Source organism: Pseudobutyrivibrio ruminis AD2017 (assembly GCF_000424305.1).
GTDB lineage: Bacteria > Bacillota > Clostridia > Lachnospirales > Lachnospiraceae > Pseudobutyrivibrio > Pseudobutyrivibrio ruminis_B.
The window spans coordinates 230,685-288,355 of the sequence record NZ_AUJQ01000004.1; the positions used below are offsets into that span (position 1 = coordinate 230,685).

Sequence of the window (57,671 nt, forward strand, 5' to 3'; positions counted from 1 at the left end):
GCCTTCCATGTTCTTATCCATTGTGAAATGCTTTTCAATGATGCAAGCATTCTTTGCAATACTCATGATTGGTGCAACAGTGCCGATTGTATGATCAGAATATCCAACTGGGTAATCAAATACCATGTTGTACATATCCATGTTGTTAAGGTTAACGATTTCATCTGTTGGTGGGTACATAGATACGCAGTGAAGGATTGCGATTTCGTGGCATCCACCTTCCTCAAGTGCCTGGATAGCTGCGCATACATCATCCATGCCTGTAAGACCTGTAGAGATAACAACAGGAACACCCTTGCTACCTACGTGCTTTAAGAATGGAATGTTCTCAACATCAAGAGATGCAATCTTAAGGAATGGTACATGAAGCTCATCAACAAGCATATCTGCTCCTGCCATAGAAAATGGTGTAGAACAGAAGTCGATGTCTAACTCATCGCAGTACTTCTTAAGCTCGATGTGCTGTTCCTTAGATACAGCATATTTTTCCATAATAGACTTAAGAGTGTAATCTGTACGGTTACGATAATCATCTCCAAGGAAATAGTTATCTTCGTACTTCTTCTTAGAGAAGAGGTCATCTACTGTCCAAGACTGAAGCTTAACAGCGTCAGCACCGCACTCCTTTGCTGTCTTTATAAGTGTTTTAGCTAAATCCATATCACCATTGTGGTTAGCACCAAGCTCTGCTATGATGTATGGTCTTTGATTTCCAGCAACTAAATCTGCATAATTAAATCTCATATGAATCCTCCATTTGAATATCACTCCACCAGTATCCCTGGTGATTATTTGAAAGCTTAAGATCAGTCTTATCAACCTCACCCAGCTTAGCCTCTAAATATTTAAAGTAATCATACCTTTTAGCAAGATTACTGTAGTGAGTAGCTTTTACAGCATACTCCTTTGATAAATCTCTGGTAGTGCCTGCGGTGTTATCTTCATATATGCGATAAATGGTGTCTGCGTTATCAACGCAAGCGCCCTTACCAATATCAAGAATTATTCTGCTAAACAAATACCAGTCAAAAACTGCTACTGCACCTTCATTAAGGCTGTCTATAAATTCCTCGCTAAGGCTTGTAAGCCTGATGCCTGTATTAGACAATCCAAGGAAGTTTCCCTGAGAAATATCCTTAATGTTTTCCACTGTCTTAGGTAAGGTTTTAAACACGTCCTCACCCTTTTCAGTAACGAACTTATTATAAAAGAATACTTTGTCTTTGTCTAATTCAAAAGCCTGCTTGTAGCTGGCCATTCTGGATGGCGCAATAGTGTCATCGGCATCAACAAGAACTATGCTTTCATAGCCTAGGTTCTTAGCAGTTTTCAGCATTTCGATGCGAGTTCCGGCAATGCTTAGCTTCTTATCGCTAATATCCTCAATGTGGATATTGATGCCATGAACGGTATTTTGTATTTGTTTTTCTACTTCTACAAGCTCATCCTTTGTGTAATTGTCGTTAATTATCAACAGGTCGAAGTCCTTATTGGATTGGTTATCCACGGATGTTAGTAGGGCCTGTAGATAGGGGTGGGCTTGTTTGTAGATTACTGTGGATAATGCTGTCTTCATAATCATACCCTCATCAGTCAGCTGCGCTGACAGCTTCTCCCTACTTAGGGAGAAGCCAAGTAGGTGTCCATGTAGTCCATTAGTTTTTTCTTGGAGAAGTGTTCCTTGTTGTAGGCTAAGGCGTTTTCTCCCATTTGTAGGCGAAATACTTCAGGGAGATTACGCATGGCTATGATGTTCATAGCTAATGCTCTGGCATCTCCAATATCTGAGCACATACCGCATTTTGCTTCTACAATAACTCTTTCTGTTTCGCCCTTGGCTGAGGCAATAATTGGCATTGCACATGCCATGTATGACTGAAGCTTGGCAGGGATTGTCTTTGCGAACAATTCATCATCTGCAAATGAAATAAATGCTGCATCACCTTTGGCTAAAAGTGCAGGAACCTCTGTTGGTTTTACTCTTCCTGCGAACTCGAAAAGATCCCAAACGCCTTCGGCTGTGATACTTTCCTTGAAGCTTTCTCTGGCTCTTCCATCTCCAACTATGGTGAATCGGATATCCTTAACACCTTCGTTTCTGATGATGGCTGCTGCCTTTGGTAATATCTCTAGTCCCTGTGCCTGACCTATGTTTCCTGTGAATATTACATTAAAGCCTTTATGCTCAACCTTTTCCTTTGGCTCGTAGAATTCTTCAGCGTACTGAGGCCAGAAGCTTACCTTATCCTGCTCGTCCTCATCTACGTATTTACGAATTGAATCTACAAAGCTTGGGCTGGTTCCCCAGATGTGGTCGCAACCCTTATATATCTTTCTCACCATTCGCTCTATTGGCTTAACCATAAGTGGCGAATGAATGCCTGTAATCATTTCTACGTTTTCTGGCCATAAGTCCTGTACGTATAAGTAACATGGTACATGGTGTTTTTTAGCGTAGGCCACGCCTACCTTACATTGATTCATTGGTGATGTTTCAAACATGTAAACTTCATCAGCCTTAATACGTGTAAACATGTTCCAGAAAAATCCAAAAAATGGGAAGCTAAGATAATTTAGTACCAATCCAAGCTTGCCATTACCTCTTGGTATCAGCGGAATACGATGAATTTCTACACCATTTATTATTTCATGTCTCTTCTTAAAAAGGCCGTAGCCTTCGTATATTTTCCCCTCAGGATAATTAGGGAGGCCAGTTAAAACAGAAACCTTGTAGCCTCTTTTTACCCACTCAAATGCCATATCATTTATTCTGAACTGCTCAGGATAAAAATACTGGCATACTATCAATATATGTTTGTCCATTTATGTTCTCGAATCTATCTATATTTTTAAACGCACAAATATCGCCCATATACTTTGGGCGATATTTATTTACATTACGAATGGTGCTGGCATTCCATCTCTCAAGTGGAAAAGGAAATGTAACAATCCACACATTGAGAAAATAAGCATAATGTTTTGAATATAAATCAGAGCCAACGCCAGCTTGTTTTCCTTGGCATCTGTTCCAAGTCCTATACACATGCACATGTATACAGGTATCAAATATCTAAATGAAATCTGAATTCTCTGACTTCCTTCTGCTGGAGTAAATCGTGTCATGCATCCAATGAAGATTGCTACTACACACAGCACAAGACCTAAGCCTAAAACAACCATCTGCCACTTTTTAATACGGTTACCCTTGATGAATACCATACCTGCGAGTAAACAGATAAGCATAACGATAATGCAAACCCATGGCACTTCAGCGTTAAGCTTAATATGACCAAGCTCGCGACCAATAATGTGGTTGATGTTGTACCAAAAATCTACCTTAATTCCGTCCCATGTAAACTTAAGCACCTCAAGCTTATGGTCTACAAAATATTCCCAGCTAAGTGCTTCTCTTGAAGTATCAGTTTCGATGGTATTTCCACTCCACTTCCAGAACACATTTACCATAATGAAATAGTAATACTTAGTAATAACCTTCTTGGCAACAACTACAACGCCAAGACCAAGTACTCCAAGAATCACATATTCGTACCACTTTTTAGAAAGCACTACGTCTGTCCACCATTTCTTAAGTGGGATAGCGAAGAACCATACTGCAAAAAGTGCATATACGATTTTGTTTGGAATAAGTATAACTACGCAGCCTGCAAGGATGATAATATCCCAAGCATGAAGCTTAACCTGTGGCTGACTATAATACAAAACAAGTGTAAATAAAGCTAATGAAAACAGGATACTCATGTTATCGTACGAGTATGAGCTACATATATGTAACACTCCTGGGAACAAAGCAAAAGTGAAAAACTGCTGTTTTCCAACAGGCAAAAGCTTAAGAGCAATATAGCCTGCAATTATAAGTGATAGGGAGTTAAAAAATCTTCCCATGAATATTACACCGGCAAAACCAAAACCTAAAAGTCTTGCCAAAGTAATACCTGCACCAGATACCAAATATCTGGATGCCTTTGATGGTGCTATTTTACATTCAACATTGCCCTGCATATCATCTGCATGCTTAAAGTAATTGCCCTGCGCCAATATTGCGTATTGATAAGGGAATGTAACATCCAGATATGGCATCATGTAATAATCTTCTGCACGCATGTAAAAGAACGATTCATCCTGCACCCAGCTACCAAGCTTACTGGTATCCATGCTAAGGTTGTGATCCTTCATTCCAAGCATTATGTTAGAACAATGATAAGCACTGTAATAATGCTGAACTTCATCTGGTCCTGAAATAGGTGGCATAACAAGCTGCATACAGAATGTCCAGCCGATAGCCATGATTACGAATAATCTTGGATAAGACCAGTCCTTGTTCTTTACAAGCATCCTTGTAAGATAAACTGTAAGTGCAATCATTACGATGAAGATGATTGCAAAATATGCATTATATCTTTTTGTTGATGTCAAATTAACACAATTTGTAAAGAAAAAAACAAGCGCTGCAACGATGCTTACTGCAGCAACTGCCACAGCTCCTATTTGAAATCCCTTTTCTTTATTCATGTCTGAAAAATATGACTTAATTTTTTCCACTATTAATCCCTTTCAAGCAATCTTATCTGCCTGCAAGTCTACGTTCCATCTTGCTAAGCTCATCCAGCTGGCCCATGTCCATCCATGTGTTTTCGTTGATTGGATAAACGCCAACTTTTTTGCCGTCGTCCTTAAGTCTGTTAATGATATCTGGGAAGCCGATGAATTCGCCGTCCTTGATATAATCAATAACCTCTGGTTCAACTATATAAATACCAGTGTTTGTGAAGAAGCTAAACTCTGGTTTTTCTTTCATGTCTAAGATATTTCCATGCTCTCCAAACTCTACCACGCCATAAGCCACCTGGAAGTTTCTAAGGGAGCATACCATAGTAATCAGATTACCCTCTTTTTTATGATGTTCATAAATCTTTGAGTAATCCTCTTCAATTAAGATATCGCAATTAGTAAGGATAAATGTCTCATCAATCTTGCCTCTTAAAAGGGCAAGGCCGCCTCCTGTACCAAGAGGCTTATCCTCATCCACAAAATCAATACTATAAGGTCTCTCAGCCTCGCCAAAATAAGACTTAATCATATTCTTCTTATGATTAACAATCATTATCATTCTATCAATTCCATAATCTGCAAAGCTATCCATGATAAGCTCTGCGATAGGCTTCTCGCCTACTGGAATAAGTGGCTTTGGAAGAATTCTTGTGTATGGATAAAGCCTTGTACCCTTGCCACCTGCCATCATAACAACAGGGGTACTAAGGGTAGAATGCTTTTTATAATGATTCTCACTCCAGAAGACTGTATCAATTACATGGCCTTCGTCATCTACAATTGGAAGTCCTTCTATGTTGTGACGATAGAGGAAGTTACGTGCATCTTCTTTTTCTTCTTCCTTCAAGCTTCTAGGCTTGTAATTTGCTATAGATTTTACAGGTTCGTTTAAATCTCCACCTGATAAAATGTATCTACGAACATCTCCCTCTGAAAGAGCTGCCAACAGCTTATTGTCATCATCAACAATAAAAACTGTGCGGCGGCTGCTAGCATCAAATGTTCGCATCGCATGTAAAATTGTGTCATCTTCCTTTATGAATACATTTTCCATAATAATTTACTCCGCAAAATTTTTAATTACGTCTATAACGCGGTTTACGCCGGCTTCGTCGAGGTTGGTTGAGCATGGTACGTTTACTACGCGGTGCCAATACCATGGTGCGCAGGTTAAGTCGTAAGTGCGAGCACCCTCGTATGGAAGCTGATCAGAGATAAGTCCCCAAATTGGACGTGACTGAATATGTGCTTCCTTAAGTGCTTCGATAAGCTTATCACGACCCTCTTCGTCGTTTTCAAATACTACTGAATAGAACCAGTAGTTGCTACGGATTCCTGGTCTGAAATCCTGAACGTGAAGTCCTGGCATCTTATCGATAGCTTCCTTGTAAAGGTGATAATTCTTAGTCTTAACCTTGATGAAATCTTCAAGCTGTTCCATCTGAGCAAGTCCAAGTGCTGCCTGAAGATTTGTAAGTCTATAGTTATAGCCGATTTCATCATGGATGAAATTAGCCTGATCTGCCTTTGCCTGTGTTGTTAAATGCTTAGCATGAGCAAGAAGTGCTTCGTCATTAGAAACAATCATACCGCCACCACCAGTAGTGATAATCTTATTTCCGTTGAATGAATAGCAGCCTAATGTACCGATTGTACCGGCAAACTTCCCTGCATACTTACCCTCTGTATAATATGTTCCAAGAGCCTCTGTGGCATCCTCGACAACCTTGAGGTTATACTTTTCAGCTATAGGCATGATGGCTTCCATATCTGCCATGTTACCAAATACATGAACAACAACCATTGCCTTAATCTGACGGCCTGTTGCTCTATCAACAAGCTTACCGTCAGTGAAATCACACTCTTCTTCGCAGAACTTCTTAAGCTTTACAGGGTCCATGCAAAGACTGTCGTCACAATCCATGAAGATTGGCTCGGCGCCAGCGTACTTTGTAGGGTTTACTGCTGCAATAAAAGTAAGTGTAGGAACGATTACTGCATCACCTGGCTTTACACCACAAAGCATCAAACTGATGTGAAGTGCTGATGTACCGTTCTGTGTGCTAACTGCAGCTGGAGTATGAACGTACTCGGCTACCTTCTTTTCAAAATCTGATACGTAAGGGCCTGCTGTGGATACCCACTCAGTCTCTACTGCATCAGTAACGTACTTCAATTCATTTCCCTTTAAATTTGGCACTGAAAGTGCAATAAATTCATCCGCCATTTCTCTACCTCTAATCCGATGAACCATAAGCCATATACACATGCAACGACACGCTTTCGCTCTGCTTGCCCTCGTTGCGTTACGTAAGATGCTCCTTTCAGGACCATCTAAGTAACGACGGGGCAAGAAGGTCTTATGCATGTGTATATGTCTTATGCTCCATCTCACTTAAATTTTATAGTTAATTAAATGTTATAGATATCTACTTTGTACTTGTCTAGGTTGTGACGTAAAAACTCTATTGTCTCGGCGAGGCCTTGTTCGAAGGTGTACTGAGGCTTCCAGTCTGTGAGCTGAAGGATTTTTTCGTTGCTTCCGAGGAGGCGGTTTACCTCACTCTTTTCTGGGCGAAGACGGTCTTCGTCGCAGATGATGCGAGCATTTGGATTAATCTGACGGATAAGCTCTTCTGCGAGCTGCCCGATTGAGATTTCCTTCTGTGTTGCAATGTTGATTTCCTGGCCGATTGTCTTATCACTTTCATACATAGCGATGAAACCGTGGGCTGTATCTTTTACGTAGTTGAAATCACGTGTTGGTGTAAGTGAACCAAGCTTGATTTCTTCCTTACCTGCAAGAAGCTGTGTGATTATTGTAGGAATTACCGCACGAGCTGACTGACGTGGTCCAAATGTGTTAAATGGACGCACGATTGTTACAGGTAAATCGAATGAACGATAGAATGACTCTGCTAATCTGTCTGCACCAATCTTTGTAGCTGAATATGGTGACTGGCCCTGGTATGGGTGCTTTTCGTCGATTGGTACGTACTGAGCTGTACCATAAACCTCTGATGTAGATGTAACAAGTACACGGATGCCTTGGTCTCTAGCTGCCTGAAGTACATTTAAAGTACCCTTGATGTTAGTGTCTACATAAGCATCTGGGCTGTGATATGAAAATGGGATAGCGATAAGTGCTGCTAAATGGAATACAGCATCTACACCCTTCATAGACTCACGAACACCGTTAGGGTCGCGAACATCACCAGCGAATACCTCAACATGATCCATAATATCCTTAGGGAGTGTATCAAGCCATCCCCAGTTATTGAATGAATTGTAGTATACGAAAGCGCGAACCTCGTATCCCTTCTTAACTAATTCCTCTACCAAATGAGAACCGATAAATCCATCAGATCCTGTTACTAATACTTTACTCATGTTTCATCTCCTTAAAATAAGAATACATTGACTCGGCTACGAGCTGAAGATTGTCGTCAGAAAGACGTGCTTCGCTCATTACGTAGGTGTTACCGCGTCTTGCATGGCTCATGTAAACTGCCATGTACTGAACAATTTCTTCTCTTGTTGGACGCTTGTATTCAGCCATCATCTTCTCATAGTTTCCGAAGACTTCTTCCAAATACATAACACCTGGTGCGCCCTTATAAATAATGTCTCCACTCATGAATACTGGATGGCGAAGCATCATAGCTTCCTGTCCTGCAGTACCTGTAAGAGTGGCTACGCATTCACTCTTTTCAATGAGCTTGATTGAATCCTCCCATGGATCGATAAGAACCACGTTTGGATAAACCTGAAGCTGCTCATAAAAGCTATTATCTCTAATGCCAAGGAATGAATAATGCTCCTTAACGTAAAGCATTGTATCCGCTGGCAATGATTTAACTAAATTATCGATAAAATAAAGCTGCTTCTCATACTTCTGGGCACAAACGATTGTTGTTGCCTCTGGCTGCATGTGAAGTGGGAAGTATACGAACTTCTTGCTGTAATCAGCCTTCTTGAAATACTTCTTACCCTTAGAATATCTAAGGTAGAACACCAACTGATCCATTGTGTGCTCGTAGCACTTGTAATATATGTATGAACCCTTATCTCTTGTGAGTGGGTTGAAAAATCTCTGTCTTAAATAGAAGAATGGTAGCACGAAAAAGATTGACTTCCACTTTGGCTTCTTTCCTGAAAACTGCATGAATGCAGGCTTAGAATGCTGTTCCTCAAATTTAGTAAGGTAGGCATCTGCCGCTGCACGCTGCTCCTCAGTAACAGGAATGTTAGCGTAATCCTCTGGCATATCGTACATCTTCTCAAATGGGTCATTTAAGATGTAGTGATGTGTTAAGTCCATACCGCAGGCTCTCATAAACATAAGTGAATAATAGCCTGTGCCTGTCTTCTTTCCTACTAAATATCCTGCATATGTAAGAAGTGTTGCTATAACCTCATCATAGTAGAAATCTACATGATAGGTGTTGAACACATACTCCCAAAACGCAAAAAGACCTGCAGCTGTATGCACGCAATAATCATAATCTCTATAGATTAAATATCTGTCTGTATAGATGTATTTCCAGATTGGCTTAGCATCATATTTTGCTTCCATTTCAGCAAGCTTTTCTACTGTGAATTCATCCCAGTGCTTGTTCATGAATTCTGAGATTTCGCAAACTACGATATCCTTCTTTTCTTCTTCGTTAAATTTAGCAAGTACATATGCAGATTCCTGCTTATCGCAGGTGATGAATACACCCTTAACATCTGGATGTGCTGCTTTTAATTTCTTGTATACGGCTGGCGAGAAATCCTCAAAAGGACGACGCGCCATAAAACATATAGTGTACACTTCTATTCTCCTAAAAATTATCCACGCGACTTCTTACAAGATAAAAAGCCTCGCTATATTTATAATGAGCTGTTGCTCCGCGATATGAAGCCAAGCCTCTGATTGCATCCTCATTGCGAGGGAATGGGCTTGCGTCAATTTCGCTTTTATATGTCTTCATAATTTCTATCTTTTTATCAAGATAATCTGTCACATCAACAAACACGTTTGGAATAAATCCATGTGAACGTTCTGCCTGATCTGTTTCTGATAAAATTTCCATACAAAGCACTGTCTTAAGATATGGTGCTCTGAAGGATTTAGTACATGAATATACCGCATCAAAAATAACTCTGTGATCAGAATGAACATCATACTGATATGGCATGAAAAGCATATCTGGCTTTACTTCTTCGAATACGGATTTGAACTTTGGAACAAGCTCTCCTAAATCGTAGCCGTCCACGCCAGCAGGCTGAAGCTCTAAGTTATAAAAGCCATCTACCTGATAAGCGTCTGCAACAGATTTGATTTCAGCATTACGCTCTGCCACGCGCTCTTTAGTATAGCCATATTCTGTCTTCATGTTGGTCACGTTCAGCCAATAGATTTCGTGACCTTCGTTTTTAAGCTTAAGTAATGTTCCACCTGCTCCAAGAGTCTCATCATCAGGATGTGGCGAAATAACAAGTACTTTCATTAAAGATATTCTCCTTCAATTAAATCCACTGGGTCTGAATCCATAATATGAACAAGACCGTCGTAGGCTTTTATTACATAATCTGTTTTTGAATTAACCTTTATAATCTTGCCAGGTTCGATGTTCAGATAATCATCTGTAGCAACAGGCTGGCACTTCCATACCTTTACCTCAGCATCGCCCTTCATGAAATGAGCGCCTACATAAGGATGTGTAAGGCCTCTTACAAGATTATAGATAGCTGTAGCTGACATGCGCCAATCTATCTGGCCATCCATTCTGCCACGCTTTCTCCATGCGTTTCCAGCATTCTTATCCTGTGGCACAGGCTTAATTCTGTCTTCGGCAAATTCTTTAGTAAATTCCAAGACCTGTTCCTTTGCCACGTCTAAAACGTGAGCATATAAATCTGCTGCATCATCACTGGCTGATATTGCAACAGGCTTCTGGCTGATTATATCTCCAGTGTCGGCTCCCTCATCCATAATAAAGAATGTAGAAGCTGTTTCCTTAAGACCAAGTACAAGAGCCCAGATAAGTGGATGACGGCCCTTATTACATGGCAAAGCAGCTGGATGAAATCCAACTACTCCGAATTTTGGTATAGACAAGATTTCTTTACCGATTAATCTTGACCAGCCAAAGCAATATATAACCTCAGGGGCGATGTTTCTGATAAAGCCCACTGTCTCTTCATCATTAACGTTCTTAGTGCAGATGCATGGCACACCGTATTTTTCAGCTAGTGGAACTAAGGATTTGAAATCAGCATTGATGGCTGACTGCTCCATAGTAACTATTCCTGCCACTTTATAGCCTGCTTCAAGCATAGCCTCAAGTAGCACGTATGAACTTTCCACACATCCTATAAATAAAGTTTTCTTCAAAATAAAACCTCTTATCCCATATTAAAACATTCTATTAATTTTAAATAGAAGTGTCTATATTGTCAAATTTAACCACGCCAGGTTTCTCTAAAAAATCAATCTGTAAATAAGTAATCCAGGAACGATTATCCCAACCGCTGGACCCCAGCTGTTTACAAGCAGCTTCCAGATTGAGAATTTGAATCTCTTAGAAAGCTTGATTACAAGTAACAATGAATACAAGCCGTAAGAAAGACCTGTTCCAATTGCTACCATGTTAATGCTTCGCTCTACAAAAAGTACAAGTGCGCTTGAAAAGATTGCATTGAAAATGCAAAGAGCAACTGAATTTGCTATAAGCGATTTATTAAGCTTTAGTACGGAAAATATATTTCCATAAAGCATGGTTGTTGAATATATAGCAACGCCGATTACAAGTATCTGTGTTGCGTCAGTTCCTTCTGTATACATAGGCATAAAGAAGTGAACAAATATTGGCATTACAAAATATACGAACAGGCAGGCTGCACCAGATATAAATGATGTAACCCTACTGAAATATGCTGCCTTTTCAAGGAGCTGTTGCTCATCATGATTAGCTCCGTACAAATGGCTAATCTTTATATAGAACACCTGAGAAATTGTTTGTGGTACAAGCACCATTGTGGTGAACCCCATAAGTGGTACTGAATACACGCCCAATGCTTCAGTTGATAAAAATCCAAGTATTACAAATTTGTCCACCGACTGGACAACTGTCCATATCAAGCTGTTGATAAGTAGAGGCAATCCTCCGATTATCATTAGCTTCATATATGAAAAATCAAATGAGAGCTTAGCGCCCTTAAAAGCTTCGCTTCTGAACAAAATGATTCCAAGTACTGCTGATGAAAGAGTCATGGCATATAAGCCGTAGTATCCTGCAACGTTTATTGCAATCACACCGATTGCAAGTGCAATGATTGTACGAACAAAACCTATAACTGCTGACTTATTGTAATGTCCATTCATTCTTACTGTTGAATTGGACATATCATCAAAGCTCTTTAAAAGAATCATGATAGGGCACATAGCATATCCAAATGCATAGTAGGTTCCGTAGGTATCATTTCCTATAGCTTTCCTATAATGAACTGCCACCCATATTTCAAACACAACAAAAATCAGCGCATATATCATTAGCATGAAAGTCATAGCTGTGTTCTTAAGACGATTTGCTTCATCATAATCCTTACGACCTAAGGCCTGTGGATAATCCCTGTTATATGCATTAAGTACGCCAAACTGTGCGTAGTTCATATAAGTCTGGGCCAACAAGCATGTGCTGTAGATTCCCAAAGGATATGTTGCTACTATTCTTTTGTTGTAAACACTAAACACAAAGGACATTGCTGAGCAAGCCACTGTGGAAAGTGTCACCAATATAAAATCTGCACTTTTAAGCTTTTCTAGCAGTTTTGTAAGCATCTTCATAAATCTTTAAAACTTCTTCCATGTATGTGTCAAAGTTGTTTAAATCCTTTGCACGCTTTCTGGCTCCTTCGGATTTCATGCGATAGATTTCGCTGTTATCTAAGAGCTCGTTAATGTTGCTGACGAATGCTTCTCTATCCACAGGCTTCTTGTCTGTGCCGCATATTTTTCCACAATCGTCATCAACTGTAATGACAAATCCTCCTACCTTGCTGGCAAGAACAGGTTTGCCAAAGGCCATTGCCTCTGCTGCCGCCATGCCGAAGCCTTCAAACTTAGATGGGGCTACTAATATTTTGGTCTGGTTCATGTACACATAAGGATTGTGCTGCAGACCAACCATTTTGATATTATCTGTAAGACCCATCCTGCCGATTAGCTCCAGGCATTCACTGCCTAAATCGCCACCGCCAACAATGACAGCCTTTATATCAGGATGAGTTTTTTTAACCTCATTTACTATCCTTACGAATTCGTAAGGGTTCTTATTATCTGTAAGATATCCAACGAAAAGCAAATCAGACTTGAAGCCTTCGAGCTTTTCCTTTGACATTTCTGTGCCTGCCACATAGCCTTTTTCAAAGGTAGCAACTGCGTTAAATGGAGTGCCAAGAACTACTGTCTTACCTTCCATTTTGTCCTTGAACCAGGCCTTATCCTCCACCCTTTGGTTTGGGATGATTATCTTGGTAAAGTTCTTGCAGGCGCTTCCGTATATTACGGACTTTGGACCAATCTTCTGAACCCACTTAGGTACAGAATACAGATGGCTGATGATTGGAATTGTGTCTGTTACCTTTGTGCACATTAGGCTGCATTCATATTCGTATGCATGGATGATGTCTGGATGGACCTCATCTATAGCTTTCTTAATGGCCTCCTCATCAACCTTTTCCACACCGATGTATGAAATATCTGCCTCTAGCAATTTGGTTTCTACAGAACCTGTTGCTGTAAGATATACAGACTCCACACTATCTGGCATAGAATTAATGATGTTTATAGCGACATTTTCCATGCCACTATAAGTATTTGACTTCGAAATATGCAATACCTTCATAATAACTCCCTGGTCCACAAATTGTTACATTAACAAGCATTATGTTTTCTTCCAGTCACTAAATGTTCCTTTCAGAAAAATAATAGCTTGTTAATTACAATTTGTTCACTTAAATTTTATAGGTTACTATATAAATCTTTCATAACATTATTTACGCGGGTTTTGTCGAAGGACTTCATGGTTTCTACGTTGATTTGTCCCATTTCGGCTCGTCTTGTTTCGTTATCAACCAATGCCTTGTTCAAGGCAGCTACTAAGGATTTGGCATCCTTTGAATCGAAAAGATATCCACCTTCGCCATCCTTAATAAGATCTGTGTTACCTCGAATCTTGCTACATACTACCGGCATTCCCACACTCATAGCTTCCATTAAAGCTACTGGAAGACCTTCCTGATGTGAAGGGAACACGTAGATATCACTAGCTGCAAAAACATCAGCCACATCCGTTCTGAAGCCAAGCATTTTTACATTATCTTCAAGCCCAAGATTCTTAATCTGCTCTTCTAATTCTGTTTTGATTTTTCCACGGCCAGCGATTAAGTATTTAATGTTGTACTTAGGCTGAACACGCTCATCACTATCCTCATGCATAAGCACCCCTTTATCCTTCATGATTTTAAGGGCTCGTAAAACTTCTGCATGATTCTTTCTTGGGATTAGCTCGCCAACAGATAGAAGTACTATTTCGTCATCCTTTATACCAAGCTCAGTACGGATTTTATTTCTGGCGCCTTCGCTTGCTACAAATTTGTGAGTATCTACGCCAGCACCTGGTACATAAACAACTTCCTTAGCCTTGAACTTCTTAGCGTTTTCATAATCCTCCTGATTGATAGTTATCAACAGGTCGGTAAAGCGGGCGCACCATTTTTCCACATTGTAATATACTAACCAGTTTACAAGTGACGCTCCCTTGAAGAAATGAAAACCGTGGGCGGCATATATTACCTTTGTACCGTAAAGCCTTCTTGCTTTTCTACAAGCTAATCGACAAATAACACCGCCGATTGGGGACTGGGTGTGGACAATTTCGTATTTGTTAGCTTCCACCTCTGTCTTTATCTGCTTGTAAGCCTTTCTCAATTCTGAGATGTTGAAAATCTTCCTTAGACTGGCTGTTTCGATAACTCTACAACCTAAATCGTCAAGTCGTTTTCTACGCTCTACCATAGCCTCTGGACTGAGTGCACTGTCATCATCCTTCCAGCAGCAAGCCACGTCCACGGTATACCCCAAGTCCTGCAAAATCTTTATGTTGTCTATATTAAATTGTGTCACCATATACGCCGTATGGGCGTGCATAAGCGCTTTTTTCATAGTCGTAGTCATTCTCCCGGATGTTACGAGTACCCCAAGTCTGTAGGTAACAGACGACAGGCCACCGTCATTATTTATGTACGTTTGCGTTTGTTTCACCTTCGGCTACGCCCTCTGTTGCATCCTTTGTGAAGATAACACGAAGAGTCATAAGGATAAGCTGGATATCGAGAAGCACTGAACATTTCTCGCAATAAATCATATCAAGCTTAAGCTTATCATAGCTTGTAGTGTTGTATTTGCCGTAAACCTGAGCATAGCCTGTAAGACCAGCTTTTACGTGAGTACGGAATGCAAACTCAGGCACTTCCTTAACATATTCGGCAATAATTTCTGGACGCTCTGGGCGAGGTCCTACAAATGACATTTCACCCTTAAGAATATTGAAGAACTGTGGAAGCTCATCAATACGTGTTGCACGGATGAAGTGTCCGATTGGTGTGATTCTATCATCATTAACACTTGCAAGGCGGGCTTTGCCGTCCTTTTCAGCGTCAGTAATCATAGAACGAAACTTCATGATTTTGTATTCTTTTCCACCGATGGTGCATCTGGTCTGTTTATAAAATACAGGGCCACCGTCGTAAGCGTGGATAAGTATAGCTGTAACTATCATGATTGGTGATGTAAGGATTATTCCGATTCCAGAAATAAAGATATCACCAAGTCTCTTGATAGTTGCTGAAATGGCATCCATTCCAACATTCTTGCAAAGATAAAGTGGTGTATCAAAAAGATTTACCTCATCTGAACCCTTAATAAGTATGTCAGAAATCTTAGGAGTAAAGTACACACGCTTATCTGTTGCAAAACAAGCCTTAATTATGTCATTACGAATCTCCGATGGTACATCGTTGATAAGAACTGCATCGTAATACTGAAGCTCATTTGTTATCTTCTCAAGTGGCTCCTGGCAGCTCATTTCACCCGTAATACGATACTTATCTGCTCGGCGATTCATTTTGAATACCAAATCATTTTCATACTCACCATAGATATTCAAAAGTGAGAATGGTGGGAAAATTGCTCTATATACCTTTGTGCTGAAGTAAGTGACAAGAAATACTGCAACTGCGTCAATTACTGTAAGCAAAATCATATATGCAAGCATTATCCATAAAAGTGATTTGATACGTGTCATCAAAAGCAAAATTACGAATTCAAGCATGTTTACAAGTCCCATAGCTATAGCCTGAGACATGCATAAAATCGATATTCTTCCGCTTCCGATACTGAATCCTTTGAATGTATTGATTACTAAAATACTAAGGACTGTATATAGGCCTATCATCAAATAGTTACCTATAGTTAAGAAAAACAGTGGCATCATCATTCTAAATTGCATGTACCACATAACGCCAAAGAGCGTGGCTAGTACTGTGACCAACACCACGCTACTTATAAAGCGAAATACTCTTTTTTGTGTTTCAATATTTGTATTTGTATTATTCATAAGCTTTTAAATATTTCAACCTTTGGTTAGAAACTCTTATTCATATCTACATGGCCCTTAATTCCAGGAACAGAACCCTTGCTAGAGTACTGCCACATATTCTTTCTTCCAGAATATGTACAAGAAGTATTGTATTGTGCAATCCATACGCTGCATGAACCTGGTATACCATTTGGATTCATTCTAGCTGTCATCCAGTTCTTGCTGCAGTATAAACCTGCCTTGTAGCCTGATGACTGAACTGTATTAACGAATGCGTTAACGATAGCCATTCTCTGTTCTACTGAAAGACTGCTCTGACCTCTGACTGTATCTTCCATATCCAAATAGATTGGATAAGAACATCCGCCTGCACGACCTGCCATAGCTACTGCCATTGAAGCCTCCTGAACAGCTTCAGCTTCGTTAAGAGCTGTAGAGTAGATGTAAACACCTACATTGATTCCAGCTGCCTTTGCACCTGACATGTTCTTGTAGAAGAATGGGTCCTCATGCAACTGACCATCATGCATACCACGGTAACCACATCTGATGATTGCGAAGTTGATTGCAGATTTTGCTGCCTTCCAATCGATGTTGCCCTGGTGCTTACTAACATCGATTCCGTTGCCCTTTACGATGAGAACTCCATCTGCACCGAAATCGTATTTAACTCCCTGGATTACCTGAGAGCCTGTTACCTTGTTACCATTCTTGTCAAAGTAGAATGTATTACCATCAATTGACTGCCATCCATAGTATGTGTATGTTGCAGCCTTGTAATAGTATGTTTTACCTGCTACGTAATCTGCTGCAGTTGCTGGCTTTGATAAGCCTTCATCAAGGAATAAGGCGTTTCCTGCTTTATCCTTTAACTGCTCTGTTGTTGCTGTACCAAAACCTGATACTGTATATGTAGCCTTTAGTAATTCAGCATCTGTTGCTGGTACATTATCGGTCCACTTTGGAGTTGCAACAAATGCGTAATCTCCATCCTTTGTTGCTGCAAATGTGGCTGTCTTTGAATCCTTAACTGCTACATCTGCACCGTTTACAGTAACCTTTGCAAGAGCACCTGCTGTTGCGTTTACTGTAAATACACCCTCTTTGTAAGAGATTTCTATAGTAGCTGTTTCTTCCTTTACGCCTGTTGAAGCGTTTACTGCGATAATTCTTCTAATCTTAGCGGCAATAAGCTTATCCTTTATTCTGAATGAAGCTGCTACCGCACCATGTGCACGATAACCTGTAGGATTCTCTGGCTGAGGTTCGTCAACTACTGGCTCTTGAGCTTTTTCAATCTTTTTATAATTAAATACTACTTCAGAATCAGCAGTTCCTATTGTTACTTTCTGAGAACTATCTGAATCAAGTTTGTATTCATCATCACCTGATTTATAAGTAGAATCAGCAGTAATTGTTACCTCTTCGCCTTCTTCCTTAGTAACTTCTTTAGAACTGATTTCAGTCTTAGATTCACCTAATTTATAATATACCTTTACAGTATGCTTAGGCTTTGCAACGGGCGTAGTCTCTTCTGCCTTGTACACAAATGTGTAAGTAGCATCCTTTGTAACCTTTTCGAATGCTGGAGATGGTCCTGAAACCTTCTTGTATGTTACATCGCCATCCTTGTATGTGTCTGGTGCTGTGTATGAAATAGCTGAATCCTTTGCGTATTCCTTAGCCTTTTCAATTGTTACTGTCTTTACATCCTTATCATCTGCTGTCTTTAGCTCGAAGTTGATAGTGATTTTGAACTTAGCAGCTTCGGCAGCCTTTAATGTGTGCTTTCTTGTAAGTAAGCCCTTGTCAGTCTTAAGAGTTGCCTTGCTGGCCTTTGCTGTCATCTTTGGTGCTACTACATCTGTAGTACCCTTAGCTGAATGGCCGTTCTCAACTTTTCTTGATTCAACAAATTCAACTGTATCTTTAAGTGTTTCTTCTACAGGAACCTTTTCCTTCTTCTGTCCATCTTCAGCAGCATTATCTTTCTTAATCTGCTTTGTGATTTCCTTCTGAACCTTAAATTCTACCTTATCCTTTACCTCAGCCTCAGTAGCATATTCTGTTGGCTCGTAGCTTACTTCTGAATCTGTATCATTCAAAAGGGCAAGCACGTAATCGCCTGGTTCCATGTCCTTTTCTGAGATAACACCATCTTCGTCATCATCTGTATAAACAGTTCCTTCAGCTTCCTTAAGGGCTACAGCGTAAGATTGAAGAGCTGTCTCCTTATCAAGATATAGCATGTATAAAGGATCTGAACTGATATCACCATGCTGTGTTTCAATTACATTTCCATCCTTATCAGTAACAGTAACATCAACGTTTCTATCCTGAAGGATTCTTGTAATCTTTGCAGAATCACTAGGTAGTTCAGATGCATCTATTGAAGGATGTTCAGCTGATTCATCACCCTCTGAGCTTTCTGATTCCTCAGTTTTTGCTTCTTCCTTCTCACCTGACTTTGCCTTATCTTCAGCTTCTGCGGCAGCACGCTTCTTTGCCTGCTGTTCCTTAAGCTTTTCAAAATCGATTCCATTTCCATCTACTGGAAGTGCATCGCTATCATTGCTTTCAACACTTTCGGCCGAAGAATCATCAGCTGCCTGTGTATCTGCAGAAACATCTAAATCAGCATAGTCTTTTGTGTATTCTGCAATCTGAGCATCTAAGTCCTTGATTGCATCTACATAAGACTGAAGTCCCTCAGCTGCTTCCTTTGTAAGAAGCTTTACCTGGAATGGAACTCCTGAAATAGGATTGTCATTCTCATCCGAAATATAAACGGTCAAATCCTTTTCCAATGATTCGCTGGTGATAACTACATTTTTAAATTCTGGGATATAGACGTCCTCGGCTTGATAATCGTCTTCGACATCTACCACTTCTGCCACGTCATCGGCTGTAATAAGATTATAGACTCCATATCCACCAGCTCCGACAGCTGTTGCACCTAACACACTGGCCACTGCAATGCTAGCGACCTTATGGCTGGCAATGAAGAATCTTATTGTCTCCCAAATTTCGTTCATTTTAATTACATCTCCCTTAACAAGCTAAAAATTATACTGTCATGTTATGTTCTTTACAGTAATCCTTGAAAGAAGCATTAACCTTATCCTTGTCTGAAAGGATTAAATCTGCCTCAGTCATTCCCTCTGGAATAGGCCACTGTACATTGATATCAGGGTCGTTGAACATAAGACCGCCCTCATCATTTGGATGATAGAAATCTGTTACCTTGTAGCAGAATTCTGCATAATCAGAAACAACTAAGAAACCATGTGCAAATCCCTTTGGAATCATGAACTGCTTCTTGTTTTCTGCTGAAAGAAGGATTCCGTAATGCTGACCAAATGTCTTTGAGCCCTCACGTAAATCTACAGCTACGTCATAAACCTCACCTGAGATTACACGAACGAGCTTATCCTGTGGGAAGTTCTTCTGGAAGTGTAATCCACGAAGTACACCCTTCTTTGAAGCTGACTGATTATCCTGTACAAATTCATAGTCAAGGCCTTCTGCCTTCATATCGTTTTCGTTATAAGTTTCCATGAAGTAGCCTCTGTCATCGCCAAAAACCTTTGGAGTGATGACGCAAAGTCCTTCAATACCGTTTACATTTTTTTCAACTGTAATTGCCATTTTAATTACTTCCTTACTTTAATTTTCCACCTCATCAGTCACCTGCGGTGACAGCTTGTCTCGCCTCACAGCTCGGTCGTTGCTAAACAGGCTCCACTGGAGCCTAGCAACCCTCAAGGGGAAGCCTTTATAGTCCATTTGCTACGTCTACGAGATATTTGCCGTAGTCAGTTTTCATGAGTGGCTCGGCGAGCTTTAAAAGCTGGTCCTTGTCGATGAAGCCACGCTTGTAGGCGATTTCCTCGATGCATGATACGTACATGCCCTGGCGCTTCTGGAATGTGCTGACGAATTCGGCAGCTGCAAGAAGCATGTCGTGGTTTCCTGTATCAAGCCATGCGAATCCACGGCCAAGTGTTTCAACGTGAAGGTTGCCCTTCTCTAAATATGCGTTGTTAACAGCTGTGATTTCAAGCTCACCACGTGCTGATGGCTTGATTGTCTTTGCGATTTCTACAACTGAGTTGTCATAGAAGTAAAGACCTGGAACAGCGTAATTGCTCTTTGGCTGAGCTGGCTTTTCTTCGATAGAAATAGCTACGCCGTTTTCATCGAATTCTACTACTCCATACTCTCTTGGGTCACGTACATAGTAACCGAAGATTGTAGCGCCTGGCTCGTTTTCAGTGCGGTTTGCAGCTGAAAGAAGAACCTTTGAGAATGACTGGCCATAGAAAATGTTATCGCCAAGTACGAGTGCTACAGCATCGTTTCCGATGAAATCTGCACCGATGATAAATGCCTCAGCAAGTCCGTTTGGAGCTTCCTGAACTGCATACTGAATGTCCATGCCAAGCTGGCTTCCGTCTCCAAGAAGCTCCTTAAATACTGGAAGATCTCTTGGTGTAGAAATGATAAGTACTTCGCGGATACCTGCAAGCATAAGTGTAGACAATGGATAATAAATCATTGGCTTATCATATACTGGCATGATCTGCTTGCTTATTGCCTTTGTAAGTGGGTAAAGTCTTGTACCTGAACCACCTGCTAAAATAATACCTTTCATATTTTCCTCCTGATTTGGTTGTGTAGCTGCTTAATTATAATTCTTCATTAACGCAGTCGAGTGCTGCCATTACGACTTTGTCCATGTCGTAGTATTTGTATTGGCCTAGGCGGCCTCCGAAGATTACGTTCTTTTCTTCTGATGCACGTTTTGCGTACTGCTCATAAACAGCGTTATTCTTGTCGTTGTTTACTGGGTAGTAAGGTTCAACGCCTGGCTGCCATTCAGATGAATATTCCTTTGAAATAATTGTTGTAGGCTGTGTGCCAAATTCAAAGTGCTTGTGCTCGATGATACGAGTGTAAGGCACATCTGCTGCAGTGTAGTTAACAACTGCGTTACCCTGATAGTTATCGCAGTCAAGCTTTTCTGTTTCAAAGCGAACTGAACGATATTCTAGTGGGCCGTAGCAGCTATCGTAATACTCATCAATCTGACCTGTAAATACAAGCTTATTCCAAGCAACCTCTGTTCCATCAGAAAGCTTTCCTGATTTTGCAAGCTCGAAATAATCCTGATTAAGTACAACATCTGCTCCCTTAAGCATCTTTTCAACAATCTGAGTATAACCACCCATTGGGATGCCCTGAAATCTATCGTTAAAGTAGTTGTTGTCGTATGTAAATCTAAGTGGCAATCTCTTGATGATGAATGCTGGAAGCTCATCACATGGGCGGCCCCACTGCTTCTGTGTGTAGCCCTTGATAAGCTTTTCGTAAACATCAGTACCAACTAATGAAAGAGCCTGCTCTTCCAAATTCTTTGGCTCTGTGATGTTAAGCTCTTTAATCTGGTCTGCAATCTTAGCCTTAGCCTCTGCAGGTGTTTTGATACCCCACATTTTTGAGAAGGTATTCATGTTGAATGGAAGATTGTAGAGCTCATCGCCATATACTGCAACTGGTGAGTTGATGTAGTTGTTGAATTCAGCGAACTGATTCATGTACTCCCAGATTTTCTTGTCACTTGTGTGGAAGATGTGGGCACCGTATACGTGTACGTTTATTCCATCTTCTTCTTTTGTATAAATATTTCCTGCAATGTGGTCGCGACGGTCGATTACAAGAACGGATTTACCACGCTTCATTGCTTCGTAGGTAAATACTGCGCCGAAAAGGCCGGAGCCTACCACTAAGTAGTCATAGTTTTTCATTTTACCCTCATCAGTCAGCTACGCTGACAGCTTCTCCCAGAGGGAGAAGCCTTTTTTATTTATCTTTGTACATGTCGTTGTAGTATTTCTGGTAGTCGCCAGATGTTACGTTATTCATCCAGTCTTCGTGCTCGAAGAACCACTCGATTGTCTTCTTGATACCTTCCTCGAAGCATGTCTCTGGCTCCCAGCCTACCTCGGCCTTAATCTTATCTGGAGCGATAGCATAGCGACGGTCATGTCCCTTTCTATCTGCTACATACTTAATAAGGTCCTCTGATACAAGCTTCTGACGCTCGTCATCCTCAGGAAGCATATCCTGAAGTGTATCAAGGATGATGTGGATGATTTCGATGTTCTGCTTTTCGTTGTGTCCACCGATGTTGTATGTCTCGAAAAGACGTCCCTTTTCCTGAACCATATCGATTCCCTTAGCGTGATCTTCTACGAATAACCAGTCACGAACATTCTTACCATCTCCGTATACAGGAAGATCCTTGCCGTGAAGTGCGTTGTTGATGATAAGTGGAATAAGCTTCTCAGGGAACTGGTAAGGTCCATAGTTGTTAGAGCAGTTTGTAATGTTTGCAGGGAACTTATAAGTATCCATGTAAGCCTTTACAAGCATGTCTGAACTAGCCTTTGAAGCTGAGTATGGTGAATGTGGATCGTATGGAGTTGTCTCATAGAAGAAGGCATTCTCATCATCTGGAAGAGAACCGTAAACTTCGTCTGTAGATACGTGAAGGAACTTCTTGCCTTCCTTGAATGTACCGTCTGGAAGCTCCCATGCTTCCTTAGCACAGTTAAGCATTACAGCTGTACCAAGTACGTTTGTCTGAACGAAAACCTCAGGATCCTTAATAGAACGGTCAACGTGAGACTCCGCTGCGAAATGAACAACTCTATCAATATCGTTCTCAGCAAAAATCTTGCGGATGGCTTCCTTATCGCAGATGTCTGCCTTTACAAATGTATAGTTATCGCGGTTCTCGATATCCTTAAGGTTCTCAAGATTTCCGGCATATGTAAGCTTATCTACGTTGATAATTCTGATTTCGTTGTCATACTTCTTAAACATGTAGTGGATGTAGTTACTTCCGATGAAGCCTGCTCCACCAGTTACTAAATATGTTCTCATATTTTTCTCCTTTATGTGAGGACTTTTCTAATTTACTTTTTCTCTCGGTTGTTACGCTCTCAAGCATAAATAATGCTTTCGTCGACTGGATGTCTCCTTCAGCAATATTTATGCTTGATAGCTACAACCTATTTTAAGTTCTTCTAAGAAAAGTCCAATTAATAATATAAACTATTTATTCAATAATAATTCTTAAGAATTATTAAAGTTAACGATGAAAATGATTAAGCCACGGAACTATTACGCGGCTATACGCATCTTACGCGAGGTATTCGCGAAGGGCGTCGTGCCAGTCGGCCATGCGGTAGTCTGTTGTGAGACGAAGCATGTAGTTATCAAGGATGCTGTAGTGTGGTCTGTCAGCGCTGGCAGGATTCATACGCTTGTATTCCTCGCTGGTTACGTGATTAACCTTTACATTGATTCCCTTAATGCGGAAGATTTCTTCTGTGAAATCTGCCCAGTTTGTATCACCTTCACATGTGCCATGGAAGATTCCATAGTTTTCTGTAGGCTCAAGATGGTGAATCATTCTTGCAAGCTCAGCTGCTGATGTAGGTGAACCAAGCTGGTCACATACTACAGAAAGCTCATCATGAGTTTCTGCAAGGCTAAGCATTGTCTTAACAAAGTTCTTGCCATCTCCGTAAAGCCATGCTGTACGAACGATAAACCACTTGTCAGCAAACTGCTGAACGAATTTCTCGCCTTCGTATTTTGTTTTGCCATAAGCACTGATTGGTGCTGGCTGATCAAATTCTGTGATAGGCTTTGATGCGTTGCCAGGGAAAACGTAATCTGTGCTGACGTGAACTAGCTTTGCACCAACCTTTGTCGCTGCAATAGCCAAGTTTCTAGGACCAAGTGCGTTAAGCTTATAAGCAAAATCCCAGTCCTTTTCACAGCCGTCTACGTTTGTAGCTGCTGCGCAGTTGATGATTACATCTGGCTTTTTGTCCTCAACGAACTTCAAAACCTCATCCAAATCCATAATGTTAAGAGGTGAAATCTTTTCGCCCTCTACAACATCAGTCAGAATAAATTCTACTTCATTGCCATATTCCTTCTGGATGGCTCTGCCAAGCTGACCGTTGCAGCCTGTAACTAAAATTTTTCTCATTTTGATACTTCCTTCTATATATAATCCTTAGCTTTTGCAATCAGACGATTGTATGCGCTAAACATACCGCGGATAGAAGCTCTTGTAATACTTGAGCTTACGCCAACGCCGAAGGTTGTGTTACCATGGCGCTCATCACGCATTTCGATATATGCGGCAGCCTTTGCACCTGAACCCTGACTTTGTGCAAGTGTGTGCTCACTGTAATCGATAAGTGTAAAGTCAAGACATGGAACACACTGCTTGATAGCAAGCTTAACAGCGTCGATAGGTCCATTACCTTCAGCCTCTGAATGGAAGTGTTCTCCATTGTAGCTGAAATCAAGAACTGCAACTGTATCATCAGTTTCCTTATCATCCTTGATAACCACGTACTCAAGAGTAAGTGGCTGCTTATTCTCAAGATATGCGTTCTTGAAGGCTTCCATAATGCGCTGTGGAGTAACCTCGCCGCCGTCCTTTTCTGATATACGCTGAATAATATCAGCAAATTCACGCTGCATCTTCTTTGGAAGCTTGTATCCATATACAGAATCCATAACGAATGCAACGCCGCCCTTTCCAGACTGGCTGTTGATACGAACCACTGGCTCGTACTTTCTACCAATATCTGCTGGGTCGATTGGGAGATATGGAACCTCCCAATAGATGTTCTGGCGATCCTTCATAGCCGCCACACCCTTATTTATAGCATCCTGGTGTGAACCAGAGAATGCAGTAAACACAAGCTCTCCTGCATAAGGATGTCTTGCGTCTGTTGGCATTTTTGTAACTCTTTCGCAGACTTCAACGATTTCCTTGATGTCCTCTAAGTTAAGCTCAGGATTAACACCCTGTGAGAACATGTTGTATGCGATTGTAAGGATATCAACATTACCTGTACGCTCACCGTTACCAAGAAGTGTTCCCTCAACACGGTCTGCGCCAGCAAGAAGTCCAAGCTCTGTGATAGCTACGCCTGTTCCTCTATCGTTATGTGGATGAATTGAAAGGATGATGTTATCTCTATCCTTGAAATGTGTGCTCATCCATTCTATCTGGTCTGCGTAAACATTAGGTGTATTCATTTCAACAGTTGCAGGAAGATTAAATATAATTGGGGCATCTGTTGCATGGTCCCATGTATCCTGCACTGCTGTACAAATATCTAAAGCAAATTCTACTTCTGTTCCTGTAAAGGATTCTGGCGAATATTCAAGCTGAAGATTGCCATCATATTTATCTAATCTATCCTTTACCATCTGTGTGCCGGCCTTGGCGATCTCAATGATTTCGTCCTTGTCGGCGTTAAATACTACATCACGCTGTAATGTAGACGTTGAATTGTAAATATGAAAAATGACATTTGGAATGCCCTGGATTGCTTCAAATGTGCGGTCGATTAATTCCTCACGGCACTGTGAAAGTACCTGAACCTTTACATCTGAAGGAATCTTATTTTCTTTGACAAGCTTTCTTAAGAAGTCGTACTCAATCTGACTTGCTGCTGGAAATCCAATTTCGATTTCCTTGAATCCTAATTTTAGTAGGAGGTCGAATAGTTCCATTTTCTCGTCGACATTCATTGGCTCGACGAGGGCTTGATTACCATCGCGTAGGTCTACTGAACACCACAATGGAGCTTTGGTGATCGTCTTGTTAGGCCAAGTACGCTCGGGAAACTGTAACACTGGGTTCGCTTTGTAACGCTTGTAGTTCAACATTATTCTTCCTCCTAGTCTTGTATCTCGCTTAAATCCCGAAGTTGTTCTCTCGGTTGTTACGCTAACAAGCATTATGAATTCTACGCTCGACAACACGTCTCGCTTAAGAATTATAATAGCTTGTTAACTACAACCTACTTATCATCTCCGTGATTAAGCTAATTGTAGTCTATGAATTAACCTAGAAACTAGGTTTATCCCTATAACATTTAGCTACTCACCTAAGCCTGATTCTATTGTCTCTACCAACTTAGCAAGAGCTTCCTCTTCGTCGTCGCCTTCGCAGGTGATGACTATTTCTTCACCAGACTTTACACATGCACCAAGGACGCTTAATACTGACTTCGCATTGGCCTCATAGTTGTTGTCTGTGTTAAAGCAAATCTTACTTTTGTATTTCATGGCTGTCTCGCATAAAACCCCTGCAGGTCTTAGATGCAAGCCAGTTGCATTTACTATTTTAACTTTCTTTGAAACCATAACCTATCCTAGTCTGAGACAAATCCTACGTTCACAATCTATTTTGTTCTTTCAGTCACTAGATGTTCCTTACAGAACAAAAAAGATTGTTAACTGGATTTGAATATACTTTATAAAATTGTCTTAGTAATCAAGTCGGCGAGTGCGTGGGCGTCGGCCTCGATTTCCTCCTGGTTCTTGCCTTCAATCATGACACGAACAAGTGGCTCTGTTCCTGATGGGCGGATAAGTACACGACCTTCGCCAGCGAACTTCTCGCCAAGAGCTTCGATAGCCTTTGCGATTTCTGGGTATTCCATGTAGCTTTCCTTCTTGTGATTTGGAACCTTTGCGTTCACAAGTGCCTGTGGTAATACTTCCATGATAGATGCAAGCTCTGAAAGTGACTTGCCAGTTTCTACCATTACGCGAAGAAGGTGGAGTGCTGATAAAAGTCCATCACCAGTAGTGTTATCATCAAGGAAGATAACGTGTCCACTCTGCTCACCACCGATATTGTAACCATGCTCAAGCATGTTCTCTAAAACGTATCTATCGCCAACCTTTGTTGACTCAACATTGATACCCTGTTCCTTAGCCATAAGTGTGAAGCCAAGGTTTGTCATTACTGTAACAACGCATGTGTTCTTCTTAAGTGTACCCTTGTCCTTCATGTGCTTAGCACAGATGGCCATAACCTGATCACCATCGACAAGATGTCCCTTTTCATCTACAGCAAGCATTCTGTCGGCATCGCCATCGAAAGCAAGACCAACCTGAGCGTTCTCAGCGACTACACGTGCCTTAAGCTCATCCATATGTGTGCTTCCGCAGTTTGCATTGATGTTTGTTCCATCAGGATTGTTGTGGATTGTGATAAGCTCAGCACCCATCTCTGAAAGGCAAGCTACAGAAGTTCTGTAAGATGCGCCCTCAGCGCAATCGATAACAATCTTAAGTCCTGATAAATCCATAGGTACTGTATTCTTAAGGAAGTCTACATACTCTCTTCCAAGGTCAAATCTATATTCAATCTTACCGATTTCTGCACCTGTTGGAAGGTTAACACCTGCCATGTTGCTTTCGATAAGAGCCTGAATCTCATCCTCTAAAGCATCTGAAAGCTTGAAACCTTCGCCATTGAAGAATTTGATTCCGTTAAATTCCATTGGGTTGTGGCTGGCTGAAATAACAACACCAGCATCTACCTTATGCTTGCGAGTAAGGTAAGCAATTGCAGGTGTAGGAAGTACTCCTACGTAGACTGCGTTAGCACCAACTGAGCAGATACCACTCATAAGCGCAGAAGCAAGCATTGTTCCTGAAATTCTTGTATCACATCCAACGATGATTGTTGGCTGGTGGCTTGCCTCCTTAGTAAGAACGTAAGCGCCTGCCTGTCCTAATTGCTTAGCAAGTTCAATTGTAAGTTCTGAGCCAGCAACTCCTCTGACTCCGTCTGTTCCAAATAATCTTCCCATATTACTCCTTATTTCCTTTGCGAAGATTTAGTTATCTTCTACAACATTAACTGTCACCGAAGTATTTTGAATGGTGACTCCTTCAATATTTTCAAACTGCAAAACAGCATTTTGTGCTTCACCAGCAGTAAGCCCTGAACAATCTACAAATCCCTTGAGATTCTTAGCACTGATTCCACTCAAGGCCGTCTCTGTTCCAAAGACGTTAACCTTGACATCACTACTATTCAGTGTAACCTTCATGCCCGGTGGGACATTTTTAAATTCTATGTTATCAGCCGCAACATCCACTGTTGAAGATGTTTCACCTGCCATAAGCACCGTGATAGTAACCTTAGAGCTAGATGTATCCGCAAGAGATACTCCCTCTGGCAAGTATGAGCTGATATCAACTGTTGTAATAAATGAGCCTGTTAAATCTGAAAGGTTGATAACTGACTCTGGAATGGTGATGCTAGTAACATCGTTAAGTGCGCTGGCCTCGCCAATAATCATTACTGACGATGGGTCAGTCTTTATGGATTCAAGTGTTAAATCTGATGAAAGAGTTCCACTTGTTTTAACCACTACGTCAACTGCCTTTGTATTAGAGAAGGTAACGCTGACTGAAACCGTCGACACTGAAAGAGTAAGCTCTTTAGCGTCCACTTCTTCTCCTCGTTCTGTGTAGAACTTAGGTATTACGCTTTCAGTGAAGTTGCTGGTAACACCTGTGATGTTAGCTGTTGCAACTACTGAGCTGATACTAGATACCACTTCTTCTGGTCCTGTAACTGTAAGGACTGTAGGGCTACAGGTAACTGTGCCTACCGCTAATCCCTCTTCTACCTGTCCAGTAGTCTGAGCACTAATAACAAATCTTTGTGTCTTCTCATCTTCCAATACCACATACAAGTAATTCTGCTTGCTTGATATTGTTATATAGTTAGCATAGGATTTAGCCGCTATGGTAACTGGAATTCGCTCTTCATTTTCCAGATTGTTCATATCAGCAACAGCTGAAAAATCTGAAGGCGAGAGCTTTTCAATGATGGAACGCTTCGCTGTAACCCTGAAGCTTACAGTGTTGATGCCATCCTTTATTTCGTATAGCTTACCAGAGCTTTTAAGAACATCACCATTTGTAACTGTAACTACTGCGGTGAAGGTTCTGGTCTGGGTTGGATCATCAATGTTGACCACAACAAGCCATAGCAAAAATGCAAATATAAAAGCAAGTATCTTTAATCCGACGTCCTTTGTGAGGGCTGCAATAATCTTCTGTTTCATTTAACCCTCCTTTCCTGTCGCATTAACACCGTCAACTTCTATATCAGAATTTTGGATTCGTTTAAGCTCTGCAATCAGCTCGTCTTCCTTGACGTCTCTGACTATTCGACCTTCTCTTGCGTAGGAAACAGTACCTGTTTCCTCGGAAACTACGATAGTGAGAGAATCAGAAACCTCGCTGATACCAACAGCAGCTCTGTGTCTTGTTCCCAAATCCTTTGAAAGTGCCATGTTATCAGAAAGAGGTAAATAGCAGGTAGCCGAAACTACTCGGTCTCCTCGCACGATAACTGCGCCATCATGTAATGGAGTGTTTTTCTCGAATATGTTAATTAACAGCTGTCTTGTAACAAGTGCATCCAGGCTAATACCAGTTCTTTCGAATTCAGTCAGCTGCATGTCGTTTTCAACAACAATAAGTGCGCCAGTTTTAACTGCACCCATTTCGTAGCAGGCTGTTACCATGCCAGTGATGGTGGAATCATCGAATCTTTTGGCGCCAGTTTTAAGAATGTTCCATGAGAACATTGATGTGATTTTTCTACGACCGATTTGCTCAAGGGCACGTCTTAATTCGGGCTGGAATACAACGATTAAAACTGTGACGCCGACGGAAATCAGTCTCTCGCCTAACCACAGGATTGTGTTCATTTGGAAGATTGCCGCAATCACAAAAAACAGCATGATGATAAGGACGCCTCGAATAAGCATCCAAACTCTGCTGTTTTTCACCCATATCAACAGGTGATACATAAAATATGTAATTATGATAATCTCAATAATATCTGTGATGGAAACATCTGGAATATTTACGTTGAAATAATCATCGATGAAGGCATCAACAGCATTCACGAAATCAACCACAGATTCACTTCCTAACTACCCTGCCTGGGGGTTATATTTTCTTTACTTCTTTTTCTTCTTCTACAATTCTTATTTTAGGAACTGCAGTTACATAGTAGTAATAATCATCATCCTCAAACTGCACCTTTTCGATACGGGAATAATCCAAATCTAAGATGAAATAATTAAGAATGATACCAACTACAATTACTAATATATTTCCAAAAATAAGTCCTAAGATTTCAGTCTTTTGACTGGTGAGCAAAAAGCCTGTGAGCATGATGATGAATTCCACAGCAACACCGGCCAGGTTTGCGATAATCCAAGACATATTGATATTGGACTGACGTAACATATATACAATAAGAAACATTGCAATCATTGCAACAAGATAAAAATAAAACATTCTGCCCTTAAGCATCTGTTCGTTTAGAAGGGATACTACTGAAACAGCTGATGTTTCATCTATGATTGCGGCAGCGTTATCTTTAACAATGTGAAGGTAGTAAGCTGTAACGGAACCACAGACAACACTGCAAAGCTCGTTAATATTGGAAAGGAGACCTGCTCCTAATGAAATCACGTATGGTGAATGGAATGAATAACAGATTGGAACTGTCGCTATATTATAAGTGTTCTTGCTTCTAAAATAAGCGCATACTAAGTAAGATGCCACTACAAAACCGAGAGCAACAACAGCTGCTTCGGTGCTCAATGACAATAAATCTACTAAAAGTACAATTGTCAAGACAATGGATACACCCTGGATTGGAAAAAATCCACAGACGATTGCCATTATGATAAGAAGCCATGTCTGGCTAATTGTTTTGTTGTATCCAAAATTGTTCTTAATGCATATTAAACCTACAAGTGCAATAAGTCCGTTCCATATTTTAATAAAAAGCATCTCTCTCGAGAGAATGTATTTACGTATGTCGTCTCTTATTCTTATAAATGCGTTCATTAATTAATCCTCTAGTATATCTTCACTATTTCTAGCAAGTAACGGTCTGGTTTGTTGTGCCTCATCCTCGTACATAAGGTTCAGCTTTGAATATTTACTGGCAAGCTCTTTGATGAGCCTTTTGCCTCGGCGATACTGTTTTGCAGCTCTAAGCCTGGTGTTGTGTACATGTACGATGATGTACAAAGCGTAAGCTAAAAGCCCGGCCAATATCATCAGAAGTATGTACATGGTGGTGATATTATCAAGGATATTTCCTGCAATGTACAAAACAATTGCAACATATATAAGCCCAAAGAAGATTGTACCAGCTATAAAGCCACCCCATCCATGAAGCGCAATGTACTCCTTTTTAGAATAGCGAAGCATAGGCTGATAATCAGGGCCAAATTCTTTTTCAAATATAGCCATGGACGTCATGTGTTTGACGCGTTCTTCGTTTATCATCTATTGACCTCTTTAATAGGTATTTGTGTATAGTTAGAGCTATTATTTAAAATCTACCTAATCATACAGAATGAGTATAGCATAAAATAACTATAAAAAGAAATACCTACTAGCTTTTGCTAGCAGGTATTTGAATTTGTACATTTTTATTTTTCTAAGAAACGCATCTTATTCTTGTTCTCAGGCTTCTTCTTTGGTGGTTCTGGTTCCTTTGGTTTTTCTATAGCTGAGCTCAAATTGCTAGCCATAGTATTCTTACAGTTCTCGCAGAAACGGCCTGTTTTTATAGTCGCACCACAATTTTCGCACTCGATTCCAATGTCAGAATCATCTGTAAACTGTAGCCTTTCCTCTCTAATCCACTGACGAATCTGATTTGTTGTTACTTCATTATCATCAGCAATCTGCTGTATAGAAGCTTTAGGATTCTCTCTGATATATTCCTTTACCTTTTGGAATTTCTTTTCCAATTCATCTCGGCAAGCTGGACACATATTAGGCGGTCCACCAATATAGTTGAATAATCTACCACAAGTTCTGCAATTGCGCACATCCATAGGTAATACCTCCTGACTAGCTATTTAAGCTGTCCTGTGCAGATACACAGGCCATAAACTTCTTTAACTCCCCCGTCCTTTAAAACTCTGGCCACCTCATCTAAAGTTGAACCAGTTGTATAAATATCATCAACTATAAGTACTTTTCTAAATTGTACATCATTTTTTACCATTGTGAAAGCTTTTAACAGATTTTTCTTTCTTTTCAGCCTATTTAACTGTTTCATAGCCACAGTATCTATTTTTCGTCTAACAACTTCATTATCTACTGGAATACCGCTGACCTCACTCAGTCTTTTTGCAAAAACTTCCGCCTGATTATAACCACGTTTTCTTTTCTTCTTTTCGTACATTGGAACAGGTATGATTACATCAAAATCCATACCCTTAATCCAATTACCGTATATCTTCATGGCGTGCCATGCAAAGGTCTTTCCGTAGCAGCGCCTATTGGCATACTTGAATCGATACATTGCGTCCTTCATATCACCAGTGTATCTGAAGATGGCCTTCGTCTGATCAAAATAATGTTTCGTGTTTTGGCAGGTACTGCAATATTCCTCATTCTCGTTCACGGGAACGCCACAGGTCATACAGTAATTGGGGCCTACCAGCTTGATTTTCTTGGCGCAAGCCTTACAAAACCCCATTTCTTTTTCTATTTTTAATAAAACTTTATCACAAGACACGCAATGTTTTGGATATAATAAATCTATGGAAGAGTCTATAATACCTTTTATAATATGGTTCATTATTAATACTCCTAATTGACTAATTTGGGATAACAAACTATTATTTAGTAATTGAATCTTGAAAGGAACACCTATGAAAAAAAGATTATTAAGTATATTAATGATTGCATCGATGTGCTTATCTCTTAGCGCATGTGGTGGCAAGGACAAGTCTGAACCAGCAAACGATGTAACCGACGAATCTAACGAAGATTCATTTTCATATAATATATCAGCACTTTTATCCAAAGACAATAGCATGGATGAAATTCTTCTTAAGGGCTTTTCTGATGCACTTAGTGATTATATCGGCGATGACCATTTCACCATCACCACATCCTATGCATCAGAGGAAACTCCTAGTGATACCATCGCTTCAGAGGCCGTTAAGAATTCTTCTGATATGATTTTTACCACTGGTAAATCAACCTTAGTAGCTGCTGCAGATGCTACAGAAACAATCCCTATCATTGCCACTGACATTGTGGATTTCAAGGGAACACTTCGCATCGCAAGCTTGGGTGGTAAATCCTGGGACAAAACTACAGGCCGCAACATCACTGGTGTCAGCAGCAAGCCTAGCATCGTTGACCAGGTTTCGCTCATGATCGAATCTACCAAGGATTTACAGACAGTGGGCATCCTCTTCTCACCTGAAGATACAGATGCCATCTACCAGAACGAAATCTTCGAAGCTTATTTGGATCAGGCTGGTATTCCTTGGAAGGAATATTTGATTCCTGCCACTAGCACTAAACTAAGCGATGATAAGGAAAAGGATTCTACAGCTTTAACACCTAGCAAATACGTTGCCTTCTCCGCAAAGGACGGCATGGATAACGATGTTATAAGCCTTGGAGATAATCCTTTATTTGGACTTAACTCACCTTCATCTACACGAGTTGCTCTTGTTTCAGATTTCTGGACAGGACCTAAGGTTGTTGCAAAGCCAACACCTGCTGAGGAAGCTGATGAAGATTCAAAGACAGATTCAGATGAAAAATCTGATTCAGGCAAATCAGATGCTAACGATATCGAATCAGAGATTTCTCTTGAGGACAGAATTACCGAAGCCTGCAGCGAATGCTCAGCCATCTATGTTCCATTTGAAAGCATGCTTACAGATCAGATGGATGTTATCGGTTCTGTTGCCCAGGAGCAGGATGTTGTAGTAGTTGCCGGTGATACAAATATCGGTCAGAACTCACTTGTAACTCTTTTCATGGATCCATATTCTTTAGGATATGCTGCTGGAAAGAAGGCCGTTAGAGTATTCAACGGCGATGACATAACCACAATCAAAATCGGTTATGGTGATACAGATGAATGCGTTAAGCTCTACAACGGCGAAATCGCTGAAAAGTTTGACATGACATTCCCTAAATCATTTAGTGAATTCACGGAATTCTTATCAAGCTACACATACGGAAGTAATACAACAAGATTTTCATTTAATTAAAATAACCCCCTAGATTTTGGCAAGTTGTCTGACAACGTCACTAAATCTAGGGGGTTTTCAAAATACTTGACTTATGGTATTATGATAGTAACTATAAGTATAGATATCTAGGCCCTGGCATAGACAAAGGATTGTCGAAGGCTCAAAATTTCAAGGAAGAAAGGAGGGGCGTCTGATGGCACGCATAGATGCTGCGTATAATTATTTCATGACTACCTATGGCGATAACATAGGCAATCGTTACGAATCTCACAAAAAGAGCGAATTACGCGACACATACAACAGAATAGTCAAAGCCAACAAAGATTCTCCTCTGTATAAGATTAAGGACACCGAGGACATGGGTCAGTTTGCCATCGATATTAAAGAGCATGCTAATTCTATGGCTCTTTCAGTATCCAATCTTTCTTCCGCTGGTGAGGATATTTCCTCTATCATGGATAAACGTATTGCATCATCTTCTCAACAGGATTCAGTTGATGCTATCTACGTAGGAGATGCCAATTCTGAGGCTGAACCATTTACTATCGAAGTGGATTCACTGGCAACACCTCAGGTTAACACTGGTAACTTCCTGCTGAGCGACGGCCATGATTTTGCAGAGGGTCAGTATTCATTTGATTTGGATATTAAGAATCACTCTTACGAATTCCAGTTTAACGTAAACAAGGGCGAGACCAATCTTAACGTACAAAACAAGATTGTTCGTCTTCTTAATACGTCAGATGTAGGCCTTAGTGCATCACTTATATCTGAAGATAAAACAGGTTCAAAGGCTATTCAGGTTGTTTCCAAATCCACCGGCCATGAAAGTGATGAAAACCTTTTGTTTGGCATCTCATCTACTATTTCTTGGCGAGAGCTTAACACACTTGGAATTAACAGAGTTACTCAGCAGCCAGCTAATTCTAGCTTTAAGCTAAATGGCACTGAGCACCAGTCATTATCAAACACCTTCACGGTTAACAAGATCTACGAATTAGTTCTGAAGGCACCTTCTGATGGGGAAGTTAACATCGGTTTGATGAACGACACGGAAGCTCTTTCAAACGGAATTAATCAGCTGCTCGATAGCTACAACGGCATGATTGATATCGGACTTAAATACAACGGTGCTCACCAGAACCGCACCTTATTTAACGAGATTTCTTCCATTGCGAGAAACCAGGCTGAGGTTCTTGAGGCAGTTGGTATCACGGCAGATTCTTTGGGACACCTTAGTTTGGACAGAGATACGTTAGCTGAATCAATTAATAATGGAGACAGCCGCAGCGCTTTTGATACCCTTAACGAGCTTAAGAACTCTATCGGAAAGGCTGCATCTAAGGCTTCAATTAACCCGATGGCTTATGTGGACAAGGCCATTGTGGAATACAAGAATCCGGGGAAGTCACTGTCGGCACCTTATGCGACCAGTGCGTACTCCGGAATGATGGTGAATTATGGCTTGTAAATAAAATAACTTAGCCTTCCCCCTATGGGGCTCAAGAGGTCCAGTGGACCTCTGCTCTGAGCCGACCGGAGCGGCAGCGGAGAAGAAGGTGGCTGCGCAGCAGACGGATGAGGGCTACTCATGTTAATACCCTCATCAGTCACCTGCGGTGACAGCTTCTCCCTAGAATGGAGAAGCCTTTTTTATTATTTCCTCCAATCTACGTTCATAGGTACACTGTGTAGCTACGTATTCCCTTCCAGCAGCAGCGATAGCAGCGCGCTCGCTGTCATGCTTTAGGTAATAAGCAGCCTTTTCGTACAGATCCTCGTTGGAATAGTACCAGACTAGGTGGTTTGCGTTTTCGAATTGCATTGGGAGTTCGGCCTGGAAGTTGGTGAGGCAGAAGCCGCCTGCTCCTAAGATATCGTAAACACGAAGTGGGACTCCGCTTTTTATATTTGGGATGGTTATGTTTAGATTGATTTTGGAGTTTTTGAATACCAGGGGCATCTCGCTCCAATAATCTACGCTTCCCTTTGCATTAACTCTTATTAAATCTGATGTTCTGGAATTGGTGTAAACGCTTACATCATGGTGCTTTGAAAGGTCTATCAGTATGCGCCTTCTTTGCTTTTCTGCAATCTTAAATCCCAGTGTTGTTACTGAAAATATTAAATTTAAATCGGACAGGGAATCCTCGGATTTTTCCAGATTAAAATAGTTTTCTAGCTCCATTAATATCTCTGGAGTCAGCATTCTATCTATGATGTTAACGCCCTGCAGGTCTCGCTGGGCTTCCATCAGGGCTTCGAAATATCCTCGCAAATAATCTGGTAAAGTGTACTCCATTTTGTCGTATGAATTTTTCTCATATAGTGAGCCTACGAAGCTAATGTCGTTATGATATAGCTCTTCGTCTTTGGAATTTGCAAACAGATAATCTAATCTTTCGCAATTGACAGCCAGGGGCAGGTGATACACATGCTCCACTCCCATGCCCTTGAACTCCTCCACATTTGTAAGATCAAACAGGAATATACGATTTACATCATTAAACACCGACTGATGATACATGGAAATAAGTGGATTATCGCAGCTCCAGCATACATACAAAATGCCGCACTCCTGGCACACATTGGAAATCAGCGGAAAATAATTTACCGTAAATACGAAGTCAAAAGTCTCCGCTTTTATCAGAGCCTTCAGCCTGCCAGCGAACTGTTCATCCACATCATAATTAAGAAGGTCCTGATAGACCTCCTTAACCTCATAGCCTAGCTTCTCAAAGCTATACTTTATATCCTTGTAGTTGTACGCCTTCCAGCGATACATTAAAATCTTTCTCATAGCGTTACTCCGCTTTCATAACAGTAGCCAAGTACTCCGTGCTCCCGCAGGCCACCTCCCATTGCAGTCAAGGGAACCTCCCCTTCGGGGTCCCTCCTTAACTACATGGGGCCCTCCTGCTCGCGCTTACCAAGGATATGATGCTGTTATGCAAGCTCATCTAAATGTGTAATGTGTCGACACCGAAAGTTCCTTGTAGTACGTCCACCAGTTGGCGGTAGGTGGAGATGGCCTCTTCGGTGTGGCCGGTGGAATCCAGGTCGGCGATTTGTTTTAGGAGGGCTTCCTCCAGATTATACATTTCGTTGAATTTTTCTGGATTTTGTTTGCGGGCTGTGATTACTTTAGCCCTCTCTCCGTATAAGCGAGACAGTTCACTTAGGGCTGTTGTCATGGCAGGGCGAATTCCAAAAAGATTTTTCAGTGTCTTTAGGCTTGTGGCAACATCCTTATCTGCGAATTCAAAGAACTCCTGCAAACCTTGTCCTAGCATGGCTGTTCGCTCCATGTGCTTTTCATCTTCTTTTCCTATCAACCACGAATCATGCACCTTTTGCCAGTTAAGTGCTGTAGTTGCGTAATCCTGCAAGGCTGCAGAAAGCTCAGCGTAATCTTCCCATGCTTCCTGCTGCATGAACTTACGCTCCATAATCAACACATCTATGTAAAGCTTAATTTCCTTACCACCGGGTGTTTTTTTGAAAGCCTCAGACAGCTTTTGCAGCTCTTCGATAGTCAAATCCTCAGCAATTTTATCAATCTGGTACTCTATCATATCTCTAAATCCAGCTGTAATAAAAAACTTGCTCAACACATCGTTGATTTCTCGCTTGTACCCAAACTCTGAAGATTTTTTCAAAAGCGTATATACGAAGCCACGGTTCAATCTTACTATCTGCGAATTCCAGTTGATGCGTCTGTAATAATGGGTCAGTGGGCCATAATCATCTTCCTCCATGCCGATGGCCATGATGAAGCAATATATTAGATTTGCCTTGGTTTCATCAAAGGTATCATTTGAAAACAGGCCGCCTTGAATAAACATGGCCCCCTGGTCGCCTTTGTATTTCTCGTACATCTTCAGGTAATAATTGCAGCTGTCCTTACACTTTTGATTTTCGTGTGTTTTGAAATAAACGGTTGATACGTAAAATGCCAGGCATGTAAGAGGAATCTCCATAATATCTGGCTTTTTGGCTTCTCTTTCATAGAGGGCAATCAGCTCATCATTCCTTGACATCTGATGATAGGCGACGGCGATTCCACAAACAAAGCTGCCTCTATAACGCAAAATTTCATTGTCATCCACATTTAACGTCTTCTCGTATGCGTCGTTGCACACCTGAAGCATCTCCTCGAATTTCTTGATAGATTTCCACTCCTGGGCAAGCTGATAAGGCCAACGCAAATTGTCAGGCTCCTCAGCCATCATCTCCTCTAATAGAGGGATATTTCGCATAGAATGTTTGATATTTTCTTCGTCAGATACATGAACATACCCGAAATGCCCCGCTCTGGCATCCATGAACATAGCATTACCGTAAGCTGGTTCAATATACTCATGAATCTTTCCCATAAATCTGGTTTCCGGAGTAACAGCACACATTCTACAAACCTCAATATCCTGATACTCTCTACCATCAAAATCCAAGTAATTGCGCTGGAAATAGCCGCCGATATTGTAGCTGGTGCAATCTGGCTCCTTAAAAAATTCGATAATATATTTACAATCCAAAAACCACTCGTCATCATCTATGTACAAAAACATCTTACCGTTGGCTTGATCAAGCTGGAAGTTTCTAGCCTTTCCAAAATCGTTACACCAGGTAAATTCAAAAACTTCATCGGCATATTTTTCGATAATAGCCCTGGTTTCCTTAGAGCATCCAGTATCAACAACCTGAATCTCCGAATCGATTGCCTCGCGAATTGGCATCAGCGATTTTAAGCATCGTTCCGTTGTGTCAGGTCGTCCGCAGCAAAGAAGTGAAATTGTAAGTAGCTTTGTTTTTGGCTTGTTATTCATGCTCTTCCCCCATAACCCCATAATCTGAAGAAGGCTCGTCATCTGACGAGCCTTGCAATTCTAATATTAATATGTTCCAACAACTAGTGGTCTGTACATCTCTTCTCCTTCTGTGAGACCTTCCACCTTTCCTAAGCAGCTATCAATCAATCGGTTGATTTCGTTTGCTACAATGGCCTTCTCACCAGGTGCATCAACTAGTCCTCTAAAGTCGTAAATATCAATACTCTTTATTTCTATTATTCTATTTTCAATCTCTCTTAAGATATCACTTAAGACCATTTCGATTGAAACCTTATGATCCATTATCATTTTTGTGTCTCTTAAGTTCTCACTTATATCGTAAATCAAATTGCAGTAATTTTCAAACTTTTCTACGATGTCCGAATAATCCATTCCCATGGATTCTAAGTATTCTCCTAATACTAAGGCTTTCTGCTGACATCCGATTAGGACTTGAAGGTCAGCTGCATCATCACCCGTTCCTCCCTGAGCGAATCTGTGGTTGGCTGTGTAGAGCTCTAAAACCATTGTCAACATCTTGTTTCTTGTAAAATATGCCATAAGCCTTACCTCTCTATCTTATATGAATCTTACCACCTCATCCACCACTTCGTGGTCCCCCTTCTCCTCAAAGAGAAGGCTAGGTATGTAAGCATTGTTTTCATTGTTAATTATTTAATTATTAGTTCTCTTTAGTAATTTCCCCACCTCTTGGTTGAGGTGGGGAGATTAATTTATGGTATCAATCTTAGGTTACTGGAGTAAGTTCATAACACCCTGTGTAGCCTGATTTGCCTGAGCAAGCATTGACTGACCTGCCTGCTGGAGGATGTTATTCTTAGAGTACTCAACCATTGTGTCTGCCATATCTGTATCACGGATACGAGACTCAGCTGATTCTGTGTTCTCAACTACGTTGTCGAGGTTTCTAATAGAGTGCTCTAATCTGTTCTGGATAGCACCAAGTTCCGCACGCTGTGCTGAAACTCTCTGGATTGCATCTGCGATAGCATCGATTGCGTATGTAGCTGCCTTACCAGTTGCATCGGATACGTTGATACCGTTAATACCGATTGACTTAGAGTTCATAGCTTCGATTGCTACGTTAATCTTATTTGACATTGCTGCGTCAGCACCAACATGAAGGTTAAGTGTAAGTGCATTCTGTACATTTACATGGCCTTTGTCGATTGAGAAGCTAATTGTAGTTGTCTTCTGTGTTTCACCACCAACTGTCTGCTCAATCTCTGTTGTCTTCCATGCATAATTTCCTTTGATAACACCTTTCTTAGTAGCATCTGTCTCTTCAAATTTATCAACATCTGCTGCACCGTCTGTTGCACCTACTGAAGATGCTGCCTTAAGTTCGATTGCAACCATGTTGTATGCTGCTGTTGCTGTAATAAGTGTTGCATTAGACTTATCAATACCAGTTGTGTGATCAAGCTTAGCAAATCTTGTTACTTCGTTACCATTGTATTTAAGAGTTGAACCTTCAACGATAAGATTATGAAGATAACCATTTGTAACTTTAGCATTTGCAACATCACTTGCTTTACCTGAGATGATTGTGTATGTCTTTCCATCGATAGAAATTGTATCACCAGCTGTAAGATTCCAACCATCTTCTACTGTATTGGCCTTTGTCTTATCATACATTCCCTCAGAGAACTTAAGGGCTCTTGCTACTTCTTCGTTTGTCTGAGCACCGATAGTATACTGAGTTCCACCGATTCTATATCTCTCACCAGCTTCTAGAGACTCCATTGTAAATGTTGCTCTTGTAGAGTTCTGTACCAATGTTCCCTCAAGACCTGCATCGTGAGCTGCGATATACATCTTCTTTAATCCGATGTCGCCTTTAAGTAAGAATGTCTCATTGAACTTTGTTGTTGAAGCGATTCTGTCGATTTCCTGTGAAAGCTGATCAATTTCGTTCTGGATATCATCACGATCTGATTCTGAGTTTGTACCGTTAGCTGCCTGTACTGCTAACTCGTTCATTCTCTGAAGCATGTCGTGAACTTCTGTGAGGGCACCTTCAGCTGTCTGTACTGAAGAAACACCGTCAGATGCGTTTGTAGAAGCCTGGGTCAAACCACGAATCTGTCTTCTCATCTTCTCAGAAATTGAAAGTCCAGCTGCATCATCTGCTGCTCTGTTGATTTTATATCCAGATGAAAGCTTCTCTGTAGACTTAGACTGAGAATCAGTTGTAATGTTCAATGTTCTTGAAGCATTAGCTGCCTGCATGTTATGTTGTACTACCATAGTTAATTCCTCCATGAGATTCTGCTAATTCCTTTTAGCATTTAAATCCGTTTTTGTTTGATAGCCCAACATCCGTGTCTGGCCTGGTTATTAAATTTAAAATAAGATTCGAATTCGATTTGTAAGGTGCTGCTGATTAGTTCAATTGTTCCTTACACCTTATTTATCGAGACGCATTCTGAAAACTTTAGCCTTTTTTAGAAAATTTTTTATTTTTATTCCATTTTGGCCACTTTTGGGGCATAAGCAAAAAGCTGCTAAAGCCCTGATTTTACTGGCTTTTCGCGACTTTAATTTTTGTTAAAATTTATAACAATTTTTTTGTTAAATATGCTATTTTTAGGACTAAATTGCTCTATTTTAGGGGGACTTAAGTGAAATTTCGCCTTCTGTAAAATACACTTAACTTAAAATCCAGGGACAGTTAAGTGGATTTCGCAAAAATCATTTTTCACTTAAAAAGCGAAATTGCTGTTAAGTGTGGCAGCGATATTTTTGAAAAAACTTAACTTTTTCCTTTTAATCTTTTAGATTGTTAAGTTTTTTCAACATAACTTCAGATAAACTTACCTGTTCTTTAGCATCTGTTAAGTGACAAATGAATTCTTCCATATCCACTTAACTTAACCTAAATATCTTTAAGCTTTTTTAAGTGAAAAAATTTTTTTCTTATATAAACTTAACAGCATTCCGGAATTTTAAGTGAGAATAGAAATTCTTGATATAAACTTAACTTATTCAGTTAAAATACCCCTAAATAAAACAGGCCTTGCGAACACGCAAGGCCTGAAGGTACTATATCATTTCTTTTTATCTAGGAAAGCTGGGTCCGCGGTTGTCTGTGGGCTCATCATGTGCTTGTAATATGTAGAAACTACATCTGATGATTTTTTGATTTCGCGGGCTTCCTTTTTAACGTTGGCGAATCTGGTTTTGGCATATTCTTTATTGCGATATTCTCCAGCTTCAACATCTGCTGTAAGTGCTGTGACTTTTTTAATAAGCTCCTGCATTAGCTTGATTTCATCTGCATAGGAATCCCGGTCTGCTTCGATAATAGCTTTTACTCTTTTGAATAGCTGTTCAAAGCCATCATCTAACATTACAATTCTCTCAATCAGCTCTGACTTCAAGTTCATGTTCTTCTCCAGATCATCTGGAGTAGAATTAGGGTCTTTAAGAATGGCTTCCTGCTCCTTGTTTCTTATATCAAGGATTCTAAGTACATCAGCCTTTTTCTCTAACGACTCCCTAAGCATAACAACATAATCCATATTTTCCATACCTGTCTCCTCCATTACCTAGTCCGTATTCGTTATGCAGACAATAATTATTTCATTACGCTCAGCTAGAAATGCTTCGCTTAAATAAAACAATTATTGTCTACTACGAATACTCATTGTCAGCAACCTTAGTATGCTCCGAACGCTGGTAGGTAACAATTATTTATATACACAAGGAGCCAATCTCGCGACGGTGTATATAAATGATTGTTACCGTAACCAGCGCACACAGCCTACATAACTGTAGCCCCTCGGATGAGGGGCTACGATTTAACCTGCTATGTTTGTTTGCCCATCCACCTTTTTGCCGTTGGCGGTGAGCTTCATTACGTCCTTCCAAGTGTCCCTCATGGTGCGCAAGTGCTTTAGCACTTCCTCAAGCTCATCAGGTTCCTTAGTTATCATGGCATGTCTTAAGCAGCTCCTAAGATAACTATACACTGCATGGAAGTCTTTTGCCACTGGATATTTATCATCAAGAGTAATTTCAAACTCTTCTATTATTCTGTCAGTCTTGCGAATATTGTTGTGTGCCTTTTCAATATCATGATTTTCACATGCCACAATTGCAATATTACAAAACTTGATGGCTCCTTCATACAGCATCAATGTCAACTCTGCTGGACTAGCTGTTAAAATTCTGTTTTTTGCGTAAGCATCGTAACCATTCATTGGTGTCATAGTACCGCCCCCTTGTAAATCCTTTTCGTTTCGCATTTAATACTTACTTATCAACCGCCCAGTAGCGATGATATTGACGAAGAATTGCCTTGTAATGTAGCCAAGGCTTTTTCCATTGCTGCAAATTTCTTATAGTATGCATCCTCCATGTCTGTTACTCTGTCAGTCCATGTTTTAATGGTTCTGCTGTAATCAGAATATTCAGATGCCATTTCCTTGTCATTGTATACCGTATATACGGATTTGATTGCAGATGACTTCATCTTTCCATCTAATGCTGTGTAAAGACCACTTGTCACCTTCTTCAAAAATTCAATAACAACCTCTGGGTCCTCTGCTAAAGCTGCACGTAATTTTTCTTTATTATTAGCTGTGTAGTTATCTTCAGCATCCCCATCAATATGATAAGCATATCCTTCGTTCTTTTCTGCATTAAGTGAGCCTAGAGTGTGGACACCAAATGTAGACCAGGAATATGTTTTACCATTTATTTCGTAGGTGCTCATCATAGACATGGTCATTGAGGAAATGATGCTTGATAAGGTTCCATCTCTTCTAAGGAGAGAATCCTTAATCTTCTGTTCCCATTTCTCAATTTCTGACTCTGACATTTCTGCCTTTTCATCATCTGTAAGAGGCTCATAGTCCTTGGCTGAATCTGCATTGTATAATTTTTGCATTTCATTCATAAGACTATTGTAGGTTGTCAGATAGTCTTTAATCTTGTCATAAAGAGCATCTGTATCATTTGATACGTTTACAGTGATTGCATCTGTAGTTACTGCCAGCGCCTCAATAGTAAGGCCATTAACTGTAACAGCATTTGAACCGTTTGAATATTCAACACCATTAAGATTAATAATTGCATCCTGGCCATCGATTTTGATTGCTCGGTCTGTGTTTTCGATAGTGATGTTGCCTGAAGCTACGTTAGCAGCCAAATCAATTCTATAAAATACGCTGTTTGCAAGCTCGATGTTATCTGACTGAATCCAGAAATTGCTGTAGCTCTTGTCGTATTCAGAATTCTGTGCGCCAAAATTCTGCTCGATATAATCTGCCCACTTTTTATTAGTAGGATCATCTAAGGCTTCCTTAAGCTTTGCTTCTGCATCTGCTATTGCTTGTGCTCTAATAGCGATTTCCTCAGATGTTTTCTGTGGAAGAGCCTTAGCAGATGCAATCGCAACATATCCATCACGAACTGCATTCAATGCTTTAGACATTTCTTTGTAGGTTTCATCAGATGCCATATCATAAGTAGCATTTGAATATATCTTAGCTGCTAAAGCATTCAGCTTGTCCTCGTCAGCAACTAGCGCATCCCAATCGATGTTTCCATCTGTACCATATTTTTCTACCGTGATTCCATCGTTAGTTGTTGTGGTTTTGTATACTTCACCTGCATAGGTCTTGTTAAGATAATCCTTGAGAGCAACAATGTTCTCATCTGTTGAACCAGATTGGATTTGTTTAATCAAATTTGCAAAGCCTTCTGCATTTTCGGCGAAGGAATAGTTCTTTGCGTCGTCGCCCTCTCCTACTGTGAAGTAAAGTGAGCGGCTCATGACTGTAGATTTTGTACCTGTAGTATCGTATACAGAATCCTTGTAGGCTAAGGCCGCAAGATTATCCAGAGCGTCATCGCTGATTGTGGTCCAGTCGATGGCTCCATCTGTTCCGTACTTATAGGTGTTTACTACATCCTTGCCATCCTCGCCCTTTGTTGTAACTGTATATTCCTTGTCAGCATACTTATTTAGATATGTTTCCAAATCTGTAAGCTGTGCAACCTTTTCATCATCGAATGTAGCTGTTCCTTGTTTATAATTCTTAAGGTCTGTAAGAAGCTGCTTCATTTCAACGGAATCAAGCAGATAATCATATCCGCCTTCTCCAGTAGAAAATAGCTTCTTTGCAAGGCTTCCACCTGTTGCATTGTTGATATTACTAACTTCTGAATCTGACAATAGACCCATATTCTTAAGGGCATTCAAGCCCTGGGCACTATTTGCAGATATAGTAAAATCACCAGCTGCGCCAGATGTTTTTGAGCTGATGTAGAATCTTTGGTTCTTTTCATCAAAATTAGCATCGACTCCTGCTTCTGCCAGCTTATTGACAAACTGGTTAACTGTCATATCGCTATCAAGCTCGATGTTTGTAGCCTTTGTACCAGTTCTGATAGAGATGCTAGCCTTTTCCATTGCACTTGTGCTTTTGATTCCAAGTGTGCCAAGTGTTGTTGAGCCAGTAATGCTTCCGTTAAGCTTTGCACCTGTAATATAAGCTGTCTTTGCAAGCTGCTTAATTTCAAGAGTTTGTGTACCAGTGATAGCAGAGCCGGTGGCTGTTGCCTTGGCCTTTGTGGTATCACTTACAGTTGTCTTTTTAACCTGATAATTTGATGATAGACGCATGGAGCCTACATTTGTGTAGAAGCCATACACCTTACTATTCAAGGTCTTCCAAGCATCCTGCTTCCAAGATAGCTTAGTCTGAGCCTTGATATATTTATCCTTCTTAAAGCTATAAGCTGATACGAGGGCGCCTACGATGGCCTCTGTATCCAAGCCTGATGCCAAGCCTGATAATCTAATAGGCATAAGCTACCTCCTATCGTTTCTCATCTACCATAATTCCTGCAAGCTCCCAAGCCTTTGCAATAAGGTCGAGGGTTTTATCTGCTGGGAATTCCTTAATAACCTCTTTGGTTTCCTTATCAACCATTTTGATGGTGACACGATTAGTGCCTTCATGGATACCAAAAACTGCTTCTGCATTTCCATTTGCAGAATTGATTTTTTCTACAGCTTCCTTTAATGAAGATGTAGCCTGCTGTGCAGGATTCTTTTCAGCTTCTTCTTTCTCAGGGTTTGCTGAAAAACTTCTATTTTCAGAATCAGCCTTTGCCTCTTTAGCAGCAGCTGTAAAATCAACTATTGCACTATCCTTTTGAACTGCTGGTGCTGGCGCCGCTTTTACTGAACTTCCCTGTCCCTGGTAGCTAACTGCGCTACTTACTTCGCCTATTTTCATTTCTTTCCTCCTTACGCCTAAACGAATCAGGTCCCACTCCTCAATCCGTAAGGCAATATACATCCTTGTAATATGGGAAATTTTTAGTTTTCTAATCTTATTATCGTCACCACGTTATCGAAAGTTTATAGCTACAGTGAAATTTTTCTAAATATTACGATACGGCTCGTAGTTTTCCGTGCTCCCGCAGGGTACCCTCCATACCTAACCATGGGAGCCCGCCGGCGTGGGCCCCCACCCATGGTCAGGCATGGCGCCCCCCTGCTCGCGCTTGCCTAGGTTATGAAGCCGTATCTTGATAACAAAAAAAGAAAGCCTACAGCATTTTTACTGTAAGCTTTCTATTATATATCGTTCTTATATACCAAGCGGCCACACAACCTACGCAAGCGCGAGCAGGGAGGCACCATACCGAGCGAGGGAGGACCTACGCCGGCGGGAGGACCCTCGCGAAAGTATGGAGGGTGCCCTGCGGGAGCACGGAAACCTCCGAGGCCGCGCCACTATAGCAAATTCTTAAGAGCTTCAAGGTCGTCCATGCTGATTCCCTTGGCTGCTTCGTTTTCTTTCTGGATTTCAAGGTATACTTCTTTGCGGTAGATAGACACTTCCTTTGGAGCCGAAATACCGATTTTGACCTGATCACCACGAACTTCAAGGACTGTAATCTCGATGTTGTTGTTGATCATAATCGCGTCGCCTGTTTTTCTTGTTAATGCCAACATCGCTACTCACCATCCTTTCCATGTATTGCATCATGAATAAGGAATCGAACTGGCTCATCCCCATCTATGATTATCTGATCGCCTACGTTTGTGTCGGTATTGATGATAATAGGAGCCTTTAAATTGATAGATGCCTCCTTTGGATTCTTTGGAACTCTTACAGTGACAAGTACGTAAGTATTATCTGCTGTAAGCTCACCAAGCTGTGATAATGAATCTACATTCAAAGCTGGTGAATAATCCGGTTTAACCACGTGTGGCAACATGACTGGCATAGCAAAATCTGTCTCGTCCAGTGACTGGAGCCACATGATATTGCCCTTGTCCTTTTTTTCTTCGTCGAAAATGAGAGTATATCTCTTCATGTCTGGAAAACCTATAAGCCCATGAAGTAAATTGATAATTTTTTCATCGGAAATCTCAATTTCGCCGAATAATCTAGTTTTTACTTGCATTATCCCTTCTCCTTTTCTGTTTATAACAATTCAGCTGAAAAACCTAAAAACCACTGAAATGTTAAATGTAGTTAAGTAACGTTGAATCGCCCAGCTTTCCAGCTGCTGTAAGCGATGCCTGATATGCGGTGTAGGCTGCTGTATAATCAATGATGATCTGGGATAAATCTATATCATCATTTAGCGATTGCAAACTTTGAACTGTCTGCTGCTGGTCCCCCACTCTAGTCTCTGTTAAGTTAAGAGACTGCTTTTTACACCCCAAATCAGTTATTGCTAAACTTATTTTAGCATAATACTTATCAATTCTGCCGATATCTGTGTCAAAAAGTTTGCGCATGTTGTTATTGTAGAAGTCAAATTCCTTCTGTGCTGCCGCTCTCCAGGTCTTAATCCATTCCTGGTCTTCGTCGGAAGCAAACTGTGTTTCTGTAGCCATATCATCAAGTGCATCAAGCTTGTTATAGGCTTCGATGGTTCGTTCAACGGCATCAATCATTTCCGTAACGTCGCGGTAGATTGAGCTATCAAATACATCTGCTGCCTCAGTGTTGATGTTGATTGTCTGGCTGGCTGCCACAGTATATTCAATATCAAAATGCTTGCGCTCACTGTTCCAACCATCAGCATCTTCTATATACTTAGTGTAAGTTACTGGAACGTGAACATCAAGAGAATCTTCGGTTTTCACACAATTATAATAATATTCTGGTCTTAGCTCGCCTTCGCTAAAGCCCGCTCTGCTATATGTGATTTTTAGCTTGGCATCAAATTTTTTAAGATTCGCAGCCACATCATTAGCAAGAACCATATCACCAGTACTCTTGATTACCACGATGGTTCCATCTGGAACATTCTTGCCGCCCTGGAGCTTGCTCCAATCTGATTCATTTTTGTAGGTAACAACGCTTGGTGGAGTCATTCCTGTTCCGTTATCATTTAATTTGATATGGATTTCATCCTCAAGATTTTCAATCTTATCGTAAGCCAATCTGATTCTATAGTAATCAGTTTGAACCATATCTGAAATAGGTTTATTTACATTAGGGTCGTACCCTGGGTCCCCCGCTTTAATGGCAGGAGCTAAAAGCTCGTCCTCTGTTGTAGGAATCTTCAGGTTGCAGTCATAATAGCGCTTTTCTTCCATGTGCTCTTCAATGGTGAATTCCTGAGTGATATTGTATATTGTTCCTGGCTCATCCTCTGTAAATGTAAGATTGCTGTTTGTTCTGTAGCCAGTGAATACTGTACGGTTTGCATAATCTGCATTACCCTCGGCAAAGAGCTGTTTTTGAAGCTGCTGCAATTCCTTTAGCATTGTATTTCTATCATCCTGAGAATTAACTGTATCTGTAGAGCCTTTAACAGCGATTTCCTTACAATCTTTACCAATGGCACGCATGTTTACAAGAGCTGTTTCAGTTACGCTTATCCACTGAGATGCATCAGGAATGTTCTTTTCCTTATACTGAGTTACCTGAGCAAGTGTTGTAGAAAGACGAAGTGAACGCACAGCGATAACTGGGTCATCGGATGGCTTGTCAATCTTCTTCTGTGATGTCATCTGGGTATTTCGTTTGTTAACGAATTCCTTTGTGGTATTAATGTTTGATGACGCGTTGTTCATTATCATTTTGTTTGTAACTCTCATAGCTCTACCTCATATCCTTATTGCAAGTTAGACTCCAGTATTAAGTATCAATCTATCATATATTTCGGAGAAAACTGAAATACATTTAGATGCCAGGTTGTATGCATTTTGGAACTTCATTAAATCCAAAGCCTCTTCATCTTCATCAACACCAGATACGCTCATGCGCTGCTCTGAGATTGATTTTTTGATATTTGTAAAATTGTCTTTGAAGATAATGCACTCCTGGGCGTCGATAGTAACATCGGCGTATATACACTGAAGGAATTCATCGCCACCGCCACCTCTAAACAGCTTTACTTTTCTTTGAAGCTGCTGCAGCTCAACAACCAAATCTGCCGAATCAACACCATCGGTATAATTAGCTTTTGTTGTGGTTGCAAAGATTCTTGAATCCTTATCAGTCTTTTTTGCGATTGAAACATTTTCTGCTGTAAGCCAGTAATAAGTCTCGCTGTCATAGTTAAGGTCGTCTCTGCCTATAAGCTTCTCTGTCATGCCATGTTCTCTCATGGAATCAACCTTATCCTTAGCGATGAAGAATGCTCCCATGTCGTCCCCATTTAAATCTACTCCGCTTTCTTCAATCAGGTTGAAGTGCTCGCAGAAGTTACGTAAGAAAAGATTCATCTGGTTCTGATAATATGGAATTCCCATGTAATCCACATCATCACCAACCTGGAAGGTCTTGTTCTCCAAAGCCTTGGCCAAATCCTTGTTGATATTATTTGTAAGATTGAAGGTTACTGTTTCAACCTTTCCATCATCACCTGTTGTGAATGAAAATCCATCATAGGTGAACAGCATGTTGTTTGTGCTAATCTGTCCCTTTGTTGGCATGTTGAATTCATTTATATCTGTAATACTAAGGTCTTTGATGGTGATGGTTGTTTCTGTTGCTGATGCAACAACAGCGTGCATGTTCTCGTTGTTATTACCATCACGTACCTCAAACATAGACTTAAGCTGGCCACCGCTTGAGCTTGGAACCGCGTTAAATTTATCTCCGTCCTTAGCCCATACGATGTCGTAAAGTCCGTCGATATCGGACTGATTGTACATCTGCTCTGTGGCTCTGGATTTTACAGCTAGGGTATTGTATTCATAAGTATCAACCAGCTGCTGGCCGTTGATATAAACCATGAAATATGTTGCACCTGTATACATATCAGGGTCGTTAGAGTTAAGAACCTCTGTCTCCTTTACACTTACATCACAGATTTCTGAAAGGTCATCAATTAGAAGTGCTCGCTGATCTCTAAGCTCGTTAGCATGACCACCACCCTGCTCAATAACATTTATCTGCTTTGTAAGAATAGCCACCTTTTCAGATATGGCATTAATATCATCAACAGCTGTTTTAATTTCATCGTTGATAGAATTCTGCAAATCCTTCATCTTTGTTGATAACTGATTGAAGTATTCTGTCAACTGCTTTGCATTTGAAATAAACTGCTTTCTAACTGTGTCATCACCAGGACTTCCCTGCATTGTACTCATGGCGTTAAACATCTTTGTGTAGATGGTTGTGAAGCCTGTGTTTGATGTGTTTTCGTTGTAGTAATCCTGAATCTGATTCATGTAATACTGCTTTTTGTCGAAATAACCTAAAGCTGTCTGGTTGTTCCAGAATTTCTCATCGTAATACAAATCACGTCTTTGGGTTACAGATTCCGCCTCAACACCAGTTCCTGTTGTGCCCCATTTCTGGTAGCATCGCAAAGCTGATGACGCAACAGTATTAACCACCTGCTTACTGTAGCCATTGGTATTAACATTGGAAATGTTGTTGGCAGTGGTATTAATCTGTGCCTGAGAAGTATTCAGTCCTGAATATGCGATTGTTAAGCCAAAAAATGTAGAAGCCATAAGCTATTCCTCGTCTTTCAATAACTGCTATGAACCAAGTGATGTAAGTAAATGCTCAATCATTTCATTTACTACATTTATATATCGGCTAGCTGCGTTATAAGCTGACTGATATTTAATCATTATTGTAAGTTCTTCATCGGAAGATACACCGATAACGCCTTGGCGGCTGAATTCGATTTCTTCCTTTGTTCCTTCCAATGAACGCTCTGTTGTTTGGTATACGTTACCTGTGTTGGCAATCTCGCCAATCCATTTTACGTAGAATCCGTTGTAACCACATGGTGTGGTATCGCTTGGATTTAAATTGAAATCCTGCTCATTCCAGATGGCGCTTAACCTAATTCCTAAGTCGTAATCTACAGCACCACTGTTAACACCGTATTTAAGATGTGGCAGATAAGATTCCTGCTTAATCAAATCTTCGTTTATAAAGGTAGATTTTAATGTATAGCACACACCCAAATCATCTGGAGTCTCTTCGTTATAAATGTAAAGTGTTTCGGTCTGAGCATTTCCATCCTTATCCACGTAATTTATAGTAGCTTCAGTATATCTATCACAACCAACTCTGACGAAAAGCTCTCTTGGAGGAAGCTTGCCATCAGAACCAACGGAGCAATTGTTCTTGTCCAAAACTCTAAGGCTATCTGAAATATCTGCCCCTGAAACAGTTACCTCATTTCCATCCTTATCCAAATATGTATAGGAAGTGATTGTTGAACCAGCGTATGCATTATCTATAGTGGTTATTGGACTATAGATGTTATTGATGGTTGTTGCCAGCTGATGAAACAGTGTATCCAGCTCTGCCTCTGAATTCATCATGATTGAATTTGCTATGCCCTTCTCGTAAACCTCTGATGTAAGGGCTTCACCATTCTCATCATAAAAATCAAAGTATGTTGACCAGCCTGTACCTCTTGCTAAAAGCAAGGCCTTGATTTCACCAATATCTGTATTTTTATCTGCAGATGCATTGCTTGTATCAAACATTGGATAATATGTATTTAGGGATTCATCATCCTCGCTTACGATTTCTGAAAGCTGTGGCCAATATGGTGTTACGAAATGAGTTCTCTTATCTTCCAATGTACCAACTGGGTAGTATCTGATGTCATCAATAAATTCCACGCCCTCGATTTCTACCTTAACAACACCTGTATGGTCCTCGCTGTAGGAAATTTTTGCCTTTCCTGCCAGCTCATCCAAAAGCAAATCTCTTTTATCTCTAAGGTCCATGGCCTTTTCTACGCCTGCTGCTTCGATTGCCTGGATGCGTTTATTGTATTCAACTATCTCTTTTCCAATTTCATTTATTCTGTTTAGGTCTTCCTTGATTTTGGAATTGATAATAGTCTGATAATCTTCAAATCCTTGCTGAACGGCTTTGCCTCTAGCTAAAAAAAGACTAGCCTTCTGCAATACAAGGTTCTGCTTAACAGTATCAGATGGCTCCTTGGCAAATTCCTCAAAGGCTACCTCAAAATCCTTGATAGCCTCTTTGAATGCCACGCCCTCTGTTTCCTGCAAGTGGGTATAAACCTCTTGTACCGCTTCAGAGCTAGCACTATAAAAAGAATATCGCCCATGTTCCTGTCGATATGCTTTGTCTAAAAAGATATCGCGGTTGTGGACGATTGTTCCTACCTGCACGCCAAGACCAGCATACTGAGTGCTGATCGCTGCGTTACCTATTTTTCTATATGTTCTATCTTCGTAAACAACCTGCTCACGAACGTAACCTTCTGTATTTACGTTAGTAAGGTTGTTTGCTGTTGTATTTAATCCATGTGATGCTGACTGTAGGCCTGATGCCCCAACGTATAAGCTTCCAAAACTATTAGCCATAAGTCTGCCCTCCAAGTTATACTAAAACTCTAAGGACATCCTTTTCCTACTGTTTAGCATCGAATCCTCTATTTCCTAAAATATCTCCTGTAGTTTCAGCATTTCTTCCGTAATTGGAGGTCTGTGGTGCCTGCTTTGCACTTTTGATAAGTGTAATGTCAAACTCCACCATCTCTATAGCCTGCCTAAGTAGGTTCTGGGTTTGAAAATTCAAAACCTGAACATCATCAGCGGCTTTTACAAGCTTATCCTTTGCTAAGGTAAGCTGTTTTTGCTGTACAGGTTGGTTCGCCAAGTTATCAATCATCCATGACACAGTAACCTGCTCACCTTCATGGCCCATCACTGCTGCTATACTATTAAGTATGTTCAGTCGTTTCTTTTCCAGTGAACGCAAGGTGTCAGCAATGGCCTGCTCCCTGACGGTAATATCTTCCAGTACGTCAAGCTTCTTATAGATAATAGAATCCTTCTTCTTATCACTAAGACCGATTAACTTTTCATACTGCTCCGTTTCACCATCCATAGTTAAGAGCAATTCATCCATTAAACTAGCCACGCTTTAACCCTCACAAAACTAAAGAATTGATCCATACTGAGCCAATAACTTCTCTGCGAAATCATCTGGGCTAACATCATAAGTGCCATCTTTGATTCTGGCTTTGATATCAGCAACTAAATCTTCTCTGATGTCCGCAGCCTCAGATACAGCGGCCTTTGCAACATGGTAATCACGGCCTGTTGATGAAATCTGAACCTCATCACGACCCATTCCATTTGCCTTTGATGCCTGTGATACATTTTTAGTGTTTGATGTTTGATAGAGCTGAGCTACCTGATTGTAAGCCTCTATACGCATATCGCCACACTCCTTTCCTCCCTTATTATGCCGATTTTTGTAATCAAATCTCGAGCTACATTTTTCTTTACACTTCATTTATCGGTACTACTTAAGAAAACTTTATAGTAAATTTGAATTTTTTTCAAATTTTATTCTTAATCGATTAAGTATTGACAAATTCACCTTATCATGATAACTTAGGCAAGTAAAATTTTAAATTTTGTGAAGTATGTAACTTTAAGTAGGCATAAACGACACAAGACGCTAGAGGCGTTTTTTGTTTTTATGCCTATTTTTTTATGCATAAAATTCGCCTCTAAGAAATAATTATTAGGAGGTCTTTATCGTGAAAGACAAAATTTTTAATGTTTTACAACGAGTTGGCCGAAGCTTCATGCTTCCAATCGCCATACTCCCAGTAGCAGGTCTTCTCCTTGGTTTAGGTGCATCCTTCACTAACGAGACTACAATCGCTACTTATCATCTTGAATCAGTTCTCGGACCTGGAACTATTCTCAACATTCTTCTTACAGTAATGAATGAAGTTGCAAACATCATTTTTGCAAACCTTCATATTATGTTTGCTGTAGGTGTTGCCATCGGTATGGCAAAGAAGGAAAAGGCTGTTGCAGCCTTAGCAGCTATGATTTCATTCTTCGTAATGAACTCAGCAATCAGCGCTATGATTAGTATCACAAACTATGAAGCTAGAGCTTTAAGCGGTACTATCACACAGGCTTGTGGTATCACAACACTTCAGATGGGTGTTTTCGGTGGTATCATCGTAGGTCTTGGTGTTGCAGCTCTTCATAACAAGTTCTACAACATTGAGCTTCCAAGCGCTATCTCATTCTTTGCAGGTACACGTTTCGTTCCAATCATATCAACAGTTGTTTACTTATTTGTTGGTATCCTACTTTTCTATGTATGGCCAGTTGTTCAGAACGGTATCTACGCCCTTGGTGATTTAGTTACTGGTTCAGGCTATGCAGGAACACTTATCTTCGGTTTAATTAAGCGTTCACTTATCCCATTTGGTCTTCACCACGTATTCTACATGCCATTCTGGCAGACAGCAGTTGGTGGTACAGCAGAGGTTGCTGGCCAGGTGGTTGAAGGTGGTCAGAACATCTTCTTCGCACAGCTTGCTAATTCTGGCGATATTGCACACTTCAGCGCCGATGCTACAAGATACTTCTCTGGTGAGTTTATCTTCATGATCTTCGGTCTTCCAGGTGCTGCACTTGCTATGTACCGCACAGCTCGTCCTGAGAAGAAAAAGCAGGTTGGAGGTCTTCTTCTTTCTGCTGCACTTGCTTCAATGTTCACTGGAATCACAGAGCCAATCGAATTCTCATTCTTATTCGTAGCTCCTATCCTTTTCGGTGTTCAGGTTATCTTAGCTGGTAGTGCATACATGATTGCACATATGCTTAATATCGCTGTAGGTCTTACATTCTCCGGTGGTTTAATTGACTTCTTCTTATTCGGTATCCTTCAGGGTAACGAAAAGACAAGCTGGATACGTGTAATCCCAGTTGGTATTATTTATTTCTTCTTATATTATTTCATTTTCACATTCTTAATTAAGAAGCTTGACCTTAAAACCCCTGGGCGTGAAGATGATGATGAAGAAACAAAGCTTTACACAAAGGCTGATTACAAGGCAAAGCAGGCTGGCGCTTCTAATAAAGATGCTGTTAGCGAGCAGATTGCAAACGGTCTTGGCGGCAAGAAGAATATTTCTGATGTAGATTGCTGTGCAACAAGACTTCGTGTTACAGTAAATGATGGAAACCTTGTAAACAAGGCTATGCTTACATCTACTGGTGCTTCAGGTGTTGTTCTTCGTGGTAACAGCGTTCAGGTTATTTACGGACCAAACGTTACTGTTGTAAAGGCTCACCTTGAGGATTACCTTGAGACAGCTCCAAACGAGCTTTATGTTTCTGATAACGCATCTGATGATGCAAACACTACTGCTTCTAATGAAACCCCTGTAGAGGCAGCTCCTAAAAAAGTTGTAAAGACAGTTACAATCTACAGCCCTGCTGATGGTAAGGCTGATGATTTATCTACTACTCCTGATGAAGCTTTCGCAAGCGGAATGATGGGTAGCGGTGCTGTTGTTACTCCAGTTGGCGACACAATATATGCACCATTTGATGGTACAATCGGTTTTATATTCGATACAAAGCATGCAATTGGTTTCATTGGCGACGACGGACTTAACCTTCTTGTTCATGTTGGTATCGATACTGTTAAGCTTGGTGGTCAGGGATTTGAGACTCTTGTAACTATGGGACAGAAGGTTAAGAAGGGTGATCCACTTCTTAAAATCGACCTTGATTACTTAAAGGCAAATGCACCATCAATTGCAACACCTGTACTTTGCACAGATGTTGATGAAGACAAGATTGACGTGCGTCTTGTAAAGGCTGGCGATATTAAGGCTGGCGAACCATTGTTTGAAGTTGATTTCTTTGAATAAGAAGTTATAATATTTGACTATGTATAAAGTAAAAAAAGTTTTAAATCATAATTCGGTTATTGCCGTAGAAACAAATGAATTAGTGGAGTACTTAATTATGGGCAAGGGAGTGGGCTTCGGTATGAAGCCTACTCAGGAGCTCACAGTAGGCTCAGACTGCAAAGTATTTTCTTTGGCTGAATCTTCAGAGCGTGGCGATGCTAAGGATATCGTCAAGCATGTAGATCCTGTTTACTTAGAAATTGCTGAAGCAGTTTTGCAGCATGCTGAAGAGTACTTTGATAGTGTTGATCATAATATTGTATTTCCAATGGCTGATCACTTGGAGTACGCAGCTAAGCGAATTCAAAACAATGACCAAATCATAAACCCTCTTCTAAATGATATTAAGCTGCTTTTTTATCAAGAGTATAAGGCAGCAGAAATTGTTAGGGATTTGCTAAAAAACAGCCTTGGTCTAGATATTATGGACGATGAAATCGGATATGTTGCAATGCACATTCACTCCGCTACTTCCCAGGATAAGCTTTCTCAAACACTTGAGACAGCTCATGCGGTACGTAATTGCATTACAAAGATTGAAGAAATCACCGGTCGTACTATTCCAACCGATTCATTTTCTTATAACCGTATGATGAATCATATTAGATACATGGTTGCTAGAATCCAGAAGCACGAGGATTTGAAAATAAACATGAACGATTATGTTTCAACCCGATTCCCTGAGTCCTTCAGTATAGCATCGGAAATATGCCATGACCTTAGTAAGAGTCTGGGCTCCCCTACAGACGAAATGGAGATTGGATATTTGGCGATGCACATTGAACGTGTAAAGGCTGACGTATTGGATTCGTAATCGTAAAAATGAGCCCCCCTAGTAGGTAACAAGCTCAAATATTTCTTAAGCGAAGCTTTCTATGCTGAGCGTAGAAATAATTTGGCTTGTGACCGTAACCAGGGGGGCTTTTTATATTTACTTATTCTTCTTCCAAGTAACCCATCGCCTTGTTGTACTCATAGGATGTTATTATTTGAGAGTCGTCTGTGTAGAATCCCTCATCCTTTAGGGCTTTTAGGGTGTTAGTGCAGTTTGTGGTTAGCTGAGCATAGATGCTTCTATCATATTCTGGAGTTCTATAATAATCGTCATCACCATACCAATCCCAGAAAGTCATCTCATCAGAGATATATTCTTTTTTATTATTTGCTACTGTGAAATTGAAATCATTATAAAGTGTGATTTTAGCAAGTTCATTATTGTTATATCTATCACCGAATGTAGTCACAAACGCATTACCTTCGTCAATATCCTTAAGGAAGGCTTGATATATTTTTTCGTTTTTATCCGTCAGTTCTTTGTCGGATAAGGTTTCAAAATCGGCATATTCAGGCCAATAATCATCAGCCTCTTCATTATACACATATTGAGTAAAGCTCAACTCAGGGATAGTGCAATCGTCCCAAATATTACCAATTACGTGTTCCTTGATTCGTGTTGGGTCGTT

Annotated in this window: 49 protein-coding genes (2 of these 49 cut by a window edge); 4 read left to right on the top strand and 45 right to left on the bottom strand. The window is 40.5% G+C overall.

What is annotated here, in order from left to right:
- The 29 genes from G611_RS0102845 to G611_RS15820 form a co-directional block, all read right to left on the bottom strand.
- Positions 1–744, bottom strand: partial view of an N-acetylneuraminate synthase family protein gene (locus G611_RS0102845; protein ID WP_028242329.1) — the 5' portion only. 306 nt of this gene lie to the left of the window's left edge; only the first 744 of its 1,050 coding nucleotides appear in the window; it begins with the start codon at positions 742–744; its stop codon lies beyond the left edge, outside the window.
- Positions 734–1,576, bottom strand: a complete 843-nt coding sequence (locus G611_RS0102850) for a glycosyltransferase family A protein (RefSeq protein WP_028242330.1) — start codon at positions 1,574–1,576, stop codon at positions 734–736. The genes G611_RS0102845 and G611_RS0102850 overlap by 11 nt, the downstream gene beginning before the upstream one ends.
- Before the next feature lie 44 nt (positions 1,577–1,620).
- Positions 1,621–2,823: a glycosyltransferase family 4 protein gene (locus G611_RS0102855; protein WP_028242331.1), complete on the bottom strand. Its 1,203-nt coding sequence runs from the start codon at positions 2,821–2,823 to the stop codon at positions 1,621–1,623.
- A gap of 69 nt (positions 2,824–2,892) precedes the next feature.
- The gene (locus G611_RS0102860; protein WP_196801530.1) at positions 2,893–4,530 is read right to left on the bottom strand and encodes a DUF2142 domain-containing protein; all 1,638 of its coding nucleotides are present in this window, start codon (positions 4,528–4,530) and stop codon (positions 2,893–2,895) included.
- 52 nt (positions 4,531–4,582) lie between these two features.
- Positions 4,583–5,623 carry a sugar phosphate nucleotidyltransferase gene (locus G611_RS0102865; protein ID WP_155942232.1) on the bottom strand — a complete coding sequence of 347 codons (1,041 nt, stop codon included), beginning with the start codon at positions 5,621–5,623 and terminating at the stop codon, positions 4,583–4,585.
- A 6-nt stretch (positions 5,624–5,629) separates the two neighbouring features.
- A complete protein-coding gene (locus G611_RS0102870; protein WP_330362013.1) occupies positions 5,630–6,823 on the bottom strand; it encodes a LegC family aminotransferase in 1,194 nt (397 codons plus the stop codon).
- 158 nt (positions 6,824–6,981) lie between these two features.
- A complete protein-coding gene (locus G611_RS0102875; protein WP_028242335.1) occupies positions 6,982–7,959 on the bottom strand; it encodes an NAD-dependent 4,6-dehydratase LegB in 978 nt (325 codons plus the stop codon).
- Complete coding sequence (locus tag G611_RS0102880; protein WP_155942233.1) at positions 7,952–9,385, bottom strand: hypothetical protein; 1,434 nt, start codon at positions 9,383–9,385, stop codon at positions 7,952–7,954. Before G611_RS0102880 ends, G611_RS0102875 begins: the two co-directional genes overlap by 8 nt.
- 10 nt (positions 9,386–9,395) lie before the next feature.
- On the bottom strand, positions 9,396–10,064 hold the full coding sequence (locus G611_RS0102885; protein WP_028242337.1) for a PIG-L deacetylase family protein: 669 nt from the start codon (positions 10,062–10,064) through the stop codon (positions 9,396–9,398).
- Positions 10,064–10,951 carry a formyltransferase family protein gene (locus G611_RS0102890; protein WP_036947885.1) on the bottom strand — a complete coding sequence of 296 codons (888 nt, stop codon included), beginning with the start codon at positions 10,949–10,951 and terminating at the stop codon, positions 10,064–10,066. The genes G611_RS0102885 and G611_RS0102890 overlap by 1 nt, the downstream gene beginning before the upstream one ends.
- 87 nt (positions 10,952–11,038) lie before the next feature.
- Complete coding sequence (locus G611_RS0102895; RefSeq protein WP_028242339.1) at positions 11,039–12,403, bottom strand: oligosaccharide flippase family protein; 1,365 nt, start codon at positions 12,401–12,403, stop codon at positions 11,039–11,041.
- Complete coding sequence (locus tag G611_RS0102900) at positions 12,369–13,463, bottom strand: glycosyltransferase family 4 protein (RefSeq protein WP_028242340.1); 1,095 nt, start codon at positions 13,461–13,463, stop codon at positions 12,369–12,371. Before G611_RS0102900 ends, G611_RS0102895 begins: the two co-directional genes overlap by 35 nt.
- Before the next feature lie 116 nt (positions 13,464–13,579).
- Positions 13,580–14,782 (bottom strand): glycosyltransferase family 4 protein, encoded by a 1,203-nt coding sequence (locus G611_RS0102905; protein WP_028242341.1) that lies wholly within the window; start codon positions 14,780–14,782, stop codon positions 13,580–13,582.
- A gap of 70 nt (positions 14,783–14,852) precedes the next feature.
- The gene (locus G611_RS0102910; protein WP_242824247.1) at positions 14,853–16,136 is read right to left on the bottom strand and encodes a sugar transferase; all 1,284 of its coding nucleotides are present in this window, start codon (positions 16,134–16,136) and stop codon (positions 14,853–14,855) included.
- Positions 16,137–16,261: 125 nt separating this feature from the next.
- Complete coding sequence (locus G611_RS15110; protein ID WP_051195024.1) at positions 16,262–19,252, bottom strand: GH25 family lysozyme; 2,991 nt, start codon at positions 19,250–19,252, stop codon at positions 16,262–16,264.
- A gap of 31 nt (positions 19,253–19,283) precedes the next feature.
- Complete coding sequence (rfbC, locus tag G611_RS0102920) at positions 19,284–19,865, bottom strand: dTDP-4-dehydrorhamnose 3,5-epimerase (protein ID WP_028242343.1); 582 nt, start codon at positions 19,863–19,865, stop codon at positions 19,284–19,286.
- Between the two features lie 127 nt (positions 19,866–19,992).
- Complete coding sequence (gene rfbA / locus G611_RS0102925; RefSeq protein ID WP_028242344.1) at positions 19,993–20,871, bottom strand: glucose-1-phosphate thymidylyltransferase RfbA; 879 nt, start codon at positions 20,869–20,871, stop codon at positions 19,993–19,995.
- A 34-nt stretch (positions 20,872–20,905) separates the two neighbouring features.
- Positions 20,906–22,024 carry a UDP-galactopyranose mutase gene (gene glf / locus G611_RS0102930; protein WP_028242345.1) on the bottom strand — a complete coding sequence of 373 codons (1,119 nt, stop codon included), beginning with the start codon at positions 22,022–22,024 and terminating at the stop codon, positions 20,906–20,908.
- Between the two features lie 55 nt (positions 22,025–22,079).
- Entirely contained in the window at positions 22,080–23,165 is a 1,086-nt protein-coding gene (gene rfbB / locus G611_RS0102935; protein ID WP_028242346.1) for a dTDP-glucose 4,6-dehydratase, read from the bottom strand.
- Positions 23,166–23,424: 259 nt separating this feature from the next.
- Positions 23,425–24,285: a dTDP-4-dehydrorhamnose reductase gene (gene rfbD, locus G611_RS0102940; RefSeq protein ID WP_028242347.1), complete on the bottom strand. Its 861-nt coding sequence runs from the start codon at positions 24,283–24,285 to the stop codon at positions 23,425–23,427.
- 14 nt (positions 24,286–24,299) lie between these two features.
- Entirely contained in the window at positions 24,300–25,988 is a 1,689-nt protein-coding gene (leuA, locus tag G611_RS0102945; protein WP_028242348.1) for a 2-isopropylmalate synthase, read from the bottom strand.
- A gap of 213 nt (positions 25,989–26,201) precedes the next feature.
- Positions 26,202–26,468: an HPr family phosphocarrier protein gene (locus G611_RS0102950; RefSeq protein ID WP_028242349.1), complete on the bottom strand. Its 267-nt coding sequence runs from the start codon at positions 26,466–26,468 to the stop codon at positions 26,202–26,204.
- A 110-nt stretch (positions 26,469–26,578) separates the two neighbouring features.
- A complete protein-coding gene (glmM, locus tag G611_RS0102955) occupies positions 26,579–27,928 on the bottom strand; it encodes a phosphoglucosamine mutase (RefSeq protein WP_028242350.1) in 1,350 nt (449 codons plus the stop codon).
- Between the two features lie 27 nt (positions 27,929–27,955).
- Positions 27,956–29,197, bottom strand: coding sequence for a YbbR-like domain-containing protein (locus G611_RS13695; RefSeq protein ID WP_051195025.1), 1,242 nt, complete (start codon positions 29,195–29,197; stop codon positions 27,956–27,958).
- Complete coding sequence (gene cdaA / locus G611_RS0102965) at positions 29,198–30,061, bottom strand: diadenylate cyclase CdaA (protein ID WP_081656951.1); 864 nt, start codon at positions 30,059–30,061, stop codon at positions 29,198–29,200.
- Positions 30,062–30,092: 31 nt separating this feature from the next.
- The gene (locus G611_RS0102970; protein ID WP_028242352.1) at positions 30,093–31,004 is read right to left on the bottom strand and encodes a hypothetical protein; all 912 of its coding nucleotides are present in this window, start codon (positions 31,002–31,004) and stop codon (positions 30,093–30,095) included.
- Between the two features lie 3 nt (positions 31,005–31,007).
- On the bottom strand, positions 31,008–31,451 hold the full coding sequence (locus G611_RS0102975) for a hypothetical protein (protein WP_028242353.1): 444 nt from the start codon (positions 31,449–31,451) through the stop codon (positions 31,008–31,010).
- Positions 31,452–31,597: 146 nt separating this feature from the next.
- Complete coding sequence (locus G611_RS0102980; RefSeq protein ID WP_028242354.1) at positions 31,598–32,008, bottom strand: flagellar protein; 411 nt, start codon at positions 32,006–32,008, stop codon at positions 31,598–31,600.
- A gap of 20 nt (positions 32,009–32,028) precedes the next feature.
- A complete protein-coding gene (locus tag G611_RS15820; protein ID WP_036947886.1) occupies positions 32,029–32,760 on the bottom strand; it encodes a ComF family protein in 732 nt (243 codons plus the stop codon).
- A gap of 73 nt (positions 32,761–32,833) precedes the next feature.
- Between G611_RS15820 and G611_RS0102990 the strand changes: the two genes are divergently transcribed.
- Together G611_RS0102990 and G611_RS0102995 are read left to right on the top strand one after the other, a co-directional pair.
- The gene (locus G611_RS0102990) at positions 32,834–34,198 is read left to right on the top strand and encodes an ABC transporter substrate-binding protein (RefSeq protein WP_028242356.1); all 1,365 of its coding nucleotides are present in this window, start codon (positions 32,834–32,836) and stop codon (positions 34,196–34,198) included.
- A gap of 175 nt (positions 34,199–34,373) precedes the next feature.
- Positions 34,374–35,651, top strand: coding sequence for a hypothetical protein (locus G611_RS0102995; protein ID WP_028242357.1), 1,278 nt, complete (start codon positions 34,374–34,376; stop codon positions 35,649–35,651).
- A 162-nt stretch (positions 35,652–35,813) separates the two neighbouring features.
- Here the strand turns inward: G611_RS0102995 and G611_RS0103000 are convergent, their stop codons facing one another.
- The 15 genes from G611_RS0103000 to flgM form a co-directional block, all read right to left on the bottom strand.
- Positions 35,814–36,980, bottom strand: a complete 1,167-nt coding sequence (locus G611_RS0103000) for a CgeB family protein (RefSeq protein WP_028242358.1) — start codon at positions 36,978–36,980, stop codon at positions 35,814–35,816.
- 160 nt (positions 36,981–37,140) lie between these two features.
- Positions 37,141–39,006 (bottom strand): glycosyltransferase, encoded by a 1,866-nt coding sequence (locus tag G611_RS0103005; RefSeq protein WP_028242359.1) that lies wholly within the window; start codon positions 39,004–39,006, stop codon positions 37,141–37,143.
- Between the two features lie 66 nt (positions 39,007–39,072).
- The gene (locus G611_RS0103010) at positions 39,073–39,570 is read right to left on the bottom strand and encodes a hypothetical protein (RefSeq protein ID WP_028242360.1); all 498 of its coding nucleotides are present in this window, start codon (positions 39,568–39,570) and stop codon (positions 39,073–39,075) included.
- 192 nt (positions 39,571–39,762) lie between these two features.
- Positions 39,763–41,280, bottom strand: coding sequence for a flagellin (locus G611_RS0103015; RefSeq protein WP_028242361.1), 1,518 nt, complete (start codon positions 41,278–41,280; stop codon positions 39,763–39,765).
- An 800-nt stretch (positions 41,281–42,080) separates the two neighbouring features.
- Complete coding sequence (locus G611_RS0103020; RefSeq protein WP_051195026.1) at positions 42,081–42,563, bottom strand: hypothetical protein; 483 nt, start codon at positions 42,561–42,563, stop codon at positions 42,081–42,083.
- A gap of 270 nt (positions 42,564–42,833) precedes the next feature.
- A complete protein-coding gene (gene fliS / locus G611_RS0103025; RefSeq protein WP_028242363.1) occupies positions 42,834–43,244 on the bottom strand; it encodes a flagellar export chaperone FliS in 411 nt (136 codons plus the stop codon).
- Positions 43,245–43,294: 50 nt separating this feature from the next.
- Positions 43,295–45,850, bottom strand: coding sequence for a flagellar filament capping protein FliD (gene fliD, locus G611_RS0103030; protein WP_028242364.1), 2,556 nt, complete (start codon positions 45,848–45,850; stop codon positions 43,295–43,297).
- Positions 45,851–45,860: 10 nt separating this feature from the next.
- On the bottom strand, positions 45,861–46,283 hold the full coding sequence (locus G611_RS15565; RefSeq protein WP_028242365.1) for a flagellar protein FlaG: 423 nt from the start codon (positions 46,281–46,283) through the stop codon (positions 45,861–45,863).
- 503 nt (positions 46,284–46,786) lie between these two features.
- On the bottom strand, positions 46,787–47,008 hold the full coding sequence (csrA, locus tag G611_RS0103040) for a carbon storage regulator CsrA (protein WP_028242366.1): 222 nt from the start codon (positions 47,006–47,008) through the stop codon (positions 46,787–46,789).
- A gap of 2 nt (positions 47,009–47,010) precedes the next feature.
- Positions 47,011–47,463, bottom strand: coding sequence for a flagellar assembly protein FliW (gene fliW / locus G611_RS0103045; RefSeq protein ID WP_028242367.1), 453 nt, complete (start codon positions 47,461–47,463; stop codon positions 47,011–47,013).
- Between the two features lie 61 nt (positions 47,464–47,524).
- Complete coding sequence (locus G611_RS0103050; protein WP_028242368.1) at positions 47,525–49,114, bottom strand: hypothetical protein; 1,590 nt, start codon at positions 49,112–49,114, stop codon at positions 47,525–47,527.
- A gap of 27 nt (positions 49,115–49,141) precedes the next feature.
- Complete coding sequence (gene flgK, locus G611_RS0103055; protein ID WP_028242369.1) at positions 49,142–50,983, bottom strand: flagellar hook-associated protein FlgK; 1,842 nt, start codon at positions 50,981–50,983, stop codon at positions 49,142–49,144.
- A gap of 27 nt (positions 50,984–51,010) precedes the next feature.
- Complete coding sequence (locus tag G611_RS0103060) at positions 51,011–52,834, bottom strand: flagellar hook-associated protein FlgK (RefSeq protein WP_028242370.1); 1,824 nt, start codon at positions 52,832–52,834, stop codon at positions 51,011–51,013.
- A gap of 46 nt (positions 52,835–52,880) precedes the next feature.
- A complete protein-coding gene (locus G611_RS0103065; protein WP_051195027.1) occupies positions 52,881–53,393 on the bottom strand; it encodes a flagellar protein FlgN in 513 nt (170 codons plus the stop codon).
- Between the two features lie 18 nt (positions 53,394–53,411).
- Positions 53,412–53,693: a flagellar biosynthesis anti-sigma factor FlgM gene (gene flgM, locus G611_RS0103070; RefSeq protein ID WP_028242372.1), complete on the bottom strand. Its 282-nt coding sequence runs from the start codon at positions 53,691–53,693 to the stop codon at positions 53,412–53,414.
- 328 nt (positions 53,694–54,021) lie between these two features.
- Here flgM and G611_RS0103075 point away from each other — a divergent pair, with 328 nt between their 5' ends.
- On the top strand, positions 54,022–56,166 hold the full coding sequence (locus tag G611_RS0103075; RefSeq protein ID WP_036947887.1) for a PTS transporter subunit IIABC: 2,145 nt from the start codon (positions 54,022–54,024) through the stop codon (positions 56,164–56,166).
- Positions 56,167–56,185: 19 nt separating this feature from the next.
- Positions 56,186–57,022 (top strand): PRD domain-containing protein, encoded by an 837-nt coding sequence (locus tag G611_RS0103080; protein ID WP_028242374.1) that lies wholly within the window; start codon positions 56,186–56,188, stop codon positions 57,020–57,022.
- Positions 57,023–57,143: 121 nt separating this feature from the next.
- Here G611_RS0103080 and G611_RS0103085 read toward each other — a convergent pair whose 3' ends face one another.
- Positions 57,144–57,671: the 3' portion of a hypothetical protein gene (locus tag G611_RS0103085; RefSeq protein ID WP_028242375.1), read on the bottom strand. 1,458 nt of this gene lie beyond the right edge of the window; only the last 528 of its 1,986 coding nucleotides appear in the window; its start codon lies beyond the right edge, outside the window; it ends in the stop codon at positions 57,144–57,146.

What these genes read in the sequence shown, in the direction of transcription:
- G611_RS0102850 (WP_028242330.1), bottom strand. Translation starts at nt 1,576, where the DNA reads ATGAAGACAGCATTATCCACAGTAATCTACAAACAAGCCCACCCCTAT.
- G611_RS0102855 (WP_028242331.1), bottom strand. Translation starts at nt 2,823, where the DNA reads ATGGACAAACATATATTGATAGTATGCCAGTATTTTTATCCTGAGCAG.
- G611_RS0102860 (WP_196801530.1), bottom strand. Translation starts at nt 4,530, where the DNA reads ATGAATAAAGAAAAGGGATTTCAAATAGGAGCTGTGGCAGTTGCTGCA.
- G611_RS0102865 (WP_155942232.1), bottom strand. Translation starts at nt 5,623, where the DNA reads ATGGAAAATGTATTCATAAAGGAAGATGACACAATTTTACATGCGATG.
- G611_RS0102870 (WP_330362013.1), bottom strand. Translation starts at nt 6,823, where the DNA reads ATGGTTCATCGGATTAGAGGTAGAGAAATGGCGGATGAATTTATTGCA.
- G611_RS0102875 (WP_028242335.1), bottom strand. Translation starts at nt 7,959, where the DNA reads ATGAGTAAAGTATTAGTAACAGGATCTGATGGATTTATCGGTTCTCAT.
- G611_RS0102885 (WP_028242337.1), bottom strand. Translation starts at nt 10,064, where the DNA reads ATGAAAGTACTTGTTATTTCGCCACATCCTGATGATGAGACTCTTGGA.
- G611_RS0102895 (WP_028242339.1), bottom strand. Translation starts at nt 12,403, where the DNA reads ATGAAGATGCTTACAAAACTGCTAGAAAAGCTTAAAAGTGCAGATTTT.
- G611_RS0102900 (WP_028242340.1), bottom strand. Translation starts at nt 13,463, where the DNA reads ATGAAGGTATTGCATATTTCGAAGTCAAATACTTATAGTGGCATGGAA.
- G611_RS0102905 (WP_028242341.1), bottom strand. Translation starts at nt 14,782, where the DNA reads ATGAAAAAAGCGCTTATGCACGCCCATACGGCGTATATGGTGACACAA.
- G611_RS0102910 (WP_242824247.1), bottom strand. Translation starts at nt 16,136, where the DNA reads ATGTGGTACATGCAATTTAGAATGATGATGCCACTGTTTTTCTTAACT.
- G611_RS15110 (WP_051195024.1), bottom strand. Translation starts at nt 19,252, where the DNA reads ATGAACGAAATTTGGGAGACAATAAGATTCTTCATTGCCAGCCATAAG.
- rfbC (WP_028242343.1), bottom strand. Translation starts at nt 19,865, where the DNA reads ATGGCAATTACAGTTGAAAAAAATGTAAACGGTATTGAAGGACTTTGC.
- rfbA (WP_028242344.1), bottom strand. Translation starts at nt 20,871, where the DNA reads ATGAAAGGTATTATTTTAGCAGGTGGTTCAGGTACAAGACTTTACCCA.
- glf (WP_028242345.1), bottom strand. Translation starts at nt 22,024, where the DNA reads ATGAAAAACTATGACTACTTAGTGGTAGGCTCCGGCCTTTTCGGCGCA.
- rfbB (WP_028242346.1), bottom strand. Translation starts at nt 23,165, where the DNA reads ATGAGAACATATTTAGTAACTGGTGGAGCAGGCTTCATCGGAAGTAAC.
- rfbD (WP_028242347.1), bottom strand. Translation starts at nt 24,285, where the DNA reads ATGAGAAAAATTTTAGTTACAGGCTGCAACGGTCAGCTTGGCAGAGCC.
- leuA (WP_028242348.1), bottom strand. Translation starts at nt 25,988, where the DNA reads ATGTTGAACTACAAGCGTTACAAAGCGAACCCAGTGTTACAGTTTCCC.
- G611_RS0102950 (WP_028242349.1), bottom strand. Translation starts at nt 26,468, where the DNA reads ATGGTTTCAAAGAAAGTTAAAATAGTAAATGCAACTGGCTTGCATCTA.
- glmM (WP_028242350.1), bottom strand. Translation starts at nt 27,928, where the DNA reads ATGGGAAGATTATTTGGAACAGACGGAGTCAGAGGAGTTGCTGGCTCA.
- G611_RS13695 (WP_051195025.1), bottom strand. Translation starts at nt 29,197, where the DNA reads ATGAAACAGAAGATTATTGCAGCCCTCACAAAGGACGTCGGATTAAAG.
- G611_RS0102970 (WP_028242352.1), bottom strand. Translation starts at nt 31,004, where the DNA reads ATGAACGCATTTATAAGAATAAGAGACGACATACGTAAATACATTCTC.
- G611_RS0102975 (WP_028242353.1), bottom strand. Translation starts at nt 31,451, where the DNA reads ATGATAAACGAAGAACGCGTCAAACACATGACGTCCATGGCTATATTT.
- G611_RS0102980 (WP_028242354.1), bottom strand. Translation starts at nt 32,008, where the DNA reads ATGGATGTGCGCAATTGCAGAACTTGTGGTAGATTATTCAACTATATT.
- G611_RS15820 (WP_036947886.1), bottom strand. Translation starts at nt 32,760, where the DNA reads ATGAACCATATTATAAAAGGTATTATAGACTCTTCCATAGATTTATTA.
- G611_RS0102990 (WP_028242356.1), top strand. Translation starts at nt 32,834, where the DNA reads ATGAAAAAAAGATTATTAAGTATATTAATGATTGCATCGATGTGCTTA.
- G611_RS0102995 (WP_028242357.1), top strand. Translation starts at nt 34,374, where the DNA reads ATGGCACGCATAGATGCTGCGTATAATTATTTCATGACTACCTATGGC.
- G611_RS0103000 (WP_028242358.1), bottom strand. Translation starts at nt 36,980, where the DNA reads ATGAGAAAGATTTTAATGTATCGCTGGAAGGCGTACAACTACAAGGAT.
- G611_RS0103005 (WP_028242359.1), bottom strand. Translation starts at nt 39,006, where the DNA reads ATGAATAACAAGCCAAAAACAAAGCTACTTACAATTTCACTTCTTTGC.
- G611_RS0103010 (WP_028242360.1), bottom strand. Translation starts at nt 39,570, where the DNA reads ATGGCATATTTTACAAGAAACAAGATGTTGACAATGGTTTTAGAGCTC.
- G611_RS0103015 (WP_028242361.1), bottom strand. Translation starts at nt 41,280, where the DNA reads ATGGTAGTACAACATAACATGCAGGCAGCTAATGCTTCAAGAACATTG.
- G611_RS0103020 (WP_051195026.1), bottom strand. Translation starts at nt 42,563, where the DNA reads ATGGAAAATATGGATTATGTTGTTATGCTTAGGGAGTCGTTAGAGAAA.
- fliS (WP_028242363.1), bottom strand. Translation starts at nt 43,244, where the DNA reads ATGACACCAATGAATGGTTACGATGCTTACGCAAAAAACAGAATTTTA.
- fliD (WP_028242364.1), bottom strand. Translation starts at nt 45,850, where the DNA reads ATGCCTATTAGATTATCAGGCTTGGCATCAGGCTTGGATACAGAGGCC.
- G611_RS15565 (WP_028242365.1), bottom strand. Translation starts at nt 46,283, where the DNA reads ATGAAAATAGGCGAAGTAAGTAGCGCAGTTAGCTACCAGGGACAGGGA.
- csrA (WP_028242366.1), bottom strand. Translation starts at nt 47,008, where the DNA reads ATGTTGGCATTAACAAGAAAAACAGGCGACGCGATTATGATCAACAAC.
- fliW (WP_028242367.1), bottom strand. Translation starts at nt 47,463, where the DNA reads ATGCAAGTAAAAACTAGATTATTCGGCGAAATTGAGATTTCCGATGAA.
- G611_RS0103050 (WP_028242368.1), bottom strand. Translation starts at nt 49,114, where the DNA reads ATGAGAGTTACAAACAAAATGATAATGAACAACGCGTCATCAAACATT.
- flgK (WP_028242369.1), bottom strand. Translation starts at nt 50,983, where the DNA reads ATGGCTTCTACATTTTTTGGCTTAACAATCGCATATTCAGGACTGAAT.
- G611_RS0103060 (WP_028242370.1), bottom strand. Translation starts at nt 52,834, where the DNA reads ATGGCTAATAGTTTTGGAAGCTTATACGTTGGGGCATCAGGCCTACAG.
- flgM (WP_028242372.1), bottom strand. Translation starts at nt 53,693, where the DNA reads ATGCGTATAGAGGCTTACAATCAGGTAGCTCAGCTCTATCAAACATCA.
- G611_RS0103080 (WP_028242374.1), top strand. Translation starts at nt 56,186, where the DNA reads ATGTATAAAGTAAAAAAAGTTTTAAATCATAATTCGGTTATTGCCGTA.